Source organism: Maribellus sp. CM-23 (genome assembly GCF_021354595.1).
In the GTDB taxonomy this organism is placed as follows: Bacteria; Bacteroidota; Bacteroidia; order Bacteroidales; family Prolixibacteraceae; genus Draconibacterium.
In genome coordinates this window covers 460,137-517,807 of the sequence record NZ_JADWYJ010000002.1, presented here as the reverse complement: position 1 = coordinate 517,807, position 57,671 = coordinate 460,137, and the positions used below count along the sequence as shown (strand labels likewise).

Sequence of the window (57,671 nt, the reverse complement as noted above, 5' to 3'; positions counted from 1 at the left end):
TTGACCCTGTCCAGGTAGTACCATTGAATAGTCGAAGCCCAAAGGTAGCCCGTCAATGTGAATTTTACCGATCATTGCAGTTTGGTAGCCATTGGCCTGCAACAGTTTTGGGAAGTTGTCCTGGTTCCAGTCGAAGGGCTGAACGTTATCAACTTTACCGTTCACAAAACTGTGCTTGCCGGTTAGCATCACGGCCCGGCTGGGAGCGCAGATTGAATTGGTTACACAGGCGCGGGTAAAAATGGCCCCTTCTTCTGCAATTCGGTCGATGTTTGGAGTTTCGTTTAGCCCAAAGCCGTAGGCACTGATTGCCTGGTAGGCATGATCGTCACTCATGATAAAAAGAATATTCGGCTTTTGCGCTTGTTTCTTTTCAGTTGTTGAGCAATTACAGAAGAAGAATAGTAAAAAAACAAGGGATAAAAGTGTTAGTTGTTTCGGTTTCATGAAATGTATTTTATTTACGATTGAATTTTGTGTAAGTTTACGAAAAGAAGCCAAGTGACACAAATTACTATTACAATAAGTTTAGTGGTGTTTTATTGTAGAATTGATTCAAATAATGTGAATTTCCTATAAAATTTGTTAAGATTGAAGGAAAATCTACCGGAAATGGATATTTTTGCAAATAGGCAATCTTTGTAAAAAATTTTATCAAACACATAGATTTTGATTAAAAATTTATTTAAATTGTGCCTCAAATAAAATAAGTTAGCTAACTTGATAACCAGGCTATGATTCTTGTCGACAACATTAATGAAGTGAAACTTAGCGGGAATGAATTAAAAAATTACCGTCGTAAGAAGAAAATTTTAGATCTTTTATACCGTGAGGATACACTTTCTGCTACCGAAATAGGGAAGCGTATTGGAGTGAGTGTACCTACTTCTTTATCGCTTTTAAAAGAGCTAAGTCAAAAGGAATTTGTTGAGTTCAAGGGGACTGGTGAGTCAAAAGGCGGACGTAGACCTGCTATGTTTGGACTAAAACAAGATTCAATTCTGGTCGCGGCCTGCGAGTTGGGCCGGTATACCGGCAAGGTGGGGATATTTGATTCGCATAATAAGCTGGTGGCGCCAATGGTGAAGTTCAAAGCATCTATTGATGATAAAGATCTGATTGAAAAGATTGCGGATGAAGTAGATAAAATTGCAAAGGATTATAACATTGATACCCAACGGATTTTTGGTGTTGGACTATCAATGCCGGGATTGATCGACGAAGTAAATGGGATCAATTATACCATTAAAGATAAAAAGCTTCAGAATATTGCAGACAGAATAAAAGCGAGATTTCATAAGCTGGTTTATGTAAACAACGATGCCCGCATGCAGGCATATGGCGAGTTTGTTTTCGGACAGGCCAAGGGGCATCAAAATGCCTTGATCATCAATTGGAATTGGGGACTCGGCATGGGAATGATCATGGACGGCAAACTGTACAACGGAGCTACTGGTTTTGCTGGCGAACTTTCCCATACAAAATATGAGGAAGACGGCGACCTGTGTATTTGTGGGAAAAGAGGATGTTTGGAGACTGTTACTTCCGTCTATGTTTTAATCCGGCAGGCCCAAGAGGGTGTGCGCGAAGGAAAAGTATCTCAGTTGACGGCTAAGTTTAGAGGGCGTGAAGAAGAGATTGGTGTTGAAGATATTATTCAGGCCGCCAGGCAAGGGGACGAATTTTCTATTTTTCTGCTGAACTCTGTCGGTCTTGCGCTTGGAAAAGCTTTGTCAAATGCGATTCAATTGCTAAACCCAGATATTATAGTTTTGGGTGGCGCGGTATCAGAAGCCAATCAGTATGTACTGACTCCCATTCAGCAGTCAATTAACAGGCATTGTCTGGAGCAAATCTCCGGAAATATTCAAATTGTCATTTCCGAAAACTGGGAACGGTCTGGTTTATTGGGTACTACAGCTATGTTGTACCAAAAGCTATTTAGCAATATGCTTGTCTAACCTTAGGGTGAGACCGTTATTGCTGATTATTAGCACTTCTTGAATTAAATCAAATTATAGTACGCTTGAATTGAAGTTGATTAGGGGGATTAAAGAAACATTTCTACCAGCTTAATTCTATTGTTGTTTAATTGGAGAGTAGTCCCTTTGGGCTGTGGCTTGCGTGTTAGGAAAAGTTCTTTTTTTTGACACCTATCTTCTTTGCTTTTATTCGTAAAGATTTCCGAGTGCAATCACACTTATTTAATTCGGAGATAACTGTTCTGAGAATATAGAATATTTAGATTCGATGTAATTTCCAAACAGAATTAGCAAGGTGTATTTCTTATTTAATATTATTTCCGTAAATTAATGAAAATGGAAAATAATTAATGGACTTCATTTTTAATGGGGTTGATTTTGTTATTGATTGTATGATTTTAAAAAATTTTATGAATTATCTGGTGAAATTAAAATTAATATTTATTTTTGATTTATGCAGAGTGTAATTTGAAATTTTCATTTACACAAATTGAGATAATTAAACTTACGAAAACTAAAAGCTAGCTTAATGAAAGCCTCTGTGGAATTTGATAATCATCGAATCTTCTTACCAACTACCATAATAAATACATTGTGTTTATTTTCTAATTAACAACTAAAATTTATTCTTTATGAGAAAAATTATCTTGCTTGTTGCATTGTATTTTGCGCTTATAGGCAGCATTTATGCACAGCATACAGTAACAGGCACTGTTACTGATGAGGAAGGCCTCGGGATTCCTGGGGCATCAATCTTGGAGAAAGGAACAAATAATGGAGTAATTACAGATTTTGATGGTAATTATAAGCTAGATGTTTCTTCGGGTGATGCAGTCTTAGTGTTTTCGTTCGTCGGAATGAAAGCAATTGAGGAGAATGTTAATGGTCGTTCTTCTATTAGTGTTACTATGGTTACCGACGCAGTTGGTCTCGACGAAGTGGTGGTTACTGCGTTGGGTATTCAGCGAGAAAAGAAGTCATTGGGGTATGCGATGCAGGAAATTGGTGGAGCTGACCTGGTAGATGCCAGAGAGCCTAACCTTGCCAACACCTTATCCGGGAAAGTATCCGGTTTGCAAATTGTAAGAGGAGCTGGAGGACCCGCAGGATCTTCGAAAATTATTCTTCGCGGTAATAACTCGTTAACCGGAAGTAACCAGCCTCTGGTAGTTGTCGATGGGATGCCTATCGATAACTTCACTGATGGAGCAAAAGTGGATATGTGGGGATCAGGTGAAGGAAGGGATTTCGGTAGTGGAATCGGAGATCTTAACCCTGATGATATTGAGTCAATGTCAGTTCTGAAAGGAGCATCTGCTGCTGCGCTGTATGGATCAAGGGCAGGTAACGGAGTAATTTTGATCACTACCAAAAAAGGTCGAAAAAATCAAGGCGCAGGTATAACGATCAACTCAAGAGTTGGCTTTGAAACATTGTTAACGCAGCCGGAGTTGCAAGATGTATTTGGTCAAGGTTCGTATGGAACTTATGACAGAATGTCCAGAACCTCTTGGGGGCCCAAAGCTGAAGGTCAGATGGTTGACGATTGGACAGGTGGCCAGTCTCCTTTAAATACTTACGATAATGTTGCAAACTTTTTCAGAACAGGTATAACCTCGAATCAGAATATATCCTATTCGCAACTTATCAATAAAACTACGGTTTTTGCATCTCTTACACGTAACGATGACCGTAGTGTAATCCCAGAGACCAATATTAATAGAAGTACTTTTACTGTCAGGATAACCAGTTTATTTGGAGAAAATGAAAAATGGAAATTTGATACAAAAGCTACTTATGTAAAATCAAATGCTGAAAACAGACCTTTGGCCGGTATTGCTGCTCAGAACAACTCCTTTTATACCATGTGGACACTGCCTGTTTCGTTGGATATAAGGGATTTTAATCCTTCTATAGATTCGGATGGAAATCAGATATGGTGGGATGATGCCAGTACACCTCAGGGGAACCCTTGGTGGAACCTTCAGTATGGTAAGAACAACGACACTCGCGATCGTTTAATTGGATTTATGTCGTTGGCATATGATTTTACTGATTGGTTGAATGTAGAGGTAAAAGGAGGAACAGATTATTATACCACTAAAAAAGAAGAAAAAATTCACACTGGGGGTATTGTTCGTCGGGCAGGTGTTTATTCGAAGAATATTGACGAAGCTTTTGAGAATAACTTTAGCTTCCTTATTCGAGCACAAAAAGACGATTTAATCGATCGCTTAGGTGGGTATGTCACCTTTGGAGGAAATATGATGCATCAGAAGAACCAGGGAATGGGTGGAAATTCTGGAGACTTGGTAGTTCCTAATCTTTTCAGCTTGAACAATGGTGTAGATAAACCAACTGTATCAGAAAGATATTCAGAGAAGAAAATTAACTCGTTGTATGGAGCCTTGCAGTTAAACTGGGATGGTTATTTGTTTTTGGATGCAACGGTCCGTAACGACTGGTCTTCGACCATGCGTAAAGACAATCGTTCATTCTTGTATCCTTCAGTGAGTGTGTCAGGAATTATTACTGACATGATCACTCAAAACGGGGGAGTAATTCCCGAATGGTTAACTTTTGCCAAGGTAAGAGGATCTTATGCTGAAGTTGGTAACGACTTGCCTCCTTATCAATTGTACAATACCTATAGTATTGGTAAGTCAAATTCTCCTCATGATCAGACTACTGCAGCTCCGGGGAGCGTTTTGTATGATCCGTCTGTAGTGAATGAGCTTATTAAATCGTATGAAGCAGGTATCGATCTTAGGTTTTTTGATAATCGTCTTGGTCTTGATTTTACATGGTATAAAACCAATGCTACCAATCAGTTGATTGATTTGCCTTTGGATCCATTTAGTGGGTTTAAGAACAAAAAGATCAATGCCGGTAAAATTCAAAACGAAGGTATTGAGGTTATGTTGAATGCTGATATTGTAAGAAACAACGCAGGATTCAACTGGACAGTTAATGCTAACATGTCGAAAAATGAAAACAGAATGATTGAGTTGGCAGACGGGGTTGATGAATATAGCCTGGGAACTGTAGATGACCTAAAAATTGTGGCAATGGTTGGGGGTAACTATGGCGAGATCTATGGTAAAAAAATGGTTCGGGTTGAAGACGAAACCAGTCAATATTTTGGGCAGATTGTTGTTGATGAAAGTGGGTTGCCATTGAAAGGAGAAGATTGGGAGTACCTTGGAAATCAACAGCCCGACTGGATGTTAGGTGTAACCAATATGTTCTCGTATAAGAACTTAAGTTTAAGTGTGCTTTTGGATGCCAAATTCGGAGGAAAAATCTTTTCGGGAACAACTGTTTTTACACATTCCAGAGGAACTGCTGCCGAAACAGTGGTTAATGGAGCACGGGAAGATTTTGTTGTGGATGGTGTCGTAAAACATGATGATGGTTCTTATTCTGTTAACGATGTGGCTGTATCTCCTCAGGACTACTGGTCGCGAGTGGCAGCTACAGGTAACCTAGGTATTACCGATGAGTTTACTTATGATGCAACAAGTGTTCGCATAAGAAACGTTAAGTTAGGATACAAACTGCCATCCAGATGGTTTGCTAATATTCCGATTAATGGGGTTGATTTATCTGTTATTGGCAATAATATTTGGTTGCTATATACTGATACTCCAGGTATTGATCCTGAATCTGTAATCGGTGTTGGTACTAATGCTATAGGTATGGAGATGGGATCGCCTCCAACTATGAAATCCTATACTTTCAATGTGTCGATTAAATTTTAAAGAGGAGGATGAGAAATGAAAAATAATAAATTAAGACAATTAATTCTAACAGTACTTGTATTAATCTTTTTGGGAGCCTGCAGCGACTTTGAAGATATCAATACAAGCCCAACTGCTGTAGGTCCGGATAAAGTACAGATTGAGTATCTGATCAATAATTCGATTATTAGGGCACAGCAAAACCCGCATATTGCAGAGCGTATGTTTATTTTGAACTGGAAAGCAGCGGCTCATTACGAGTCAGGTGGCTATGCTCTTGTGGGGAGTGATGTAAATGGTTGGTCAGAAGATTATTGGAAAGATTATGTAGGAACCTGGATTAACCTGGTACAACAGGCAATTTCATTAGGTACAGCTTCATTGGAAGATGGGACCGCCTATTCTTATACTGATAATCTGGTGCAAATCGCACGTATTTGGAGAGCTTATTTGATCAGTGAGGTTAGTGATAATTTTGGACCTAACCCTTCGATCAATGCTTTTCAGGGCGAAAACCCCGACTCTTACAGTTTGCAAGATATCTATCACTTCATTATTGAAGAACTGGAAGATGCTCAAGGTAAATTAGACGCAGACGTTGATATGTCTTCTGTGTCAAAGTATGACTATATGATGGGCTTTGATATAACTAACTGGAAACAATACGCCAATTCGTTGCGCTTGCGTTTTGCCATGCGTTTATCAGAAGTCGAAGCTGCTTATGCAAAAACAGCTTTCGAAAAAGCAGTAAGCGATGCTGGTGGAATATCTGGTTTTGTTAGTACGCTAGAAAGTATGCCAACCGTTCCTGAGGATGGTGGTTGGAAAGATCTGACCCGGGTTATGTCTCGCCCGTGGAACTACCAGTATATTACGGCAACAATGACAAATATTACTTTTGGTTTGGGTGGAATCAAATCGCGTGATCTTGCAACTGTGCCGGGAACTTCAGTTTATAAACTTACAACAGAAGTTTTTGATAATCATGAAAAGTCAGTGCATGATTACTTAGGATTGTATATGCCGGACAATATTGCAACAGCTGTAAACAATCCCGCAAAAGGACACTTCTTTGATGGTATTCCTGACAAAATCGATCCTCGTATTCTGAAGATGTTTGCCATTCCCGGGTATAATGATGGTACCGTAATGTTTAGGTATGATGCATCGGGTGATAGTTATAAAGTAAAAGTATGGAATACAAGCAATGATACTGCCCGTTTTAATTCTGACTATTCTTTCAACTCATGGACGAACGGCGATAGTGGTGAGAAATCTTCACGAACAGATGTTATGTATTTTTCCTACAATAGACCCCATATCTCAAAAGTTTACCACGATGGTCCAACCGAGAGGGTATGGTTTGGTCCATGGGAAACTTATTTTCTGTTAGCTGAAGCTGCTACTTACGGTTGGAATACCGGCGGAAATGCAAAAGCATTCTATGAGGCAGGTGTTCGCAGTAGTTTTGAATACCATGGTTTATCTCAGTTTGCCGATGATTACCTGGCATCTACTGAATATAGCAGGGTGGGTACCTCTGCTAGTTTTGATCATACTGCCGAAGCAACAGATTATACGATTAATAACTATGATCCTTATGCTGAAGCAGCTGGAACAATGACTTATGAATATCCGGCTAATTTTGGTTCGGTAACAAATAATGATGTGTTAACCAAAATCATAACTCAGAAGTATATTGCCAATTGTCCTTGGCAGCCACTTGAGGCATGGAATGATCACAGGAGATTGGGCTTACCATTCTTTGTAAATCCTGCGGCTGAGAATATCCTTCCCAACTTACCGGGAGCCACTCCAACAGGAGTACTTGTAAGTAAACGTGAATTCTTCCCGCAAAGGTTGCGCTATCCTATTTCATTGCAAAATACTAACCCGGGTAGTTACGAACAGGCTTTGCAGTACCTTGGAGGGTCCGACTTGGTTACAACACCACTTTGGTGGGCAAAACATTAAATTCATCTTGGTCAATGAAGATGTAAATTAATTTAGTTGAAATAAATAATTGAACCGCTGTCCGTTAGCTAACGGGCGGCGGTTTTTTTATGTCCATTTTGATTAAGGAGTGTAAGTTTTAGTTAGTCAGTTGCGTATGGCGTGGTCGCTAATTTATAGTGGTGTCTTGCCGCGATTTTGTGTTGTGTTGGGAACAAAATGAATCATAATACAACTATGGCTTTTCTTCTTGTTGCCGGCTATTGATTAAAAACGGAATGAGGCTTATTCTCTAAAGAGAGATTTTGGATTTGAATTATTAATAAGTGATTGTTTGATAATATTATTTCTTAAAATCTAATTATTGGAAAATAATTAATTTATAATATTTTATATGTATATGATTTTTTTATGATCGATATGATTTTAAAATATTTTATGAATTATTTAATAAAATTAAAATAAATAGTTAATTTTACTTTGCGCTATCCAAAAATGGAGTTCTGATCTCCATAATAGTGCAGGTAGCGAAAATTGAACTTGCGAAAACTAAAAACTAGCTTAATGAGGTCTACAGAAGAATTTGATAATCATCGAATCCTCTTACCAAACGACTACAATAGATACATTGGATTTATTTTCTATTTAACAACTAAAATTTATTCTTTATGAGAAAAATTATTTTGCTTGTTGCATTGTGTTTCGCGCTTATAGGCAGCGTTTATGCACAGCAAACAGTAACGGGTATAGTTACTGATGAAGAAGGCCTCGGGATTCCTGGGGTGTCCGTGATGGAAAAAGGGACTGTAAATGGGACAATTACCGATGCAGATGGTAATTATACAATTACGGTTAAAGCAGATGCTCTCATTGTATTTTCATTTGTAGGAATGAAAACAATAGAAGAAAGTCTGAATGGACGTTCTGTTGTTAATGTTACCTTGGTAACAGATGCAATTGGCGTTGATGAGGTTGTTGTTACAGCGTTAGGTATCCGAAGAGAAGCAAAAGCGTTAGGATATGCTGTTTCTAAAGTTGATAACGAACGTATTCTTGCTAGCGGAACTCCGGTGAATGCACTTCAGTCTTTGTACGGTTCGGCAGCTGGTGTACAAGTTGCATCAACAGCAACAGGGCCAACGGGAGGTATGAAAATCAATATCCGTAATGCGGTATCGTTCGACTCCAACTCAACAACACGTCCTTTGATTGTAGTTGATGGTATTCCAATCCATGACCAAAATACAGGATTGGGTGCAGACAATGCCAACGGTCGTGACTATGGAACAGGTATCAACGATATTAACCCGGACGACATTGCATCATTCGAAATTTTGAAAGGAGCGAAAGCTTCGGTACTTTATGGTAGTGCTGGTGCAAACGGTGTTGTTTTGATTACAACAAAAAGTGGTGCCAAAGGAAAAGACCTGGGAGTTTCTGCTTCATTTACAACTACATGGGATAATGTGGCATTTTTGCCGGAAATTCAAAACCAGTACGGAACCGGAAGGTCTCCAAGTACAACTGTTACAGATGACCAGGGGTTTTATCTTGTTGATGGTGTGAGGACTATTGACAACAGAGGTCAGGCATTCGGTCCAAAATTTGACCCAAGCGTTACTTTGGATTGGTGGGACGGTACCCAAAGACCTTGGGTGGCGCAGAGCGAGAGCGTTTATGATAAAATGTACCGGACCGGACATCAGTACATCACTAACGTGGCAATTAGCTCTGGAGGAGAAAAAGGTTCAATGCGTTTTTCGTATACCAATACTGATCTTTCTCCGACAACGCTGGCTGGTTCGTATGATAAAAATACATTCAGTTTGAATGCCTCCTATAAAATGAATGATTATATCAATATTTCGTACTCAGGTAACCTGTTCTTCTCGAAGAATATGAATGCTGTTACAAGTACAACAATGGGAGCTCAGGGTATAACCTCTTCTTTAGGGGCCTACAGTTATGATATAGATGTAGACCTGCTGAACAAATGGATGGTGACGCCTGATGGGTATAATTATTTTGCAAATCCGGCATTTACCGAATCTTTTTCTTCTGGAAGACGTGCGGTTGTAAACTATCTGTGGGATCAAACTCAGAATGAAGATGAATTTACACGTTTGCACAATATCCAGTCGTTGAATATTGATATAACATTGAATAAAATATTCAGCGCAACGATAATGGGAGGAGCAGATGTAACTACTGAAAGAAGTCAGTATAAAGGAAAACTTACAGACCCGAGCCTAATTGGACCTGCCAGTGGAAACGTATACCAGGATGTTGTGAGAGATATCCGAAAAACGTACGGTCAGGCATTATTGAATTTCAATTCGGATATTGTTGACGAGCGTTTTAACCTGTCAGGTTTTGTTGGTGGTGTTGTCTCTCACAGTTATCTTGATAAAAAAGGAGCCAGACAACTTGGCGGCTTCGTTATTCCTAACTTCTTTTCATACGCAAACATGCCTTCAGGGGCCCAACCTACTTACCAGTTTCAGAATGGTGAAGATATTATGTATAGTGTGATGGGATCGGTTCAGTTTGCTTATGCTGATCAGATTTTTATTGAAGTACAGGGAAGAAACGACTGGTCGTCTATCCTGCCTCCTGCCAACAATTCATACTTTTATCCGGGAGTTAGCGCAACATGGATTGCTTCAGAATCTCTTAGGTTGCCGGAATGGATTGATTTTGGCAAGCTCAGAGTTTCCTGGGCTGATGTAGGTCGTCCGGGCCCGCGTTACTTTGGTAACGTAAACTATGGTGTTACTGCTTCTGGTGCCGGATTTGTTTTGACACCTCCCAATGATCTTCCTCCGATGGACGAAAATGGTGTTCCAAACCTGAAGCCAGAGAAAAAGCGTGAGTTTGAGGTTGGTTTGGAAACGTATTTATTTGACAGCAGGTTAGGAATTGACTTCTCATACTATAATTCAAATACCTACGACCAGATTATGCAGGTTGCAGCTCCGGCAGGTATGGGAGTTAGCAGTATTAGAATGAACGCAGGAAATGTTTCTAACAAAGGCTGGGAATTAATGCTTAAAACAAAACCAGTGAAGGCAAGAGACTTCTCTTGGGATGTAAATCTTACATTCTCAGGCAGCAAAACAAAAATCGTAAAGCTTGATGGGGATTTGACCCGCATGACTCTTTGGAATAATGCCGGATTGAATGCGATTGCTGAAGTTGGTGGCGAGTATGGATTGATTTATCAGCAAAAAGGATGGAATTATTACATTAACCCATCTGATGAGAATGATCCTAATAACGGTAAACGAATCGTAGACGCTTCAGGTAATAACTATGCGTATGATACCAAAAGCAACAAGATGGTTGGTAAGGTTCTTCCTGATTTGATCGGAGGTGTATTTTCTTCATTCAACTATAAGGGTCTTCGTTTTATTGCAAACATCGACTATTCATTTGGCTCAACATTCATTTCTCACACAGAGACTTATATGCTGGCAGCCGGTGTGTTGAAGGAAAGTTTACCTTACAGAGACCAGGCAAGTGGTGGCGTACAATATTACATGGCCCAGGATGGAAGTGGAAACTTATATAAAGCTCCCGGAGGGAATCCTAACGGTGGTGCATCCTATTGGGATGGTGTTTTGCTCGACGGTGTCTTTAGCAACGGAACGGCAAACAACAAAGTGGTAGCTGCTGAAGATTATTATTATCAGTCTTATTTTGCAAACGGCTTCTTCCCGGAAGACAGAATATTCAAAAATGATTATGTCGCACTGAGGAATATTGCTATAGAATACACTGTACCTAAAAAACTTTCCAGTCTGGTTAGACTATCAGAATTAAGTTTAATGGGTTTTGTTAATAACGTAGCTTATTTATACAAAGCAGCACCGAATACAATTCCGGAATCTACAATTGGAACTTCATGGAGTTCAGCATCTGTTGCTTCAACAGCTTTGCCTGCTCAAAGATCAATGGGACTTGCTGTAAAAGTTAAATTTTAATTCTTAAAGAAGATCAACTATGAAATATTATAATAAAATAGTAGCAATTGTTTTGGCACTGTTCTTAACAGTAGGTTGCCAGGATAAGTTGGAGGAACTGTTTCAGAATCCTGATGGATTTTCGAAACAGGCTGCAGATGCGTCAGGAGTAAGTGTACTCTCGGGTTATTTTACTTCACAGCTTACCAGGGGATACTTTCTTCGCGGAGACTATGGAACACAATATCATATTCAGAGATCGGGACAACGTATTTTGGGGTCGGGCGTGCAAACGCCTTTTACAATTGCTGAATATGGCTTCTCTTATGCTCTTATGGATGTTGAAAACGACTGGGGAACCGGTTCATTCAATAATACCGTTTTTAACAACGCAAACAGTCAATGGATTGTTGGTATTCTTTGGGGACAAAGAGAGTACAACAATATGGAAAGCCCATCAACACTCGATGAACTTTACATAAGATTGTTGCACTTGTTGAAGGCTTATGTTTATCAAAGAGCTACCGATTTATATGACGAAGTTCCGTATATAGCTACTGGCTCAGCAGGAGCTTTGGACGGAGATAAAGCAGTATACAAGGGGCAAAGTGAAATTTATCCTATAATTCTGCAGGAAGTGAAAGAAATTGAAGAGTACCTTTCAACTCTGGAGCTTTCGAGTACCGAAGAAACTTTGTTCTCGGCCCAGGATGTTCTTTTTAACGGGAATATTGACCAATGGCGTAAATATGCTAACTCATTAAGATTACGTTGGGCAATGACCGTTAGTGAGCAGCTACCTGAACTTACTAGCACGGTTCTTTCAGAGTTGCAGGGGAAACCTATCTTTGATACTTATACAGATGTTGCCGGAATCGCGGATTTGGCTATTGTTGATCCGGCCAGATTACAATCAGAACTTGGTATTACACGTGCTTTTAGAGAGAATCCTTATACATTAAGAGTTCCTAAGAAATTCACTGACATAATGAACCTTGTTCCTGTAGAGAAAGATGCAGGGAATGGATTGAAGTATTATTCGGCAGATAATGTTGGTGCCAATAAAGAGGGCTTGAAAAATGGTGATGTTGACCCAAGGGTAGCTTATATGATATCGCCTGATTTCAGAGGTTATTATTTTGGAAATGACAACAAATGGGATAACGGTAACGATCCGAACAGCTATTTGAGTAAAGTGGTAAGAGGGTATTACATCGACGATCCTTGTATGACAGATGAAAGCATTGACGTGTTCAAAATTACCAATCCGAATGGTGATGGTGAGGATGAAATCAGACTCTATGTTAACAATGTTTTAGTGCCACTCTCGGAAAGGGATGAGTTCCTTCGCGAAAAACTTCGTGAAAGAGTTGCCAATAATGATGATTCAGGTTGGGTGCTTGGAAAAGCAGGTGTAATGACCAGTGAATACAACATGAGGGCAATCTATAACTCGAATTTACGTTATCCTACCCTGAATGCTGCAGAAGTTCAGTTGAATTTTGCTGAAGCTGCTGTTCGTGGTTTTGGAGCTACACCGATGAGTGCAAGAGAACACTATAAAAAAGCAATTGAATTATCCAGCGATTTTTGGTACGACCTAAATGTAAATAATAAGAATACCAAAAGTACGGTTCCCGGATTTCCTAATTCAATGTCAGACTCCAGGATAAATGATCGACCGGATGAACGCTACGATGCGTCAATGTTTGCTGAAAAAGCAGCACAACGCTTTGATTTGCTTTCGGACCAGGAGAAGGTTTATGCAATTTATGTTCAGTTGCATATGAACTATAACGTATTGAATTACGAGTACTGTTTTACCGCAGCACGTCGTTTGATTAAATATTTAGGTGATAACCCGAGCAATATTTTGGAGTTGTACCGATGGAAAGAACGTAATACTTATCCTGCAAGTGTTCAGGCATCAGACCCTGAAGCATGGGCTCAGATAAGTGGACATGACAACTACGATCTTCCAATGTGGTTTACCGGAAGAACTGAAAAGTGGAAAAACGTATTAGAATAATAAAACAAATTGATTACGATATGAAGAAGATTATTTATATACTGTTGTGCGTATTCTTATTTGCAGCATGTAGCGAAGAAGATGGTACAATAATCGGGACAACGAAAGTTGAAGGTAGCGGTGTTGAAGCGCAAATGGCCAATATTACGGTAAAACTATACGATTCGCCTACCAGCGTTTATAAAACAACGACTACAGATGCGAATGGAGACTTTATTTTTTCAGGGCTTGAGTCCGGTAATTATTTTGTAGCTGCTACTGTTGTTATCAACGGGGATACTTATGATACCGGAAACGTCCAGTATCAGGTTTATGTTGGCGGGGATATCGAAAGGCCCGTATCGCTAACATTAACAAAAAGGAATTAGATTCTTATAAATAGAGGGGAAGCTCAATTGAGCTTCCCCTTTTTGTTCGCATAAAGCCAGACCTTCGAACGAAACGTTTGTTGATTGAGTCGAAGTAGGACATAGTTCTCAGTTCCTGCTTTCAATAGTTAGTTTGGTTAAAGAAGACTTTTGTCTGTATGTAAAACCAGCGGCCTTTTGGGGGCGCTGGTTTTTTTCTTTCCCCATATCCCGGAAATATTAATCTCCCGAGTAATTACGCCTCCCTACGCAACCTTTCCACCATTTTTTGCATCTATCCCCAAACCAAACTCTAGCAGCGAGTGCGCAAATCTTCGATTTACTCTCTTTGATAAGGTTCGGTTTTTTATATGATGACTTTGATAACCTGAAATTTTAAACTCATGAAAAAGTTGTGTCTGTTGTTGTTTACGTTTTTTGTAACGCTGACAGCTTTTCCGCAAGCTGAAAAAGGGTACATCTACCTGAAAAACGGAACCATTCTAAAAGGAAAGTATTCCTATTCTCCCGATCAGAAAAATGTGAGTGTATTTACTGCCGGAAACCTCTGGGTGTTTGACCGGAACGAGATCGATACCATTGCTGTAAAACGAGTGAGTGGTACCCGAAGTTTTAACCAAACGATGCCGGATTCAAAGTTCTTTTACCGCGTTGAATTAGGCGTTTTGGTAGGTAATGCCGATAATAGCCAGAATGCACCATTTAGCATGACCGGCTCCGTAAACTACCACGTTGTTCCCCGTTTTTCTGTCGGAGTCGGGACCGGAATCGAATTTCTAAAGGAGTCTTTTCTTCCGGTTTTTGCCAACCTGGAATATAAACTACACGATAATCCTTCATCGCCCTACTTTTTTCTGAAAGCAGGTTACCAGGTTGCGATCGAGGAGTCGAACGCCCTGTATTATGATATTGTCCCCAACTGGATAGACATCTGGCCGCGGCCCGGAAACGTAAGTGCGGAACCCCTCGACAGTAAAGGCGGCCTTCTTATCAATCCCGGCTTGGGTTATCAGCACATGTTTTCGCCCACATTTGGGATGAACTTTGCTGTAGGTTACCAGTATCACCGCCTGAATTATTCGGGTGAAAGCGACTACGAACTCGACATCGATTACAACCGCTTAACCATTAAACTGGGTATCATCTTCAACTAAAAATTAAGACCTATGAAAACTATACAAAATACAATCGGCCTCGTTATTTTACTGCTATTGGTTTGGGCCTGTAAAGATGAGTACACCGAAGAATTTACGGCCAATGCGCCTGTTTATCTGACTTACGAAGAACTTAGGTCGGCGGTAAAAGTTACCGAATCGCGCACTATGGAAGTTCCCGGAAAGATCTATTTCAAAGACAACCTTTTGTTTGTGAACGAAGTGTTTGAAGGGGTTCATATCCTTGACATGACAAATCCCGCTAATCCTGAAAACCTCGGTTTTATTGAAATTCCCGGGAACGTGGATATTGCGATCAAAAACAACACGCTTTACGCCGATAGTTATATTGATTTGGTGGCCATTGATATCAGTGATATTGACAATCCCAAAGAAGTAAACCGCGTTGAAGATGTTTTTCCTTATACCTTGCCGAAATACGACGAAAACTACCGGCTGGCCGACATTGACGAAGAAAAGGGAGTGGTGATAGACTGGAAAATTACCCGTGTTCGCCAGAAGATGGAATATCATTATTACCCGGTGTATTTTTTCTCGAACCGAGACAATCTTTTTATGTCCGACATGGCCAACGGAGGTGGTTCTGTACCGCAGGGCAGTACTTTCGGAGTGGGCGGCTCCATGGCGCGCTTTGGGCTGTACAACACCTACTTGTATACGGTAGACCGTGCTATGCTGCATATATTTGACATAAACAATGATCAGCAGCCCAAAGAAATTGGACAGCAAAATGTGGGCTGGGATGTGGAAACCATGTTTATTTACGATGATCACATGTTTTTTGGAATGCAGTCCGGAATGCGTGTTTTTAGCCTGGAAGTGCCCACGGTGCCTAAATATTTAAGCTCTTTCTGGCATACCACCAGTTGCGACCCGGTAGTGGTGGCCGATGGCTATGCGTATATTACGCTGCGCGGTGGAAACACTTGTGGCGGTGCTGTAAACCGACTCGATGTACTTCAATTATCCGATGATTATGTGAACAATACGTTGATTGCTTCTTACCCGATGGAAGGTCCCTATGGGCTTGGAATCGACGACGAAATTCTTTTTGTGTGCGACGGCGAGGCGGGTTTGAAAGTGTACGATGCAAGTGATAAAATACACATCTCCGAAAACCATATTGCGACATTCCCCAATATTAATGCTTACGATGTGATTCCGTTAAACGATTACCTGTTTATGATTGGCGAGGACGGTTTTTATCTCTATGATTATTCCGACCTTCAGGATATTCAGCAAATAAGTTTTATTCCGGTTGATACGAACGATTGATATTCAGCAAACAAAAAAGTTTCCTCCCGAATATTGGTTTTATTCCTGAGGTAAAAAGAAATATATTTTAAGGCTTGACAAACAGTCAGGCCTTTTTCATTGTTTAGCAAGGGTAATAATGTATTTTTGAACATTCATTTCCGGTGCGTTTGCGAACACTATTTTTTTGATACTCAAATGTGCCGGTAATAAAACAAGGAGCAATAACATGACGAAGAACAAGAAGTGGTGGAAGGTGTCAGTACCTGTATTGTTGGTGGGGAATGTAGTTCTGATTTTGATGCTGCTGGGATCGGCACGCCCCGAAGAACCCAAGGATGCCTCTAAAAGAGAAGTACGTTTCGAAGCGGTGGAAATCCCCGAAAAGGCAAGTTTTGCCGGAGAATCTTTGCCACTCGATCGTTTTTATGTGAAAGAGGCACTCGACCGCGAATTGCTTTCCAATGCCTATTTTCATTCGCAAACGATCCGCTTAATCAAACTGGCCCCCCGTTATTTCCCGATCATTGAGCCCATTTTAAAAGAAGAAGGAATTCACGACGATTTTAAATACCTGGCGGTGGCCGAAAGTGGTTTCAATCCGCGGGCCATTTCCCCAGCCAGTGCCGCGGGTTTTTGGCAGTTTATGAAAGGAACAGCCGGCGACTATGGTTTGGAAGTAAACAGCGAGGTGGACGAACGCTACCACATCGAAAAAGCTACGCGTGCCGCCTGCGATTACCTGAAAGATGCCTACGAGAAGTTTGGCAGCTGGACCCTGGTGGCGGCATCGTATAATCGAGGAATGACAGGTGTGCAGCGACAAATGGACATTCAGCGGCAGGATGATTATTACGACTTGCTGATTACCACCGAAACTGCACGTTATGTTTATCGTATTATGGCGCTGAAACTGATCCTCGAAAATCCGGAGAAATACAATTTTTATGTGGCCGACAAAGACAAATATCCGGTGATCCCGACGAAACAAGTGGAGATTACAGGATCGGTAGCCAATTTTGCCGACTACGCAAAAGAACAAGGATTGAGTTACAAGGTGTTCAAAGATTTTAATCCCTGGCTACGCGAAAATACGTTGACCTATTCCGGCAAAAAAAGATATTGGGTAGAAATACCCCAGTTGTAGAGTTTGTTGTTCCATCCGGAAATAACAAACCGGCGAAGATTTGAGAAGAAAATGACCGAAAAAGTAAATGCAAATACCGAAGTTCAGTTAGCTGAGCTTGAATCGGAAGATAAAATTATTGTACACGGTGCGCGGGTTCACAACCTGAAGAATGTCGATGTAGAAATTCCGCGCAATAAGCTCACCGTGATTACCGGCTTGAGCGGAAGTGGTAAATCGTCGCTTGCTTTCGATACCATTTATGCCGAAGGCCAGCGCCGCTACATTGAAACGTTTTCAGCTTACGCCCGTTCGTTTCTCGGAAACATGGAGCGCCCCGATGTGGACAAGATCACGGGATTGAGCCCGGTTATTTCCATCGAGCAGAAAGTGACCACCCGCAACCCGCGTTCAACGGTGGGAACGGTTACCGAGGTGTATGATTTTTTGCGTTTGCTATATGCCCGCGCCGGTGAAGCCTATTCATACAACACGGGCGAGAAAATGGTGAAGTACACCGAAGAGAAGATCATTCAGCTGATAAAAACCGATTTTGCGGGCAAGCGCATTCATATTCTGGCGCCTGTAGTAAAAGGAAGAAAAGGACATTACCGCGAGTTGTTTGAGTCGATTTTGCGCAAAGGATTTTTAACTGCCCGTGTGGATGGTGAGTTGACAGAGATTCGTCACAACCACAAAGTGGATCGTTATAAAAACCACTTTATCGAGATTCTGATCGATAAGCTGGTGGTGGACGAAGCTTCCACAAAACGGTTAAAAGACAGCATTCAGACCGCCTTGAAACACGGTCATGGAGTGCTGATGATCCTTAATAACGACACCAACGAAGCCAAGTATTACAGCCGTTTGCTGATGTGTCCCAGCACCGGGATTTCTTACGCAGAGCCGGCACCGCATAATTTCTCGTTTAACTCGCCTCAGGGGGCCTGTCCGAAATGTAACGGACTGGGGCGTATCACCGAGATTGACATGGACAAGGTGATCCCTGATAAAAATCTGAGCATTGGTAAAGGTGGGATCGCCCCGTTGGGAGCCTATAAAAATTCGCTTATTTTCTGGCAGATCGAGGCTTTGGGAGAGAAATTTGATTTCGACCTGAAAACTCCGATGAAAGATATTTCGGAAGAGGGGATCGATGCCGTTTTATATGGTTCGAACGAACGTATTCAGCTAAAAAATACACCGCTCGGAAACAGTCTGAATTACATGATGACCTACGAAGGGGTGATCAAGTACATCGACGGGCAGCGCGAAGAAAATACTTCGAAAACAGCTCAAAAGTGGGCCAACCAGTTTGTGAAGAAAATCGAATGTCCCGAGTGTCACGGGCGGCGGTTGAAAAAGGAATCGCTGCATTTCAAGATCGATGGGAAAAATATTTCGGAACTGGCGCAGATGGATCTGGATGAACTCGGAACCTGGCTTGATGGTTTGGAAGACCGGGTTACCGAACGTCAGCGAATGATCGGTACCGAAGTGATCAAGGAAATTCGCGACCGCCTCGGATTTATGCTGGGTGTTGGACTGAATTACCTGTCGCTCGACCGCACCGCACAAAGTCTCTCGGGAGGAGAATCGCAACGCATCCGCCTGGCTACGCAAATTGGTTCGCAACTGGTAAATGTTTTGTACATCCTCGACGAACCCAGCATTGGCTTGCATCACCGCGATAACCTGAAACTTATCCAGGCGCTCGAACAACTGCGTGATACCGGAAACTCGGTGATTGTGGTGGAACACGACAAAGATACCATGATGCACGCCGATCACCTGATCGACATGGGGCCGATGGCCGGGCGACACGGTGGTGAAATTGTGGCTGCCGGAAAACCACAGGATGTGCTGAAGGCCAAAACACTTACTGCTGATTACCTGAACGATCGGCGAAAAATCGATATTCCGGCTGAGCGGAGAAATGGAAAAGCAGACAAACTCAAGATATTTGGATGTTCAGGGAACAACCTGCAAAATGTGGATTTGGAAATCCCTCTCGGAAAATTTATTTGTGTGACCGGAGTTTCGGGAAGCGGAAAATCAACGCTGATCAACGAAACCTTGCAGCCCATTTTGAGCCAGCATTTTTACAAAAGCGTAAAAGATCCGCTGGCCTACAAAAAAGTGGAAGGGCTGAAACTGATTGACAAAGTGATCCGAGTAGACCAGTCGCCGATCGGACGCACACCGCGCTCCAACCCGGTTACTTACACCAATGTTTTTTCGGATATCCGGAACCTGTTTGCGCAGCTTCCCGAATCAAAGATCAGGGGCTACAAACCCGGGCGTTTTTCATTTAACGTAAAAGGTGGCCGTTGTGAAGAGTGCCAGGGTGGGGGACTCAAACTTATCGAGATGAATTTCCTGCCCGATGTGTATGTGCATTGCGACAAATGCAACGGCAAACGCTACAACCGCGAAACGCTGGAAGTGCGCTACAAGGGAAAATCCATCAGCGATGTGCTGGATATGACGATCAACCAGGGCGTGGAATTTTTTGAGAGTATTCCGTCGATTTCCACCAAGTTGGAAACCTTGAAGGAAGTGGGACTGGGATACATCACGCTGGGCCAGTCTTCGACAACGCTTTCGGGAGGAGAGTCGCAACGTGTGAAACTGGCCTCGGAACTGGCCAAGCGCGACACCGGGAAAACATTGTACATCCTTGATGAACCCACCACCGGGCTGCATTTTGAGGACATCCGTGTGTTGCTCGAAGTGCTGAATAAACTGGTGGAAAAGGGAAATACAGTCATTGTAATTGAGCACAACCTGGATGTGATAAAAGTAGCCGACCACATCATCGATTTGGGGCCTGAAGGCGGAAAACACGGCGGACGAATCCTTTGCACCGGAACACCCGAAGAAGTGGCCTTAAACAAAGAATCGCACACCGCTAAATTTCTGAAGCAGGAACTGGGCATCTAGATTCTTGATCCCGGATGCTTGATTTTGTTTTAAGAGTTTATTTTCCCTTCAAATGTATCTATGAATTTGTCGAGTTCGTCTCCGAATACTGTCTTTGCATGTTCATAGCTTTGATCACCAAAAAATGCAATAAATTTTTCTTGGCCGAATTTATCGATCAAAGCTTTAACAAATAAACCCGATAGCGGATAAGTCAGTTCTGTTGGGTAGGCTCCCCAATTTGACCAGATTTCTTTGATGGCTACTTTTTTACTGTTTGCTTTTAGCCAGCCTTTTACGATTTTTTCTTTATCATGGGTCGTCTGATCGAAACATACTGCTGTTCCTTCGTTTATCAACCCCGTTTTCGCCAGCATGGTGGTTGAATAGTTTGAAATAACATGCGTCATTTCATGTCCTTTTGTTTGTTGGTAGTGAGAATGTACAACGGAAAATTCAGGCTTTGCAAAACCTAAATTGGCTTTCAGAACACTTTTCGCATCTTCTTTTGATTCCCAAACAAAAAAGTCAATCTTTTTGGGTAAGGCGCTATTAAAAAAGCCGTTTATTTTGGTAAAAGCCTTTTCTCTTACCGAAGTATATATCGCAATATCTTCGTCATCCATCTTCTGAAAATGGAAACGAAAATGTTCCGTTTCAACAATTTTCCAACTATTATAGAACTCATTGTATCCCAAACGTAAAGACTTGCCGTATGCGTCGTTTGTAGCATTTTTTGTTGCATTAAGCTTTATACATTCATTTAGATATTTTTCGGCTTCCTCATATTTTTGCAACATAAAATAGCAAGTTCCGAGATAGTTATACGCCCAGGCTTTTCGCCACGAATTATCAGTGTCGTTTTCTGTCGTTGTAAGAAGATAGGGAACGGCATTCTGATAGTCGGATTTGTCTGCATAGGCCCGGCCGATTATTAAATTTAAATCAGCGTTGTTGGGATCGTTGTTGAGAAGTGGCTTCGCTTTTTCGATAGCTGATTCAAAATCACGTGCGCCATAAAGCTTCCACAAATCGGAGATTGCGTTGTTTTGTCCAAAAGCAATTAAACTAAGCAGAACAAAAATAGGTGTGATAATAGTTTTCATATTGATTGTTGTTTAGTTCGGGATTATTTATTCTTTTGTCCAGATTCTGGTATTCAGGTTCATCTCGTTAATAATCACCGAAATGGTGTTAAACTGGTAATACATTTGTTCAATGTCGGAATAACGTACACCCGATCGGTATAAACGCGGTTCAAATAAATCTCTAGTAAACGACATGGCTACGTATACCCTGGTGCCCACAAACGAAAGATATATTTCGGTATTAAATCGTTTCCGGATGTTTAAGATCGCCTCCATTATTTTGGGCGTTAAAATATACCGGGCCTCAACCTGGTCGTCGGAATACACCACAAAATACTTTTCAAACTCGTTGTTCTCAAGTTTTATCAATTGTCCTCTCGAAGCATCTCGTTGCAGTTTTTGTCCCCATTTCCCAAAAAGTCTTTCAGCCAGATCGGGAAGTACAAATGTCTCGCCTTTAATTTCCTTGTTGAAATCGGCATGAACAAACAGGCCTTTAAAAATCGTATGCCACTGTTCCGAGCGACGTCCTTTGCTGTCGACCGACACGGTTTTGTACTGGGTATGCAACTCCGACAAGCGAAAATCGGTTTTATCGATGACGCCGCTAATCAGGTCGTCGCCGTTGTAGCGGTCCCAGCGTCGGGGAAAAAGACCGCTTTCCACGTATTCGTTCTCACTAATGCACGACTCGGGATGGTACTGCCAGTCGGGATCAATGCATTCAATAATTTTCCGGACCACATTGTTTTTAAACGCCTGTTTATAGCTATCGTGTTTGCGAATTGCCGACCAGAAAGACACAAACGCCAAAATGGCAATGGACAAACCGGTAACAAAGGCCCAGCTACTTCCCTGGCCAAGTATGAAAGACGCGGCTCCGAGCAAAAGAATCAATACGGACAGAAGGAAGCGTTTTACGACTTCTTTTCTTGTTGATTCGAGCGACTGTAACGCGGGACTGAGTTTTGAATGATAGATTTCTTGCAAACTGTCTGCTGACTTCATCTATCCCTGCTTAAACATTTTGCTGACATCTACATTTTCTCTTTCGGCTTCTGAGATAACAAATACTTCTTTGCGTTTCATTCCCATCATTCCCGCAACAATACTGTTTGGAAATACCTGTATGCCGTTGTTGTAATCGGTTACTACCGCATTGAAAGTTCGGCGGGCGGCCGATATCTGTGATTCGACTTCGTTTAACGACCTTTGAAGAAATATAAAATTCTCGTTGGCTTTTAGTTCGGGATAATTTTCAACCGAGATCAGCATATTTTTGATCGCGCCCGATATTTGGTTGTCAAGAGAGATTTTCTCGTCCACCGACAAATCAGGTTTTAAAGCCGAAGCTCTTAAGGCGGTGAGTTTACTTAACAGTTCTTTCTCGTGTTGGGCATACTCTTTTACCGAGGCAACCAGGTTCGGGATTAAATCGTAGCGCTTTTTGAGCTGCACATCCATTCCGCCAAAAGCATTGTCAACTTCGTTTCTGCGTCTGATCAATCCGTTGTAAATGCTGATGAAAATGAGCGATAAAATCACCAGTGCAGCAATCAAAATAAGTAATGTTGTATTCATGTTTATTATTGTTATGTCTGTCAGTATTGCCGAATCCAGTCTGTATGTTTCGGTTCCTTCTAAGATTTTATTTCTTTTTTAAGATATAATGTTCAGCCAGTGAACCGGTAATGGCGTTGCCGTTTATGTCCAAATGTATCAATATATTTTCACCTACCCGGTATAAATGTTTTTCGTCCTCATTTTCCAGTATCACAATTCCGCCCGATTCATCCCATTCAAACTGACCTTTCGTATCGAATTTGCTTTCTTTTTCTCCCTTTAAATAGATTTCAGATTTAGAGAAAGTATGGTTGCTGTTCAAAGTAATCGTTGTTTTTATTCCTTCGCAATCTGCACATGGCAAAACGCCTTCGTAAATACCTGCCCAATCCAGCGAAATTTTGCTGTTGTGCGCAGGATCCGGGTTTACTTGCTCTGTACTGACAGAAGTTTGCTGTTCTTCGCTGGTTCCTTTTTTTGAGCTTGCATTGTTGCAGGAAAAAACCATTAAGGCCAGGGAACCTAAAACTAAAATCTTAAATTTTCTCATTTTTTGTTTAATATAATATTGTGCGATTTAAATACTAAATATGTTAAGTGGCGAGCGGTAGTATGCAAATTGTCTGCCAGTTTTAGCAAGAACCCTGGGTTTACCCGTTTCTTATTGATTTTACAACGTATGCTGTGCCACTTTGTTCTGCGGATGGGCTCCATAAATAATTATAAAATCCAAGGGAGTGAGATCCCCTGGATTAAGTTTGTTCATTATATCCCTGAAGGCCATCCAGGTATCTGATATTTTTAATTTTCAATAACGAACTTATAATTTATTCGTGTTGAGTGATGCGCAACCCGGTACGAAGTTTTTGTTACCGCTTAACTTTAAAATGTGTAGCCAATGCCGAGTTGCAGGCCCCATTCAGTTAATTTCTGCGGATAATCTTCTTTCGTAAATGGAATAAGAGCATGTCTTTTAAAATTGGGGTTAAGAAAGATCAGGAAACGATCAAAATGATATTTCGCGCCTATGCCAAGGCTGTAGCCGATCCCGGATTGCGAGTCAAAAGACGCGTCAGAAAGTTGAAAATCAATCAAGGGCCCGCCATTCACAAAAAAATACTTGCCAAAGGTATAGTTGGCGAGTATGGGAATCGATAGAAGATTCAGGTTTTCGAAATGAGAATTTACGGGTGTTCCGGTGAAGGCCGGAGTAATTTCAACCCGGCTGTGCAGGTAGTTTATTCCGGTTTCGATACCAAAGCGCTCGGTAAGCTTGTTCAGGTATTTGAACCCAAACTCATACGTGTTGTCATTGTCGTAACCTGGGGCTCCGTTTAAATCCTTATTCACGAGTATTTTGCTGTGAGCAATTCCGTAATAAACTTTTAATTCATTGGCATTTTGAGAAAAGGCCTGGGCGCTGACAAGCAGCATTGTAATCAGTGTTAAAAGGTGTCTCATTTTTTGGAGATTTATTTTAGTTTTTCACCCAATAAAGATACCTTTTTTAGCCACTTATCTCTGAATTTGTCACTCGAACTTTTGATGGGGGAGATGTAGGTTACCTTAACCGGGGTGATTCCACAGAATTGCAGCGTGCCTTTTTTGAATTGGTTAATCGCCGGCCGTCTTAAATACAGGTGGTCGTACCACGAGGGAGTGTCGGAGGTGATGATTATCCGCGAGGTTTTTCCCTTTAACAGTTTCTTGGGTAGTGGCTTCCCTTCTACGGGTTGGAAAGTGATGCCCGGTAAAAAGGTCCGGTCGATAAATCCTTTCATCAATGCGGGGTATCCGCTCCACCACATCGGAAACACCCAAACAATGTGCTGTGCCGCTTTTATTTTTTCGATGGCATCTTGCAAATCGGGTTCGAGGTCTGTTCTTTTTCTGTAGCCAAACTTTAGGTTGGGGTTAAAGTCGAGATCGCCAATATTGAGCGTGGTGACCGACGAATTTGTTTTGGCAGCCCCCGTTTGGTAGGCCTCTGCCAGTGAATGATTAAAGCTTTGTTTATCGGGGTGTCCGTTAATAATTAATACCTGACTCATACTTTTTTTCAGCAAAAGAAGGCATTGCGGGGCTGCGGGGAAAGGACATTTGTCTAATTCGCAACCGACTTTCGTAATCGGCTTAAGTGACGTTGTGTTATGCCCAGGTACGATGCCAGGTAATTTAACGGAATCAACTTCAGGTATTCCGGATAATTGGCCAGCAAATTTTTGTATCGTTGTTCTGCGTTTTCTCTTTGCAATAGGAAAATCCTTTTCTCGAGGTTGATGTATTCCCGCTCAGCCATTATCTTCATCATTTTCATCCAGTTTGAGCTGGTATTTTCCAACTGTTCAACTGCTTTCTTCGAAAGCGTCATCATTTCTACATCAGCCAGGGCCTGGATGTTTTCTTCGGTAGCGGTTTGTGTAATAAACGATGAATAAGCCGTAATAAAGGAATGGTTGAACATCAAACAGTAAGTCACCTCCTCGCCCGAAGAGGACAGGTAAAACGACCGGAAAAAACCGGAGGAAACAAAAGCCACTTCCTTACAAACCGATCCTGCTTTGATAAAAAAGTCGCCTTTTTTCAGCGTTTTTGGTTGAAGCTGGTTTTCCAGTAACTCCAGGTCTTCTGCGCTAAGTATGTTGAACGATTTGAAATACTCTTTTATCATTTTCGGCCTTTTTATGTTGCAAAGATTAGGATTTGAATTGAACCCAAAGACTTTTGAGCTTTATTTTTTCGATAAAGGTTAAAACACGTCTTTATTTTATTTGACGAGTTTGGGGCTGGAAGTAAGCAAATATAATGCTAAAAAAGCACGAAGCCCGTAGTCTGGATTCCAGATTACGGGCTTCTGTGTAGCTATGTTTGTTGTTTTTCTATCGTTGTCGACTATTGCTTTTCGTGGGCAAGAACCTGTTTGTCTCCGAGCAAGCGGGCTTTCAGTATATTGTAGTCCAGCGAATGTACATCGGTTTCGTTTTCGATGGCCAAAGCGGCGGCGGTGGCAGCCGACTGTCCCAGGATCATAAAAACCGGTTCCATGCGGATGGAGCCAAATGCGATGTGGGTTGAGCTCACACAAACCGGAACCAGCAGGTTGTTGCATTCTCCTTTTTTGGGGATGATGGAACGGTAGCTGATCGGGTAGGGAGGGAAGCCGTGGGCTTCAACGTTACCTTCGTTCTGAACATACCTATTGGCATCTACATAGCGCTGCACCTGGTGCGAATCCATTCCGTATGCTGCCAGGCTCACCGGGTCGTCGGCTACTTTTAGTCCTTCGCAATCGTGCTGGCTCATCACATAGTCGCTGAGCATGCGGCGTGCTTCGCGAATGTACAACTGCTGTTGCCAGCCGTCTTCGCGTTCGTATTCATCTTTACAGGTTCCCCATTGCGAAACCACTTCTCTTACTTTTTCCGGAATGCGCGGATGGTAAGCGAGGGTCCACATCAGCCCCTGCTGGTAACTGCGGTGGCGGTCAATTATTCTTTCGCGTTCTTCGTAGCTGGCCTCCGGGTAGTCGTGGTTTTGTCCGATAAAATCGGTGGAAAAGCCTTTCTGATTGTTGGTGTCGGTTTTGCGGTTGGGCATAGCCGAGTTGATCCACGGCACCAATTTGTCGCCATACGGGTACATTTCCTCGATGGGGCCTTGTGCGGCTTCGTAATTCCGGAAAAGAAGTTCGTATTCCAGTTCGTTGTAATCGTCAGGCTTCCGGAAAGGGATCCGGTTCTCGGGGTGGTCGGTCAGGGTCATACGGAAACAGTATGCCTGGATGCCTTTATCTCCCTGTCCGTCGATTCCGGGGCCGCCTTCCACAATAAAAGGAAGCAGACCACTCGAAGGGTCTCCTTTTACGACGTAAGGATCAACACCGTCGATAAAATTATGGTGAACACTATTCAGCGAAACTTTGCGACCAAGTGTTATGCTGTAATCGTTGGCCTGAACACCGTTGAGGGTTTCGCCGTATTCCTTGTTCGATTCGCGTCCGTAAGTGTAAGTTACACCCGCTGTTGCCAGTAAATCGCCTTCGTAAGTAGCATCGATAAACATTTTCCCGCGGTATTTCTGACCGCTTTCCATCTCAATTTCAACGATTTTTTGTCCCTGCTTTTTTACGCCGTTTTCGCGGTTTAGCCGCTGTTTGTAAACGACATCAATCTTTTCGGGAGCCATCATTTGTTCGTACACTTTTACGGCTGCCGACGGCTCGAATGTCCACATGGCATCTTCTCCTTGTTTGTTCCTGCTTTGCTTGTATTCTTCGGGTTTCTGCCATTTCCAGTTTTCCGGTTGGGCATAATACTGCTTTATGTTCCTGTAAAATTCGCGCGAAATACCGCCAATGGCTTGTTTGTTGCCAATATCGGTGGCGCCCAATCCTCCGGTGGTTAATCCTCCCAGCCGGTTTGATTGCTCAATGATCAGCACCGATTTTCCCATTCGTGAACTTTGAATGGCGGCGGCAATTCCGGCTGAAGTACCGCCATAGATTATAATATCGTAGGAGGCGTTTTGTGCCTGTCCGTTCAGCATAAACAGCATTGAAAAAATGCTTGCAAGGACGGTTGTTAAGAAAGTTTTTATTGAAAACATACTATTTATTTAAGATTTGTACAAAGTTTAGTTCGCTAAAGTGCTCTGGTTTTATGCCTTAAGGGTGAGCCTTCGTGCCGTTAAAATAGAAAAAGTTTTAGGATCATAAAAAGCTTGTTTTTTGACTTGTTGAATTTAACAAAATTGTAAGTAAGAGCAAGACGGGTTGATCAAAATAGGAGCTGTGCCGGAAGCTGACAGCCCGATATTTGATGCCTGTGCGGCGCCTGTGTTTTTCCGAATGTCAGATTCCTAAAGCTTTCGGAAAACCCTTCAATCTTATACAATTGTAAAAAAATGAGCTTGGCGTGGAAGTATGAATTATTCGGAAACGGCTTTTAGCCCGACAATCGATGCTATGAGGGTGGTGAGAAAAAGCAGCCTTAAAAATGTGGTTGGCTCTTTGAACACAAAAATTCCCACCAATACGGTTCCAACCGCACCAATTCCGGTCCATACGGCGTAGGCAGTCCCGATGGGTAAGGTTTGCGTGGCTTTTATTAAAAGACTCATGCTTATGGTAAGTGCGACCAGGAATCCGGCGTACCACAGGTACATTTCGGTACCGGATGTTTCTTTCGCTTTTCCCAGGCAAAAGGCAAACGCGACCTCAAACAGCCCTGCCACAGTTAATATGATCCAGTTCATTTTCTTCCTTGTGTTTTTGTTGCTGACTACGGGTGCCGCAAAACAAAAAACAGTGGTTTACGTCCCGTTTGTCCGGGTTGAAAGATAGGTATTTTTTGAAAACTCTTTCGGGTATTGATTTCAGGGTACTTTGGAGGTACTCCCACCCACTTCTGAAGTACCCCTCCCCACTTCAGAGGCCCGCGTTTGGGCTTCGGAGGCCCAACGTTGAGGCTTAATTGTTAAAATCCGGGGTAAAAAGGCTCTCGTTTGAGGCTCCGAGGTTCAAATTAGTTCTTCTGAGGTTCAAATTAGTTTCTTTGAAGCCCAAAGCAGTACTTCGAAGGACCCGAGGCACTATAAAAGTCACTACAATTTATCATTAGCTCGCTACCCTCAGCCTTAGCCTTTTCCATAAGCTATCTTTCGTACTCGATGGTGTACTTGCCGCTTTTTAGAGCAATGCTTTTGTTGCTCAACAGCTCTTTGGTGAGACCGTTAAAGCGGTATTCCTGGGTGCAGGTAGGGAAGGCGACTTCAGCTTCCACTCCCACCGGAATTTCGATGGTCATTTCCATTGTTTCGTCTTTCAGTTCCCAGTTTACCGCGAGTTTTCCATAGGGCGTTTCCCTGAATGTTTTGGCCCAGTTTACCCCGTCCGGAACCTGGGGCTGAATGCGTACTTTTTGCCAGGCAGGAGCATCATCCACCGGATGGATTCCCCCAATGGCCTGGTAGAACCACGAACCTGTTCCGTTGTAGCAATTGTGAATGTGGCTTCGCGCACCGTCCCAGTGTTCCCAGGTAGTGGTGGCCCCGTTGTCGAGCATGTACAGGTAGCTGGGGTAGCCGCGTTGCTTCATCATCGAGTACATCAGGTCGGGAGCCTGGTATTTAACTGCCCATTCGGTCAGCACCGGAAGTCCCACCAACCCGCAGGCAAAATGTCCCTGGCGTACCACATTGGTTTCGTGGTAAAGCGCCTGCGTAACATCTTTCTTTTTGTCAGCAGGTACTGCACCGGCAAGCATGGGGTAGGCAATATCGATCTGTGTTCCCGTTCCGTAAGTATTGTCAGTTTCGTGAAAATACACTTCGTGGATGCGTTTCTGAAGCTGCTCCTTTTGTGCAGCATATTGTTGTTCGTCTTCCGGCTCTCCGAGTACGCGGGCAATTTTCTCCATATTGTCGAAACACACGGCTATAAACGAGTTGTTTATCACATCAACGGAAGCTTCGGCGGTTTGATCGATGCCAGCGGGGGTTGCCCAGTCGCCCAGGTACCAGTTTCGGTAGTCGTTGTTGGGCCAGGGTTTCAGCAAGCCATCAACGCTGTACTTGTTGACATATTCGAGCCATTTCTGCATCACCGGATAGTATTTTTCCAGTACCAGTGTGTCGCCGTAATTCAGGTAGGTATTCCACGAGGCGGTGATAATAAAACCGCACCAGTAAGGCCCGCCGCCTGCGCGGTAAGGGTTGGGAGCTGTGTGCGGCATTCCGCCGTCTTCGCGGATAACATCGGCCCAGGCTTGCAGCCAGTTGTTGTAGAGTGGTGCAAGGTTGTACATGGTTTGCGCCGTTACGGTAGATGCATTGCCGTCGCCGCCGTATCCCAGGCGTTCGAGCTGAGGACAGTCGACCAGGTCGCCGCCAATGCTCAAGCATTGCAGGGTGTAATGCTGCATGTTGTGAATCGAATTCAGATCCGGATCGGAGCATTCAAACCCGGAGGCCTCCTCAAAATCAGTGCGGACAGGGTAGGCGCAGATTGAATCGGCCGAAGGCATTTCCTCAAGTCCGGTTACACGCACATACCGAAATCCGTGGTAATCAAATTTATTGATGAAAACTTCGGGTGCAGTACCCGATGCAATATAGCGGTCGTATTGATTGCGGTCGTTGAATTTTCCCTCTTTCGTAAGATGATCGCAATAGCCCATCGTTATTTCCTGCCCGGGTTTTAGCTCGCTAAAATGAAGTTCGAGCCAGCCGGTGAGGTTGGTACCCATGTCAACCAGGAAAGTATCTTTCGAGATTTGTAAAATGGCAGCCGGTTTTATCGTGTTCTGAATGGTGTTGAACTCCACCGTTTGCGGACTTACCGAATGTGCGGGTACCTCAACAAGCGATACAGCTTTCCATTCCCGTTCAGGATGATTCAGCAGCAGATCGCTTTTGGCCAGGTTTCCATCCACAATTTCGCCCCCAAACTGATGGGGCATCCAGTTGCCATGCCGGGTGTAACTGCTTTTTCTTCCAAGCCATGTCGTGTCGGTGGCCAGGACAAGCTGACTTTGGTTTCCGGCTGTTTTCTCGAGTTGCGCCCGAACCACCGGGCCATCGTTTACCACTCCGGGAAGTCCGGTGGTGTACCAGCCGCTGCCCAGCCAAAGCAATAAGTCGTTTGCCCCTTTTTTTACCAGGTCAGAAACATCGTAAGTATTGATCAGTGAGCGTTTATTGAATTGCGAAACGGCCGGGCTGAGCACTCCCTCTTCTACTTTTTCTCCGTTCAGATACACTTCGTGATAGCCAAGTGAATTAACGTGCAAAAGGTATTTGGAGCCGGTTTCATCTATATGAAACGATTTGTACAGTTGAGGACATTCGCGGTAACCGGCGTCGGTGTTAAAGGCAATGTAGCTGGCCTGCCAGTCTTTGGGCGAAAGCAACCCGATTCCAAACGATGCCGGCTTGCTCCACTCCGAAACATTTCCATGATTGTCCCAAACACGAACTTTCCATACAGCACTGCTTCCCGGGTTTAATTTTTTGCCCTGGTAAGCCACCAAAACACTGGATGATGACTCGTGTTCCCCTGAATCCCATAGATCGGCTTTCCCTTCGTGCAACAGCGAAGCATCACTTGCCACCAGAAGCTGAAAAGCCTTTTGCTCCGTAACGTTTTTGTTGCTTTCGATCTTCCAGCTAAAACGCGGAGTGTCTTTGTCGATCGCGGCAGGATTGTGCAGGTTTTCGCACCGGAGGTCGTATAAATGAATGCTGTGGTTTTTATGACACGCGCCAAGGGTTAGGCACAGACAAAGGAGGATTATCAGGTTCTTTCGGTTCATTGGTGTAAGTCTTAAAAGCTGTAAATGTAGCATCAATTTGTGTAAACAGACAGTAAAAAGCTATTAATAGGGAAGAAAAGTGGTAAGGGTAAGGTGCTTAGCTCCCGGTTTTGGAAGAGCGGGATTTAAAGCCCGATTTCAGTTCTCCTGTACCGGGTCCGAAGTCATAAGTTTTAGTTACTTTTGGTTGCTAAAACCGAGAGCTATGAAGGAAATAGAAATATTCTGTAAAAATACCAATGCTTTTCATTCTTACCCTATGGGAACATCGTTGCTCGAAATCAGCCACGATTTGAACATAAAACTGGAGCACCGGGTGTGTGGCGCCATTGTGAACAATAAAGTGCGTGAACTCTCTTTTTGTGTAGTAAAACCCAAGCAGGTTGAGTTTATCGATGTCACGCACATGGATGGTACCCGCCTGTATATCCGCAGTCTGATTTTTGTGATGTATGCGGCCGTGAAGGAGGTTTTTCCGCATGTAAATTTCCGGGTGCAAAACGGCATATCGAATGGCTACTTTTGCGAACTGCAAGGGCTGGAGCGCGAAATCAATGAGTCGGATCTGTTTGCCATCAGGCAGGAAATGGAGGCGATAATTGCGGCCGACCTGCCTTTTGTAAAAAGAGGGATTGTTACCACTGAAGCTGTTGATCAGCTGATGAAACAGGGGTTGGAAGAAAAGGCACAGTTGTTTGAACAACAGGGGCAGCTTTACACGCAGCTTTACTTTTTAAAAGACCTGGCCAACTATTTTTATGGGCACCTGCTTCCGTCAACCGGTTACATTTCCGGATTCGGATTGGTAAAATATTATGATGGAATTTTGTTACAGATCCCGCACCGCAAGCATTTCGAGCGGCTCCGGAAGGTGTTTTACAACGAAAAGCTTTATGATATTTTCCAGGAACAGAAAGACTGGGCCGAAATCATTAACGTGTCAACGGTCGGAAACCTGAATGATCACACACTTGCCGGGAAAGGCGGCGATGTGATCAAAATATCGGAAGCCCTTCACGAAAAGAAAATAGCAGAGATCGCCAATATGATTTCCTCGCGCAACGGCGATGTGAAAGTGGTGCTGGTAGCCGGTCCTTCGGCTTCAGGGAAAACCACATTCAGCAAACGTTTGGGCGTACAGCTGGCGGTAAACGGTTTGCGTCCGCACCAGATTTCGCTCGACGACTATTTTGTAGACCGCGAGCATACGCCACGCGACGAAAACGGAGAATACGATTTTGAAGCGCTGGAAGCGGTCGATATACCGTTCTTTAACCAGCAGCTGATTGAGTTGTTTGAAGGCAAAGAGGTTCGTTTGCCGCTTTTCGATTTCCACCTCGGACGCAGAGCCGAAAACGGGAAAAAGCTGCAACTGGGGCGCGGCGATATTCTGATCGTGGAAGGAATTCACGGTATGAATCCAGGTTTGCTGACACAGGTGAAAGAAAAGAATACGTTTAAGATCTTCATTTCGGCGCTGACCCAGATTTCGATGGATGAACATACCCATATTTCAACGGCCGACAACCGCCTGATCCGTCGTTTGATCCGCGACAGTAAATACCGGGGCTATCCGGCGGCAGCCACCATTAAACGCTGGCCCTCGGTGCGAAAAGGGGAGGAGCGGAATATTTTTCCTTACCAGGAAAATGCGGATGTGATGTTTAACTCGGCAACGCTTTACGAACTGGCAGTATTGAAAAAGTACGCCGAGCCAATTTTGAAAACCGTACTCGAAAACCAGTGCGAATACACGGAGTCGTCGCGTTTGCTTGAGTTCCTTTCTTATTTCAAACAGATCAACGACGACGAAATTCCACCCACTTCGCTTCTTCGCGAATTCTTAGGAGGCAGTAGCTTTGCCTATTAAGCGAATTTAAAGAACAGGTTTCGTAAAAAACAAGAGCTTAATCCGAAAGATAATTTTACCGGTTGGGGACTACTTTCCCCTTCCGGTTTAACATGCCTGTAATTTTGTTCATTTGTTCGTTTTCATGATATAAATCATGCTTGTTCTACCCTTATTTTCAGGCGCATTTTAAAATTTATTCATATTCATTCTTTTTAAACTTTTTACAGGATATTGACGGTATATCTTTACTATTTTTGCACCGTTTTTTTATGGAATTGGTTCCTCAAAAATAGATTTAGATGATTAAGAAAGGTATTTATGTAACAAACACCGAGAAGCATTCAGGCCGATCGGTGGTGGCGCTGGGAATCATGAATTTGCTTCTTTCCCGTTCGGGGAAGGTTGGTTATTTCAGACCGATCATCAGCGACTATCCCACAGGAGTGAGGGATAATCACATTGAAACAATGATCTCATATTTCAACCTGAACATCGACTACAAGGAAACTTACGGGTTTACCATGTCGCAGGTAGTGAAATACAAGAACATGGGGCAGGAAAGCCGTTTGATCGACAAGATCATCGAGCACTATAAGGAGTTGGAGAGCAAGTACGATGTGGTGCTGGTAGAAGGCTCTGATTTTTCGGGGAAAGGCGTTTCCTTTGAAGTGGACCTGAACACGGAAATTGCGAAAAACCTGTCGATCCCGACCATTCTTGTCAGTTCGGCTCACAACAAGGATCTAAAAGATGCTGTTTCGAACCTCGACCTGGTGGTAAAAACATTTGCTGACAAGGACGTACCGGTGCAGGCTATTGTTATGAACCGTGTTCCGGAAGAACATTGCGAGGAAGTTGCGGAAGAACTGAAACAGGTGGTTCCGGCGGATACAACCATCGAGATTATCCCGGAAGTAACCCGTTTAAGCAGCCCAACCATTCACGAGATTTATGATAAGATTGGCGGCGAAATTCTGTTGGGTGAGAATCTGCTAAGCAAACAGGCCGATCATTTTGATGTGGGAGCCATGCAGTTGCGCAACTACCTGGATCGCGTACGGGAAAACAGCCTGATCATTACTCCCGGCGACCGTGCCGATATTTTAATGGGAGCTTTTCAGGCCAATGCCTCGACCAATTATCCGTCGATTGCGGGAATTGTACTTACCGGAGGACTTCGCCCCGAACCACCCATAATGAAGCTGATTGACGGACTGCCGAACCCGGTGCCAATCATCCTCGTTGACGACGTTACTTTTGTGGCGGCCAGCAAAATTGCGAATATCAGACCGGGAATTCGTCCGGGAGACACACGAAAAATCGAGCTCAGCGTTGCCACTTTTGATAAATACATTGATACCGAATCGCTGCTAAACAAATTTGCCAATTTCAAAAGCAGTATTGTTACTCCGCGCATGTTCCAGTACAACCTGGTTTCAAAAGCAAAATCGAATAAAAAACACATTGTATTGCCCGAAGGAACCGACCCGCGTATTCTTGCTGCGGCTGTTCATTTGGTTGAACAAAATGTGGTGGACATTACGCTTTTGGGAAGACGCGATGAGGTTCTGGCTAAGGCCGACCAGCTTGGTTTGGTGCTGAACGAAGAAGAGATCACGATCATTGATCCGAATACTTCGGAATTGTATGAAGACTACTGGCGGACTTATTTCGAACTGAGGAAACACAAAAATATTCCGGAAGACATGGCCCGCGATGCCCTGCTCGACGTGTCGTTCTTTGGTACCATGATGGTGTACAAGGGAGATGCCGACGGTATGGTTTCGGGTGCAGCCCACACAACGGCGCACACTATTATTCCGGCGCTTCAGTTTGTAAAAACCCGTCCGGGAGTTTCTACCGTTTCGTCTTGTTTCTTTATGTGTCTCGACGATCATGTTTCGGTAATGGGCGACTGTGCGGTTAACGTGAATCCAACGGCTGATCAGTTGGCTGAGATTGCTGTTTCATCGGCAGAGTCGGCCATCGCATTTGGCATCGATCCCAAAGTTGCCTTGCTTTCTTACTCTTCAGGAACATCGGGAACCGGTGCCGAAGTGGACAAAGTGCGCGCAGCTACCGAAAAAGCCAAAGCCTTGCGTCCCGACCTTAAAATTGAAGGCCCGATCCAGTACGATGCCGCTGTTGACCCAAGCGTAGGCAGCAGTAAAATGCCGAATTCGGAAGTGGCCGGACAAGCAAATGTATTGGTATTCCCCGATTTGAATACCGGGAACAATACTTACAAAGCCGTTCAGCGTGAAACCGGTGCACTGGCCATTGGCCCGATGTTACAGGGTTTGAACAAACCGGTGAACGATTTAAGCCGCGGCTGTACAGTAGACGATATTTTTAATACGGTAGTGCTTACTGCTATTCAGGCTCAGGAAGGAATTTAATCAAATAATTCCTCGTGGCTTGCCGCGAGGTTTCCTTGTATTCTCCCCTGAATTTCAGGGGAGATGTCATCCGTTAACCAGCGGATGACTGAGGGGTAAAAATAAATTGCAAATGTTAGGCTAAGACGAGTTCCGCCTTAACCTTATTGAGTAAACAAAATAAGAAATGAATATTTTAGTAATTAACGCCGGTAGTTCATCCATTAAATATCAGCTGATTGATATGGATACAGAACTTCCGTTGGCGAGCGGGTTGGTTGAAAGAATTGGCCTGGAAGAAGGAGTAGTGAAATACAAAACCTTTGTAAACGGAGAGAAGAAGGAACTGAAGGAAACGTTTCCGATTCCCAACCATACAGTAGGTTTGAAAAGGGTAGCCGAATTACTTACCGATGAAAAAGTGGGGGTAGTCAGCGATCCGTCAGAAATTCAGGCGGTAGGTCACCGTTTGGTACACGGCGGAGAAGCTTTCACCAAAACCGTGGAAATTACCGAAGCGGTAAAAGCGAAAGTAAAAGAACTGTTCCCGCTGGCTCCGCTGCACAACCCGGCCAACCTGATTGGTGTGGAAGTGGCAGAGACCGTTTTCCCAAATGCCAAACAGGTAGGTGTTTTTGACACGGCTTTTCATCAGACTATTCCTGAAAAAGCGTTCCGTTATGCCATTCCGGTTGAATTTTACAAGGAAATGGGAATTCGTAAATACGGTTTCCACGGAACTTCGCACAAATTTGTTTCGGAAAAAGCAGCAGAATACCTGGGAAATAAAGATGCAAAAATCATTACCATTCACTTGGGTAACGGCGCTTCTATGGCAGCAGTAAACGGAGGTGTTTGTGTAGATACCACCATGGGGATGGGACCGCTTTGCGGATTGATTATGGGAACGCGTTCGGGCGATATCGACCCGGCCATTATTTTCTTTTTGGCAGAACAGAAAGGTTACTCGGTAAACGAGATTTCAAACCTGCTGAACAAGGAAAGCGGTATGAAAGGTTTAACCGGCCAAACCGACATGCGCGATGTGGAAAAATTGCTGGATGAAGGGGATGAAAACGCCATTCTTGCCTGTGATATGTACGCTTACCGCATCAAACAGTTTATTGGTAGCTATGCAGCCATTATGAACGGTGTGGATGCGATTGTGTTTACAGCCGGTATCGGTGAAAACAAAACGTCTATCCGCAAGCTGGTTTGCGAAGATATGGCTTACCTTGGCATTGAGTGGGACGAAGTAAAAGACAAGAACCGTACAGACGGCGTACATGAAATCAACACCGACAATGCAAAAACAAAGGTGCTGATTATCCCAACCAACGAAGAGCTGGAGATTGCCAGGCAAACGCTGGAGGTGGTCAAATAGTAATTTCAGAGAAGAATATTCAAGAGCGGCAGGTTATTCCTGCCGCTCTTTTTCGCTCAACAGTCAGTCAGGCGCGCAAGGAAAAATTCGCGAGGTTTTCGTGAATCGTGTAAAATGTTGATATTTGGGCTTTCAAAATAAAACAGAGATAAATGGTAAATAAAAATATTCCTGCCGTACTGGGTATTGGCAATGCACTGGTAGATGTAATTTCGGTGATAAAAGATGATTCGCTGCTGCAGAAATTTAACCTGCCCCGGGGCAGTATGACGCTTGTTAATGCAGAGCGTTCGCAGCAGATTTATGCGGCTACTTTTTCCGAAAGCAGTAAGCTGACCACCGGCGGTTCGGTGGCCAACACCATGCGTTCGCTGGCGAATATGGGCGGAAATGGCGGCTACATGGGAAAAGTGGGGCGCGATAAACTGGGCGATCTTTTCAAAGATGATTTTGAAAGACGCGGACTCCGTACGCACCTGACCTACAGCGAAAGTGGCACCGGCCGTGTAATGGCGCTGGTTAGTCCCGATTCGGAACGAACCATGGCAACCTACCTGGGAGCGGCTTCGGAGTTGCAGGCCTACGACTATATGCCCGGTTTGTTTAATGGCTACAAATACCTGTACATGGAAGGTTACCTGGTTTTTAACCACGATCTGATCAAAGCAGGTGTTGAAAAAGCAAAAGCTGCCGGACTGAAAGTAGCCATTGACCTTTCGAGCTTTAATGTGGTAGAAGCCAATCTTGAGTTTTTGAAAGACCTCATTAAAAACAATGTAGATATAGTAATTGCCAACGAAGAGGAAGCGCGGTCGTTTACCGGTCTCGAACCCGAAGCGGCATTGCACGAGATTGCAAAAGACTGCGAGCTGGCCATCGTAAAAGTGGGCAAGGAAGGTTCGCTGATCAAGCACGGTGATGTGGTAACGCGCATTGGCATCGTTCCTGCCAAAGCATTGGATACTACCGGCGCCGGAGATGCGTACGCTGCCGGTTTCTTTTACGGACTTACCAACGGCTATTCCATGGCAGTTAGCGGAAAAATTGCCGCCCTGGTTTCAGGGAAAGTGGTGGAAGTAATGGGACCTAATTTACCTGATCATCAGTGGCCCGAAGTAATGGCTGAGATCAATAAAATTGTGGCTGAAGATTAGAGCTTAGTGCTCGGTGTTCAGTCACAGTTGGCAGTAGAAAGTGCTCGGGTAACTTTGAACAGATTCCTCTCTTTGATCGCAATGACAGATTTTGGCGGAGAAGTGAAAGAATTTTTTTATAAGTAGTTCTTTAACCTGACAACAGTGCAAAAAAATAACCAATCGTAGCAACGGTTGGTTATTTTTTTATATGATTCGGCTATTCCTAACTCAAAGCTTGAAGCTCGTGGCTCGCAGCTAAAACAATCCATGAATTTGTGCATCGATGCGGTCGATCACATAACTCAGGTCTTCCGGATTGGTAGTGAAATCAAGGTCATCCACATTGATCACCAGTAATTTTCCCATTTTATACCCGTTGATCCAGGCTTCGTAGCGATCGTTCAACTGTTTAAGATAGTCGAGGCGGATAGAGTTTTCGTACTCCCTGCCACGTTTCTGAATCTGGTTTACCAGCGTGGGTATCGAAGCACGAAGGTAAATCAGCAGATCTGGCGGCTGAATAAGGCTCACCATCAGGTCGAACAGCGTTTTGTAGTTGTTAAAATCGCGGGTACTCATTAAACCCATGGCATGCAGGTTGGGCGCGAAAATCTCGGCATCTTCATAAATGGTCCGGTCCTGGATAATGGTTTTTCCCGATTTCCGGATATCAATGATTTGCTGGAAGCGTGAATTCAGAAAGTAAATCTGAAGATTGAACGACCAGCGTTGCATATCATTGTAAAAATCGTTCAGATACGGATTCTCATCCACATCTTCGTAGTGAGGGGTCCATTTATAGTGTTTCGCCAGTAGTTCGCTCAGTGTTGTCTTACCGGCGCCGATATTTCCTGCAATTGCTATGTGCATGGTAAAATTTTGATTTGAAATTCTAAATTATAAAAAAATCAGGTTATTTCTCTAAGATCTTTAAAAGATCATCGAGATATTTGCGGTCGTTCGATAAGCGGGGAATTTTGTTTTGCCCGCCAATCTTACCGCGTTGTTTCATCCAGTTGTAGAACGTTCCTTTGGGCGCCTCTATTACATGGGGCATCTCCAAAGTCAAATTTTTGTGCCTTTTGGCTTCATAATCAGAGTTCAGCGTTTTTAGCGTGTTGTCCAGGATCCGGGTAAAATGATCCAGCTCGTCAGGCGGCGTCACAAACTCGATGATCCACTGATGGGCGCCTTTTTGGTTGTCGCCGATAAAAATAGGCCCAGCCGTATATTCGTTTATAACGGCTCCGGTGTGCTGACAGGCCACTTTTAATGCTTGTTCTGCATTGTCGATGATCACTTCTTCGCCAAAAGCATTGATGAAATGCTTGGTACGCCCGGTAATTTTTATTTTGAACGGGTATTTACACGTAAATTTTATGGTGTCGCCAATCACATAACGCCACAATCCCGCACTGGTTGAAATAACCATGGCGTAGTTTTCATTCAGCTCCACCTCTTCCAGCCCCAGCACCTGCGGATTTTCTTTCCCGAATTCCGACATAGGGATAAACTCATAGAAAATACCGTAGTCGAGCATCAGCAACATGTCGTCCTGGTGTTCGTTAGTCTGAATTCCAAAAAATCCTTCCGACGCATTATAGGTTTCAATGTAATGCATCTGCGGACTGGGAATCAGTTTTTGATATTGCTCGCGGTAGGGGTCAAATTTAACTCCTCCGTGGGTGAATACCTCCAGGTTGGGCCAAACTTCGAGGAGGTTTGACTTGCCTGTTTTTTCGAGCACCCGCTTAAAAAGTACCAGGTACCACGACGGAACCCCCGCAAAAGCCGTTACGTTTTCTTCCAGCGCTGTTTCAATGATCTTCTCAATCTTCTCCTCAAACTCTTCTATCAGGGCAATTTCGGTGGTGGGTGTGCGTAAAAAATCGGACCAAAAAGGTACGTTTTCGAGCATAATGGCCGAAAGGTCGCCGTAATAGGAATTGTTGCTGAAATTGTTTACGCGGTGGCTCCCACCCAGTGTCAGCACTTTGCCTTTGAGCACCTTTGTGTCAGGGTGTGTTTTCATGTACAGGTAAAACACATCTCTGGGGCCTTTCAGGTGGCATTCTTCCAGGGCTTCGCGGGTTACCGGAATAAACTTGCTTTTGTCGCTGGTTGTTCCTGACGACTTGGCAAACCACTTGGTTTCGCCTGGCCACAACAAATCGCGTTCGCCATTGCGCATGCGTTCCACGTACGGCTTTATCTGGTTGTAGTCCTGCAGCGGTATGTTATTCTGGTATTCCTGTAACGAATTTATTTTTTCGTAGTTATGCAGCTTTCCCCATTCGGTGTCCTTCGCAGCAGCCAACAGGTTGAAGAGCACTTCGTTCTGAATTTCGAGTGGATATTCGCTGTAATACTGTATTTCATCACTTCTGCGCGTCGTGATCCATCTTATGACTGAATTTAAAATGGCCATATTTGGTAAAAATTTAACGAGTCCAAATTTATGAATATTTTATGTCAAACCTGAATCAAAATTCCCGATTTGTCAACTTCTTTCCTTCCCCTGAAATAAAGGGTGGTGGGCACTTTTAGTCGCGTATCAATAAATGATGGAGTATTTTTATGAATGGAGTGAACGGGCAGTAAACATTGTCCTGAAAGGACCAAATGTGAATAACCACCGGTATAACCGGTGGCAGTTGAAGGCATTCCACAGCCCTGAATGGGGTTGAATCGGTCCCGGTAAAAATGTTATTAGAATAAGCATGGATGAATTGGACGACATTAAACCCATCAGATTCAATAGAAATGACGGACGCGGGTTAGAGCAGGCAGATTCAATCTTTTTGAATCCCATATCACTATGTCAATCTTTTTTCAATCTCTTTCTGCTTGCTCCGTTTCCGTTTTGCGAATGCAGGTAATTGTTTAAATTTACGCTCGATTAACAAATCTGATTCAGAAGCTCGCTGGTTTCAACGAACGGCCGGCTTTAAACCAACAGAATTATGAATTACATTGACATTATCCTGCTCATTTTGTTGTTGCTTTCAGCCATCAACGGGTTTACCAAAGGCTTAATTGCCGAAGTGGTTTCTTTGGCAGCGCTTATCCTGGGTATTTGGGGAGCCATCGAGTTCTCGTACGTTACTTCTGAATTTCTGATCGAAAACTTTAACCTCACCACGCGGCACCTGAACATTATTTCGTTTGTGGTCACTTTTGTGGTCATCGTTATCCTGGTTCATATCGTGGGTAATGTGGTGAATAAGATGGCCGAAGCCGTGCTGCTGGGTTTTGTCAACAAACTGGCCGGACTGGTTTTTGGCATCATCAAATCGGCGCTCATCATCAGCGTTTTGCTGGTGGTTTTTGATAAGGTTGACAGCGATGTCGGTATTATTTCGCCCGAGACAAAAGCCAATTCCCGGATGTACGAACCCATTCGTTCGCTGGCGCCATCCATTTTCCCGTTTATTGACGACTGGGAAATCAACCTGGGGGAAAACAACAAGAGAGATTCGCATGTGGTCTAAAATCAGGAATAAATTATTTCGGGCCGAAAAGGAAAAGGCAAGCGAGCCGGTTGTTTGTAAAAACTGCGCCACCGAGTTTGTCGGACATTACTGCCCGCATTGCGGACAATCGGTCAGCGATTACGATCGGCCCTTCAGTTTTCTTTTCTTTAATTTTTTGGGTGATTTTTTTGCTTTCGACGAGCGCTTCTTTAAAACCACCGTCGATTTAATGTTTAAGCCCGGTTTTCTTACCAAAGAGTATTTTGAAGGGAAGCGGATCCGCTATGCCCCTCCGTTCCGGGTTTTCATATTTACCAGTTTTGTTCTTTTCCTGTTGCTGCAGATCTACACCAACCGCGGCTTGCAAAACGTACTTCATTTCGACTTGCACAACCAGGAAACATTTGATACCACCGCAGTGGCGGCCATCGATTCTATGCTGACATTGGAGCTGGGCGAGCAGACGGAAGGAGATTCCACCGGAAGCGTGGATGCTATACTGACCATGGACAGTTTTCGGAAGGGAGATGTGCAAAGCTGGCTGGAAACAGCAGCGGCCCAAAAAGAGAAGGAGCTGAAAGAGGAAACCGACCCCGAAAGACGAAAAGAGATACAGGATATCCTTCGTGTCCTCCGTTCGCCGGAGCAGGTAAATGCACGGATACTGAAATACATGTCGTGGGCATTTTTTCTGCTTTTGCCCATTTTTGCGCTCATTCTGAAACTGTTTTACATCCGGCGCAGGCAAAACTACATCCGGCACCTTATTTTTTCGATACACATTCATTCGTACCTCTTTGTTTTGCTGATAATTATTACGGGTATGTACCTTACCTTGCCCTATAAATTAGGGCTTGTTACGCTTATTTTATTGCTGTCGTTCCCGGTTTATACCATCCTGGCCATGAAAAACTTTTACCGGCAGGGAATTGGGAAGGCAATCGTAAAGTTTCTGGGTATCTCGTTTATTTACAATACTATATTTCTGTCCTTTGTGATTTATGTGATCATCGAAGCACTTCAGGTTTAGGGAAATTTTCAGGTCGCGCGAAAATAATTGCAACCTTTCTGAAACGGCCGTAGTCATACGTTCAGAAAAAACAATTAAAAACAATTATTATGGATTTAGACATTCTGATACCCGCGATTATCTTTTTTGCAGCGTATCACATTATCAAGTTAATTTCTACTCATTTGCTGAAAAGAAAACTGATTAAAGCAGAACAATACGAACGGGTTGGAATTTTAGACGAAGCACAGCCGGTGAATGATGAAGTAAACCGTTATCCTTCGCTTAAATGGGGCCTGGTAGCGCTGATGACCGGAATTGGCTTTATTGTTATCGATTTGCTGAAACTGATTGATAAAGCGATGATCGACGGCCGCAACGCCGTGCTTCCCTTTGGCATCCTCCTGGTGTTTGTTTCACTCGGTTTCCTAATCTACTTCTTTATCGTAAACGGCAAGCGGAAGTAAGTAGTTTTCAGTCTCAGTCTCAGTTTTCAGTTACATCAAAAGTGTAAAACTGGAAACTGAGACTGAACACTTTTTAAGCACAATGCGAAAATGCATAAATGCTTGAATGCGAGAATAAGCTTCAAGCCGCGAGCCATTAGCCGCGAGTTTTCTTTTTTTCGGAACACTGAACACTGATCACTTAATCTCCCGATCAATCCATTCAATCTCCTTCAGTCCCTAAGTCCCTCAGTTCCTCAGTCCATCAATCCTTCCTTCGCTACACAAACCGGTAGTCCTCCACCTGCTGAAATCCCCGCAAAAAATCGTTGGTTTTCATTCGTTTTTTTCCGGCAATCTGTAAATCGGTAATTTGCAGCCAGCCATCGGCACAGGCAACTTTCATAAAGGTTTTTCCGTCGGTATGAATGGTGCCGGGTGTGGTGGCTTTTCCGTCGGCATGCATGGCAAAAAATACCTTGGCAGAAATTTCTTCTCCGCTTGTTTTGTGTTTTAAAACCGTCCAGGCGGCTGGGTAGGGCGATAAACCGCGGATCAGGTTTCTGACCGACTCCACGTCTTTGTCCCAGACAATGCGGCAATCTTCCTTGAAAATTTTCGGCGCGTGTTTTATTTCCTGGTCCGAAAGGGCTTCTTCCTGCGGCACGGCTTTGTAAGTTCCTTCGGCCAGTGCATCCACTGTTTGGGTAACCAGCGTGGCGCCAATTTCCATCAAACTGTCGTGAACAGTGCCCACGGTATCGTTTTCCCAAATATCAATTTCTTTGCTGAAAAGAATTTTCCCGGTATCAATTTCATGATCGAGCAGAAAGGTGGTGACACCGGTTTTTGTTTCGCCGTTGATAAGCGCCCAGTTTAAGGGAGCGGCGCCCCGGTACTGCGGCAACAACGATCCGTGCAGGTTAAAAGTACCCAGTGGCGGCATGGCCCAAACCACTTCGGGCAACATCCGGAAAGCCACTATCACCTGTAAATCGGCTTTCAGGGCCCGCAATTCCTCCTGAAACGCAGGATTCTTCAGCTTCTCGGGTTGTAAAACGGTCAGGTTGTTGTCCACTGCATATTTTTTTACAGCCGATTCTGCCAGCTGTTTTCCCCTTCCTGCCGGGCGGTCGGGTGCGGTAATTACCCCTACAACATTGTACCCGCCTTCCACTAATTTCCGGAGGCTTGCCACCGCAAAATCGGGGGTGCCCATAAATACGATCCGAAGTTCTTTTCCTTGCATCACATGTTTTTTCTTAGGTTGGTATTTCCTTTTTGTGCCTTGGGCCAGTACGGACAATGCCGGCAGCCGTTGGAACAGCAATAACCACGGCGGGTGAGGTATTCTTCGGTCATCACCCGGTAGCTGTTTTCCATATAGTAGTCTTTTCCCTCTTTCAAATCGTCGCTAAAGCTGTCGGGAAAAAGGTCGTCGAAATATCCCATTCAATAAAAATTTGTGCAAAACTAAGGATTATTGTCAGAATGTGTACGTTTAAAGTTATACCGATTCGCAATTGAATTGAGCCTTAAATTCGCTGCGCTCTTAAAGCCTCTTCAATTGTCTATCGGCATTAACCATTGTAATTCCAGAGTTTCGCATAAGGCTCACTCTGAAAAACAATTGGTATTACAGGTTCAGGTAACTGAAAATCCGCTATCAAATCTTTGTTCTTTTTGAATTTCAAATTTCCACATCGGCGGAAACGTTGTTTTTACTTTATTTCTGACTTTCCGCGCCTGCGGAAACCTTCTTTTGTGTCCGGTTCACACTTTCCGCATGTGCGGAAAGTCTGTTTTTGTTCCGGTTTTGACTTTCCGTAAGCCCGGAAGGTTGATTTTTTTCTTTTTGGAGTTTTCCGCAACTGCGGAAAGTCTGTTTTTAAATGGTTTCGGGGTTTCCGCGCTTTCGGAAAAAGCCTGCTCCCGGCTGGTTTGTTTTTTCGGAAAACCCCGACAGGCTGCCCGCGATCGGTTTCTGAGTTTCGGAAGTTCCCGAAAGTCCGAACCGGGAGAAAAACAGCTGAGCGGAAAGCTCCGAAAGCTTCAACTTTGGCCGGGACAGGGTTTCGGACATTCCCGAAAGCTTGTTCCTCAGCGGATTCTGCTTTTCGGAAGGGTCCGGCAGCGAGGTGTTGAAATCCAAAGAGCCATTCTTAATCAATTCCGATAAATCACTACTTTTAATCACTTAAAATTCAGCTAAACGAAAATGAGCATTGAATGCGATTACCTGATGCGGCAGCTGATGCAGCTGTTCGAAGTTATTCATAAAATACTGGGACACCGCGAACGCGGCGAAGACAAACAGGCGGAAGACCAGATCCGCTACTTTTACAATTGCCTGAAAATTGATGCTGATATTCAAAAGATGAGTATCGAAGACTTGCTAGCTTTTCTTCAGAATGAAAAGAAACTAAGCAACGAACACCTCGAACTGTTTGCCTTTGTGCTAAAAGAACAGGGGGAAATGGCCGTGGACGAAAAGGATCGCATCAACTTTTTTCAAAAAGCCTATTTTCTGCTGGATAAGGTAGAGCGCGAAAGCACGGTTTTTTCGATGGACCGGCAGCTAAAACTTGGTGAATTAAAAACTTACCTGAATTAGTTTTTCGAATGCGGGAGCTTTTCTCCGGTGTGTTAACAAAGCGATTGTTGCCTGGATACTTAATTCCTTGCAAATTCGTTTTAAATCCTCTGGCTGGTGGCTTGGTTATGTGGAGCGCAGCGACAATGTCTATTTTTTTGCCACACGCCTTGTGAAAGACAGGGAAACGCTTAACCCCGACTTTGGAAAATGCAGAAAGAAAATTACCCGGACCATTTTAAAGCAACTGAAGGTGATCGATTAAAAGGCTGCCATTTACAGGCTTTTTTTGAACAAGGGGGCCGGCTTAATTGTCTCGTTCAGGTAAGCAACAACTTCAAATGGGTGTGGAAAAGCAGAAGACGATACGATACCTGAAACTTCCGTTTTGTTTCGATCCCGGGAAACTGGAAAAGGACCTGGCGATTGTCAGTAATGCCGCGTGGATTCAGCATTACAACACAAAAGATTATTCCGGCGACTGGAGCGCTATTCCTTTGTATGCCATCAACGGTGACGCTACCAATATTTTTGCAACTTCGTTTGACAGTTCCGGCGTAAAGGAAACGCCTATCCTGAAGGAATGCCTTTATTTTCAGGAAGTGATGCAGACTTTTCAGTTCGAAGTAACGGCGGTGCGCCTGCTGCGACTCGGAGCCGGAGCAGTGATTCAGCCGCATACCGATCACGAACTTGGGTACGAGAATGGTTATTTTCGCTTGCACGTTCCTTTGGTTACCAACCCCGGTGTGAAGTTTTTACTGGATGGGGACCGCCTGCGGATGTTGCCGGGTGAGTGCTGGTATATAAATGCCAATTTTGAACATTCGGTAAGCAATGCAGGAACAAGCGACCGCGTACATCTGGTGATTGACGGAATCCGAAATGAATGGACGGATGAACTGTTTTTTTCGCTGGCTCCCAAAGAAAACTACGAATGCGAATCTCCGGCGGAATCGCCTGAAATGATCCGCCGGATGATGGAAGAACTGCAACACCTTTCCGAACCGGCGGCTGAAGAATTGCTTGCCGGGCTCCGGCAAAAACTGGTCCTACTGGAAGGTAAATAATAGGTCTGTCTTTTGCCGCCTCTGACGGAGGTTTGAAAATAAATTGCTTATTTCAGGAGTTAGAAGAACAGCGGTTGGAAAACCGTCCAACAATAGTTTTATGGGAAGTCATCATCATCACGAGCACAACCATTCAGGCAAAAAATTAAAGGTGGCCTTTTTTTTAAACCTCGGATTTACCGTTTTTGAAATTTTCGGAGGTCTGTATGTGAACAGTGTGGCCATTCTTTCGGATGCCATACACGATTTGGGCGACAGTCTTTCGCTGGGAACGGCCTGGTACCTCGACAAAAAATCGAAAAAAGGAGCGGATAGTAAATTCTCGTTTGGCTATGCGCGTTTCTCGCTGCTGGGGGCGCTTATCAACAGCCTGGTGCTGATTGGCGGTTCGGTATATGTAATTTACGAAGCCGTGGGGCGAATACTGGAGCCGGAGCATTCGGATGCCGGGGGAATGATTGTTTTTGCCGTAATCGGAATTGCGGTAAACGGATATGCCGCCTGGAAAATGAGCGGTGGAAGTTCACTGAACGAAAAAGTGGTGTCGTGGCATTTAATGGAAGATGTGCTGGGTTGGGTCGCCGTACTGATCGTTGCGATAGTACTGCGTTTTAAAGACATTCACTACCTCGACCCGGCGCTTTCGCTGCTGATAACAGCCTATATTTTGTGGGGAGTGATGCGGCGTTTAAAAGAAACGCTCTTTGTTTTTCTCGAAGGTGTGCCGAAAAATATCGATCTGCCTACCATTGAACGGGAACTGATGGCCATCGGGAATGTACAGTCGTTGCATCACACCCGCATCTGGTCGCTCGATGGTGAACACAATGTGTTAACCACGCACTTAAAGCTGGAACAGATTTCATCGTTCAGGCAAATTTTGAAAGTGAAGGAAACGGCGCGGAAAGTTTTGAAAAAGTACCACTTTGCACACTATACCATCGAAACAGAACTGGATGAAGAAAACTGCCCCTTGCTTGAAAATGGAGGAGACAGTAAACAACATTAGAACCGGTTTTAGATTGAAATGATTGAATGGATAGATGAGATTGAGTTAATCAATATCCATCTGTTTTCAATCTGTCATCCATCTTTTTTGGCTTGTCCGGATCAGGGGAAGAGGGCTGTCCCGTTATTTTTTACCCGCAAGTTTGGAATACTTCTTCAAATATGCCTGGTGCATGGCCCATGCCGAGAATTTGTTGATGCTTTTGGCCCCGCCCAGAAATTCGGCTTCGATAAATGCTTTGCAGGCTTTTTCCAGTACTTCGCATACCGCAAATGCTTCGTTCAGATCGCGTCCGGCACAAACGGCGCCGTGGTTGGCCATCAGCGCTGCATTGCGGCCGCGCAGGGCTTTTACGGTATTGCGTACCAGCTTGTTGGTGGAAGACAAAGCATAATCGGCTACACGAACCGACGGGCCAACAATCTGCGCCATGTCGTCAAGCACAGGAGGCACCTCGCGGCGGGCAGCGGCGCAGGTAGAAGCGTTCATTTGGTGGGTGTGAATAATGGCACTGAACTCGGGACGATCCGCATAAATCCCGGAATGCAGCCTGAATTCCGACGAGGGTTTCCCGCAGTTTTTATCGTATTCGTTGGTGCGAATGTTGATCAGTACCATGTCCTCGGGCCGGGTATCTTCGTAATATTTCCCGCTGGGCGTAACCAGCATTTCATCTTTGTTCACCCGTAGGCTGATGTTGCCCCAGGTGCGCGAAACCAGCCCCAGTTCCACCAGTTTCAGCCCGGCTTTTACCAGCGCTTCCCGTTCTGTTTTATAGTTTAGTTCGCTCATTTCTATGGTACTGCTTACAGAGTTGTTTTGAACTCAATTGCTTCAACTTTTAAGTTGAATCGGAGTTCATCTGAAAATGATGTTTATCTTTAGAAAAGGTAAAAGTAAGCATCTGTATTGATTTGTATGAAAGATGAGCGGATTTCTTTCTGAGCCGATATTGAACCGAAGCAAAACAAACCAACTTATGAAACATTCAAAGATATTTTACTTCTCGATCGTGGTGGCGCTGGCAGGTTTTCTGTTTGGATTTGACACCGTTGTTATTTCGGGGGCCGATCAGCAGTTGCAGGATTTCTGGCAAAGCTCCGACTTGTTTCACGGGTTGGTGGTAATGTCAACCGCTTTGTGGGGAACGGTTGTCGGCGCTATTTTCGGATCGATACCTACCAACCGCCTCGGGCGAAAACGCACCCTGATAAGTATTGGTGCCTTGTTTTTTATATCGGCCATTGGGTCTGCTTTGGCTTCCGATCCTTATGTGTTTGCCTGCCTCCGTTTTATTGGCGGCCTTGGAATCGGTATTTCAACCGTGGTAGCGCCTTCGTATGTGTCGGAGATTGCTCCTCCCGCGCAACGCGGAAAACTGGTGGCTTTGTACCAGTTCAATATTGTGTTTGGCATTCTGATGGCCTATGTTTCCAACTACCTGCTGCGCGATTTGGGCGAAAATGCCTGGCGCTGGATGCTGGGAGTGGAAGCCATTCCCGCATTTGTTTATTCGATGCTGGTGTTGAAAGTACCCGAAAGTCCCCGCTGGCTGCTGGAATACCGGAACGACAAACAGAAAGCGATTGAAATTCTCCGGAACATTGCCCCGGATACGGACATTGAAAAAGAACTGGCTGAAATTGAGACCGAAAAATCAACGGAAGTAGCCCGCGAAAATATTTACATGAAGAAGTTCAGAGTGCCGCTGATGCTTGCCTTTTTTATTGCCTTTTTTAACCAGTTGTCGGGCATTAATGCCTTTCTGTATTACGCACCACGTATTTTTGAACTAGCCGGATTGGAAAAATCGGCTTCGTTTTTAAGTTCGATCGGCATTGGTGTAATCAACCTTACTTTCACATTGATCGGCATTTCGATGATCGACAAATACGGACGAAAAACGCTGATGTACATCTGTTCTTTTGGCTATATTGTTTCACTGTCGCTGGTGGCGTTTGCTTTTGCCTTGAAATGGGAAGGAATGCTGGTACCCTTGTTTTTCTTCTTGTTTATTGCGGCTCATGCAGTGGGGCAGGGCGCTGTAATCTGGGTTTTCATTTCCGAAATATTCCCGACAAAACTGAGGGCTGCGGGACAGGCTTTTGGGGCATCGGTTCACTGGGTGTTGGCGGCTGCCATTCCGGCTTTGATCCCGTTTTTGTTTGGACAGATCGGACCGGCTCTGGTTTATGTGTTTTTTGGGTTGATGATGGTGTGGCAGTTGTTTTGGGTGATGTTCAAAATGCCCGAAACAAAAGGGCAAACACTGGAAAACCTGGCGGCAAAACTGTCGAAGTAAGATTTCAATCCAGGAAATCGCCCCAGCGTTTTAGCAAATCTTTGTGGCAACTGGATGCAATGTTCGGATCGTTGATGGCCCGTTTTACTTCCGGATCAAATTCCGATGCATAAATCCAGCGGTAAACCTGTTGGATGGAAACTGAATCTTTTCGCTCAAGCTGCTTCATTTCGGCTCCGGCGCTTACATGCCCTCCTTTCAGCACACGCACATAAACACCCGGGAAACCGGCATCTACAAACTTGCGTACAATGTCTTTGTCGTGAAACCGAAAGTTGAGTTTGAAACAGGGCTGGCGTGGCTGGCTTGCCTGAACGATTACTTCGCCGATACTAAAAACATCCCCGATGTTTACATTTGCTTCCTGAAGTCCTTCCACTGTCAGGTTTTCGCCAAACATGCCCCAAGGCATTTCGAGGTCGGGATAAAGCTTGCTCCAGTACTCATAATGATCGGCAGAATAGAGGTAACAGGCTTTGTCAACTCCTCCGTGGTAGCGGCGGTCGATCACGTGGTCTTGCACCACATCTTCGGCTCCCAGGTAAATGCCTTCCTCCACCGGAAACTTAAAAATACCGGTTGTTACTTCTTTTCCGTTAAATGGAAGCGTGCGGGCTTCGCCAATATTTGTGGAAATAATCTTCATACGTTGATCTTAAATTTGCTAGTCTAAACTGAACACTGATTGCTGAGTCCTTCAACCATAATGCGAAAATGCATTAATGCTTAAATGCGAGAATGAGCTACAAGTTTCAAGCTGCAAGGAATAAGTGATTGATTATTCAATCCTTCAATCTCCCAATCAATCTAATTCAATCCTTCAATCTCTCTGTCCTTCAGTCCTTTCTTTCCTGAAATCTGTGACTGCAAACTGCGACTATCGACTACGCGATGTTCCTTTCCTTTTTGATATTCTCGTAAGCCTGGTTCACTTTCTGGAACTTTTCTTTGGCAGCATTCTGAATCTCTTCGCCCAGCGTACTTACTTTGTCGGGGTGAAATTTCATGGCCATTCTGCGGTAGGCTTTTTTCACTTCCTCGTCGTTGGCCGTTCTTTCAATTTCCAGGATTTTGTAATCCGAATCGGTATTCGGAATAAACATGGCCTGAATCGATTCGTAGTCATTTCGCTGAATGCCCATCAGGTTGCAAATCTGATCAATGAGTTCCGATTCTCCTTTGTCCACTTTTCCATCAGCCTGAGCTATTCCAAAGAGGAAATGCACCAGCTGCAAACGGGCCGAGTAGTTCATATTGGCCTGTATCTGGCGGCATACTTCGTTTACGGGTATCGTTTGCTGCAAAAGGTCGCGCAGCATTCGTATGGCTTCCTGCGCCGAGTCTTCGCCAAAGTTATGCACCAGGAATTTCTTTACATAGTCGAGTTCGGATTTCAATACTTTGCCGTCGGCTTTCATAACGGCCGCCACCAAAACCAGGAGGCTCATTACATAACCGCCGGTGGTGGTGCGGGAAGAGTATCCCGTTGCACCTCTTTTAATGGCTTCCTGTCCGCCGTCGAACATGGAACCCACTACAAACCCGAAAATTGCACCGATTGGTCCTCCAAAGGCCCATCCTAGGCCGCCACCAACCCACTTACCAAATTTTGCCATATTCTTTTAACTGTTTGTCAATTCTAATTATCTGCGGAAGCAACAGCTCCCGGTTGTCGTTTTTAATTTCAATGGTGGCGAGTTTTCTTTTTTCGTTGTCGCTCCATTGTTTTTGCATTCTTTCCACTACCTGTCCGCGTGAAGAACCGTCGCGTGTCATTACTCTTTTTATCCGGTCTTCATCCGGCGCAGTTACCAAAAGGGTGAAGTCCATCATTTTGTAAAAACCGCTTTCGAAAAGAATGGCCGCTTCGTGAATCACGTAGGGAACATCTTGCGAATCGGCCCATTTCATAAACTCTGCACGAACTGCCGGATGCACGAGCGCATTTACTTTTGCCAGCTGAATTTCATCATTAAAGATGAGGCCAGCGAGTTTTTTTCGGTCAACACCGGCATTTGCGGTATAAATGTCGGGACCAAAAAGGTCAATCAGTCCTTTGCGGATTCCCGGATCGGTGTCGATCAGTGTTTTGGCCACCGTGTCGGCTTCAAAAACCGGAACTCCCAGTAGGCTGAAAACCTTGCAAATGGTTGACTTCCCACTTCCTATTCCGCCGGTGATCCCTATCTTTAGTGCCATGCTTTAATTGGTTTCGATGAGGTATTCCACTGCCTCGGGCGAAACACGCACCAGTTGGATGAACGAAGATTTTCGTTCAATTTTTACCGGCAGGTTTTGCGTATTTTTGTCAACGTCGGCATAATCTACCACCGCACTGAAGTCGCTGACAGCCACATCTTCAAATTCACTTAATCCAACCAAACAGGTGACTTTTACTTCCGAGGGGAAGAGTTTTACATTTACACTGTCAGGGCGGTTGCGAATAATAAGCGGCATCTTAAGTTCTTTCTCCGTAAATTTCTCAACCTCTATTTTTAAGTTGACTTTGTCGGGAGAAATCGTTGTGCTTTTGGGTTTCAGAATATCTACATGTTTTTCGACGGCTGCATCCAGTTCCTCAAATTTCTCAAAGCGGGTGCTTAGCTCATTAATGGTGTCGATAACCGACGACGGGCCGGTTATTTTTACTTCTGAAGGAATTACCCTGACCGGATTTTGCAGGTTAAACTGCGGTTTGAATTGTACCTGAACGTTGGCTCTTACCGGGACGGTTTTGGTTTTCAGACTGTCCAGGATAATTTCCAGCGTTTCGGGTTGAATTTCCAGAATCGTAATTTCATTACTCACCTGCGATTTAATGCGACGCATCAGTCCCGACGACGGAATCCGGTAAATACCGTCCTCTGCTTTCATATCTTTGGTAATATTGGTGAGGTTCAGGATGATCGGCGAGAAGGACAAGCTTAACTTGTAGCGAAGCAGGGTAAAACCATGCGCATCAATTTTCAGCTCCAGTTTCGAAGGCGGGTGATTGGCCAGAAACTGCTTGCTGGGCGGATTTACGTATTTTACCGGGTACGAAATGGTGGTTGAATAGTCTTTGCTAAGTGCATTCAGGAACCACAACGAAGTCGAGATGAGAAGGCAAATCAGAAACACCACAACCCGCTTGTCGTTTCTGAGTTTCTCGATCTTGAAAAATTCCGGTAGTTTATTAATGTTTTTCTTCATACAGCAATGAAAACACAAATTTAACCAAATCTGTCAATTAGTGATTTCAAGGCAAAAGTTTATGCTTCAAATTAATACTTATGTGTAATAAATCACACGCTAAACGTAAAGTGTTGTACCTGCTTTTGTGCAGCCGTATTGCTGTTTAGCCGTGTAGCGGTATTGCTGTGGTGCTGTGAAAAAAAGACACAGCACCACAGCAACACGGCCACACGACAACACGTTTTCTTACATTCCCGGAGGAATGCTTGATGCCAGTGGTTCGTAGTTATTGTCGTCAATTACGATACTTTCACCTACCGAAATATCGCGGGCCGAGAAAAGTCCCAGAACGCGTTTGCCGTCGTTCGAAACCAGGTTGCTGGGAACGTTTGCCGGCGGAACACTGAACGGGCTACCCGAAAAAGCCTGGTTGATCAAGGCAAAGTAGAAATCGTAGCTGGCTTTTGAAATCGAAAGCTGTTCAACCCGGATGGTATCTCCCCTGTGAAGAATTTTGTCTTCTTCTTTCTCCTCAAAATCAGTCAGTATCTCAAAATCATAAATGTAATTGCCGTCCACCAGTTCGTCGCTGGCAAAGGACAGGTACTCACTTTCGTACAGCAGTTCGTTGTTGATGTAAATATCCCATTTGTAATAATTCCCTTTTCCGGGCGTTTCCTGCGAGTTGATAAAAACAGCAAGAAATTCATAATCGCCCCTTGCCGAGAGGTTGATGCGTGTTTCATCGAGTGTTTCCACTTCCTGCAGGTATTCGCTGGCGGAAATAACCACTCCCTCTTCCGTAGTAATAGTAAGCTGGTAGGTTCTTCCCGGAACGGCTTCATACGTGGTATTTTCCGGCAGTTTGTAGATTCCGGTGTTTCCCTGTTCTTCCAGTACTACCGTATTGGGAACTGTTTCGTTGTCGGAAATTTCTACCAGTGCGTTGTTGACTGGCGGATTGCTTTCTGCCTGGTTTACACGAAGTGTTTTTTCAATTTTCACAAAAACATTGTCGCTTGATCTTGTATCAAGATAAGCTTCTACGGCCACCAAATCAATGTCTTCATCGTTCAGATTTACTTCAACCACATCTTCGCAACTGGCCAGGATAAAGGCCGTTAGCAGAGATAGAAGTATGGCGCGGTATAAATATGTCTTTTTCATGTGTTAAAATTTTACGTTGTAGGTGATGGATGGAATGGCTGACCCGATGATCGACAAACGAACAAACTGAGTTTGGTTGGGATTGTCTTCGTTGGCTTCGGGCGTAATGGAATAAGCGTTGCGGCGTGCATAAACGTTGTAGATCGAAAAGTTGATCGATTGTTTAAGACGCCGGTGTTCGTTCTTTTTAAAGTCGTAAGTGGCCGATAAGTCGAGCCGGTTGTAATCGGGAAGCCGGTTGCTGTTTCGGGCCGAGTATTCAAATACCTGGTTGCCCTGCACGGTGTATTTGGCCACGGGGTACGAAATGGGCGAACCGGTAGAATAAACAAAGTTGGCGGCCAGGTTCCAGCGTTTGTTCAGCTCGTAGTTGCCCACTACCGAAAGGTCGTGTGTGCGGTCGTAATCCGAAGGGTAGGGGTTTCCGTTGTTGATGCCTTCAATTTTCCGGGTGGTTTTCGACCAGGTGTAACCTACCCAGCCTGTAAGCTGCCCTTTGGCTTTCTTGGCCAGAACTTCCAGCCCTTTTGATTCCCCTGTACCGTGCAGCAACTCGGTTTCTATGTTTTCGTTCAGGAAAAGCTCGGCGCCTTCCTTGTAATCCAGCACGTTCTGCATGTCTTTGTAATATACTTCTACCGACGTTTCCCACATGTTGTTTTTGAAATTGCGGAAATAACCCATCGAAACCTGGTCGACAATCAGCGGTTTTATGTAGGTGCTGCTGGGCAACCAAATGTCGAGCGGCGAGGGCGACTGTGTGTTGGAAATCAGGTGCAGGTTTTGCACCATCCGGTTGTAAGAGGCTTTTACCGAGCTGGCCCTGTCGAGGCTGAACTTCATGCCAACACGGGGCTCCAGGTGAACAAAAGCATCCCCGATTTTATCTCCTTTTCCGTAGTGAATGGTTTCGCGCACTTCTTCTTTGTCGGGCTGGTCGGGATTTTCGTAAATGTTCACCTCGCCTTCTCCTATTTGCTGGAAGTGGCTTAGCCTTAGTCCGTACTGAACTGAAAAACGCTCCGAAAATTGTTGTTCGTTCGACAGGTAAAGAGCATTCTCGTGTGTGTTGTATTCGGTAAGCTCCAGGTCGTTAAACATCGAGTTTTCGCCGTTGGTAAGCACCTGTCCGGGTTTAAAATTGTGAAGGATCGTATTGCCACCAAATTTGAAAGTGTTGCGCGGATTGAAGTAATAGGTGAAATCCAGCTTCAGGTTGTAATCGCGGATTTGCGACGACCAATCGAAATTATCGGCATTATCACCGGGAACACCCAAACTGTATCGGTATTTCGAATAAATGGCCGACACATTCATAAAAAGCTTGTCGCCGTAAATGTGGTTCCAGCGTAGTGTGGCGGTTGTGTTTCCCCATCGCATGTACATCGATTCGCCCAGTTCAAACACATCTTTGCCGTTGTAGGCCGACAGGTAAATGCGGTTTTTATCGTTGACGATGAAGTTCGATTTTCCGTTCAAATCATAAAAATAGAGGGTGTTGTCTTTTAGCTCTTCCAGTCCCATGGCCTTCCCAAGCACATCGTAGTAAGTGCGCCGCCCGGCAATCAGAAAACTCCAGCGGTCTTTAATAATGGGGCCTTCGAGCGTGAGTCTGCTAGAAAGGTTACCGATTCCGCCATCAAGAGCCAGTTGTTTGCTGTTGCCGTCTTTTTGGCGGATGTCGATCACCGAAGAAGCTTTTCCCCCGTATTCAGCCGGGATACCGCTTTTATACACCTGAATGTCTTTGATGGCATTGGAATTAAACACCGAAAAAAATCCGAGCAGGTGAGAAGCATTGTAAACCGGCGCTTCATCAAGGATCATCAGATTCTCGTCGGGGCCGCCACCACGCACATACAACCCCGAACTGGCTTCGCCGCCGCTTTGAATACCGGGCAGCAACTGGATGGTGCGGATCACATCTACTTCGCCCATAAAGGCCGGCAGCTTCTGGATGGTTTTAACGGGCAGGGTAGTCATGCCCATTTCCACGCGCTGCACGTTTGCATCGGCAGCTTCGCCACGAACGATAACTTCCTGTATTTGCTCCGAAAACCCGGAAAGGGAGAAATCGCGGGTAATGCTTTCATTCGCTTCCAGTTTTTGTTCGAGGGGATGATAGCCAATAAACGAAACACGGATCGTGTAGTTTCCTTTCGGAATGGTAAGGGAATAAAATCCGTAGGCATTACTGGCGGTTCCCTGTTTTAGTTCGGGTACATAAAGGGTAGCTCCGATGAGTGCTTCACCGTTGGAGTCATCTTTTAAATAACCGCTTAAGGTAATTTCCTGTGCCTTTGCCAACACGGCACAAAGCAGCATGAGTGTGAGGATCTTTAATTTCAGCATGTGAGTAATTGTTTTCTGTTTTTGTTTTCTATGGACCACGAAGTTATACCAAACAATTAAAACGGCGACGATTATCCGACAAACGGATGATATTTTTCGATAAACACCGCGAATTAATAAACGTAGGGCATATCAATGAACCATGTTTGTTATCTGATCTCGTTTTGAAAGACAGGAAAAATTTTCGAGGGTTGTCAACCAACCATAAAATTTTTACAACAAGAGTTTTTTGTGATTAGGAAAGGACTAACGGGAAGAAAGCAGTAGCCATTTTAGGTGTAAAAAGAGCTCCAGGATTCATTTTATGGATAATTGTTTCTCTGAGATACATCTTGTCCGTAATCAGGAAGTAACCGAAAACAGGCGCACAGCGGTGTTTTTGCGCAACTACCAAGCTATAAACCTATCAGTTTGGTTCAGAGGGTATTGATTGTTAGGTCAAAATCCCTTAACTTAAAGAAACTATTTATACTAACACATAAAATAAACGAATATGAAACACAAAAACACCCGGGGCCTGTTATTGCTGGCCATGATTTTTACATTCTCGTTTGGAGCGTTTGCACAGGACAAACCGAACATCCTTGTTATCATGGTTGATGACGTAGCACCCAATTCATTGAGCTGTTATAGTTTAGGAATACAATATCCAACTCCCGGCATTGACCGTATTGCAAAAGAAGGAGTTCTTTTTACGGACCACTATTCGCAACCCAGTTGTACCGCAGGACGTGCTGCTTTCATAACTGGTCAGAAACCGGTTCGTACAGGGCTAACAACGGTTGGCCAACCGGGAAACCCACTGGGTATTAGTAAGGAAGATCCTACTCTTGCCGAGTTGTTGAAGCCGCTGGG

General features: G+C 44.2%; 46 protein-coding genes (2 of these 46 cut by a window edge). 23 read left to right on the top strand and 23 right to left on the bottom strand.

Annotation, left to right across the window (positions count from 1 at the left end):
* A protein-coding gene (locus INQ51_RS09510) for a sulfatase (protein ID WP_262909895.1) crosses the window boundary here: on the bottom strand, positions 1-447 show its beginning. It extends 1,161 nt beyond the left edge of the window; only the first 447 of its 1,608 coding nucleotides appear in the window; the start codon lies at positions 445-447; its stop codon lies beyond the left edge, outside the window.
* A 287-nt stretch (positions 448-734) separates the two neighbouring features.
* On the opposite strand from INQ51_RS09510, the gene INQ51_RS09505 reads away from it, so the two are divergent.
* The 10 genes from INQ51_RS09505 to uvrA all read left to right on the top strand — a co-directional run bounded on the left by INQ51_RS09505 (position 735) and on the right by uvrA (position 20,532).
* Positions 735-1,961, top strand: coding sequence for an ROK family transcriptional regulator (locus INQ51_RS09505; RefSeq protein ID WP_233377736.1), 1,227 nt, complete (start codon positions 735-737; stop codon positions 1,959-1,961).
* A gap of 653 nt (positions 1,962-2,614) precedes the next feature.
* Entirely contained in the window at positions 2,615-5,743 is a 3,129-nt protein-coding gene (locus INQ51_RS09500; RefSeq protein WP_233377735.1) for a SusC/RagA family TonB-linked outer membrane protein, read from the top strand.
* Positions 5,744-5,758: 15 nt separating this feature from the next.
* Positions 5,759-7,696 carry a SusD/RagB family nutrient-binding outer membrane lipoprotein gene (locus INQ51_RS09495; protein ID WP_233377734.1) on the top strand — a complete coding sequence of 646 codons (1,938 nt, stop codon included), beginning with the start codon at positions 5,759-5,761 and terminating at the stop codon, positions 7,694-7,696.
* A 647-nt stretch (positions 7,697-8,343) separates the two neighbouring features.
* Positions 8,344-11,658, top strand: a complete 3,315-nt coding sequence (locus tag INQ51_RS09490; protein WP_233377733.1) for a SusC/RagA family TonB-linked outer membrane protein — start codon at positions 8,344-8,346, stop codon at positions 11,656-11,658.
* A gap of 19 nt (positions 11,659-11,677) precedes the next feature.
* Positions 11,678-13,666, top strand: a complete 1,989-nt coding sequence (locus INQ51_RS09485; RefSeq protein WP_233377732.1) for a SusD/RagB family nutrient-binding outer membrane lipoprotein — start codon at positions 11,678-11,680, stop codon at positions 13,664-13,666.
* A 20-nt stretch (positions 13,667-13,686) separates the two neighbouring features.
* On the top strand, positions 13,687-14,034 hold the full coding sequence (locus tag INQ51_RS09480) for an SdrD B-like domain-containing protein (RefSeq protein ID WP_233377731.1): 348 nt from the start codon (positions 13,687-13,689) through the stop codon (positions 14,032-14,034).
* 383 nt (positions 14,035-14,417) lie between these two features.
* A complete protein-coding gene (locus INQ51_RS09475) occupies positions 14,418-15,188 on the top strand; it encodes a hypothetical protein (RefSeq protein WP_233377730.1) in 771 nt (256 codons plus the stop codon).
* Positions 15,189-15,200: 12 nt separating this feature from the next.
* Entirely contained in the window at positions 15,201-16,484 is a 1,284-nt protein-coding gene (locus INQ51_RS09470; protein WP_233377729.1) for an LVIVD repeat-containing protein, read from the top strand.
* Positions 16,485-16,692: 208 nt separating this feature from the next.
* The gene (locus INQ51_RS09465; protein WP_233377728.1) at positions 16,693-17,610 is read left to right on the top strand and encodes a lytic transglycosylase domain-containing protein; all 918 of its coding nucleotides are present in this window, start codon (positions 16,693-16,695) and stop codon (positions 17,608-17,610) included.
* A 51-nt stretch (positions 17,611-17,661) separates the two neighbouring features.
* Positions 17,662-20,532: an excinuclease ABC subunit UvrA gene (gene uvrA / locus INQ51_RS09460; protein ID WP_233377727.1), complete on the top strand. Its 2,871-nt coding sequence runs from the start codon at positions 17,662-17,664 to the stop codon at positions 20,530-20,532.
* A gap of 29 nt (positions 20,533-20,561) precedes the next feature.
* On the opposite strand, the gene INQ51_RS09455 is transcribed toward uvrA, so the two are convergent.
* The 10 genes from INQ51_RS09455 to INQ51_RS09410 form a co-directional block, all read right to left on the bottom strand.
* Complete coding sequence (locus INQ51_RS09455) at positions 20,562-21,617, bottom strand: tetratricopeptide repeat protein (protein WP_233377726.1); 1,056 nt, start codon at positions 21,615-21,617, stop codon at positions 20,562-20,564.
* 27 nt (positions 21,618-21,644) lie between these two features.
* Positions 21,645-22,607 (bottom strand): DUF3137 domain-containing protein, encoded by a 963-nt coding sequence (locus tag INQ51_RS09450; RefSeq protein WP_233377725.1) that lies wholly within the window; start codon positions 22,605-22,607, stop codon positions 21,645-21,647.
* Complete coding sequence (locus tag INQ51_RS09445; protein ID WP_233377724.1) at positions 22,608-23,180, bottom strand: LemA family protein; 573 nt, start codon at positions 23,178-23,180, stop codon at positions 22,608-22,610.
* A gap of 67 nt (positions 23,181-23,247) precedes the next feature.
* Positions 23,248-23,712 (bottom strand): copper resistance protein NlpE, encoded by a 465-nt coding sequence (locus tag INQ51_RS09440; protein WP_233377723.1) that lies wholly within the window; start codon positions 23,710-23,712, stop codon positions 23,248-23,250.
* A 332-nt stretch (positions 23,713-24,044) separates the two neighbouring features.
* The gene (locus tag INQ51_RS09435; protein ID WP_233377722.1) at positions 24,045-24,623 is read right to left on the bottom strand and encodes an outer membrane beta-barrel protein; all 579 of its coding nucleotides are present in this window, start codon (positions 24,621-24,623) and stop codon (positions 24,045-24,047) included.
* Between the two features lie 11 nt (positions 24,624-24,634).
* Positions 24,635-25,213 (bottom strand): NAD(P)H-dependent oxidoreductase, encoded by a 579-nt coding sequence (locus INQ51_RS09430; RefSeq protein ID WP_233377721.1) that lies wholly within the window; start codon positions 25,211-25,213, stop codon positions 24,635-24,637.
* A 53-nt stretch (positions 25,214-25,266) separates the two neighbouring features.
* Positions 25,267-25,833: a Crp/Fnr family transcriptional regulator gene (locus INQ51_RS09425; protein ID WP_233377720.1), complete on the bottom strand. Its 567-nt coding sequence runs from the start codon at positions 25,831-25,833 to the stop codon at positions 25,267-25,269.
* Positions 25,834-26,054: 221 nt separating this feature from the next.
* Positions 26,055-27,767, bottom strand: coding sequence for an FAD-dependent oxidoreductase (locus INQ51_RS09420; RefSeq protein ID WP_233377719.1), 1,713 nt, complete (start codon positions 27,765-27,767; stop codon positions 26,055-26,057).
* A gap of 321 nt (positions 27,768-28,088) precedes the next feature.
* A complete protein-coding gene (locus tag INQ51_RS09415; RefSeq protein ID WP_233377718.1) occupies positions 28,089-28,415 on the bottom strand; it encodes a DMT family transporter in 327 nt (108 codons plus the stop codon).
* Between the two features lie 398 nt (positions 28,416-28,813).
* Entirely contained in the window at positions 28,814-31,471 is a 2,658-nt protein-coding gene (locus INQ51_RS09410) for an alpha-L-rhamnosidase (protein ID WP_233377717.1), read from the bottom strand.
* A 205-nt stretch (positions 31,472-31,676) separates the two neighbouring features.
* Here INQ51_RS09410 and INQ51_RS09405 point away from each other — a divergent pair, with 205 nt between their 5' ends.
* From INQ51_RS09405 to INQ51_RS09390, 4 genes are all read left to right on the top strand, one after another.
* On the top strand, positions 31,677-33,341 hold the full coding sequence (locus INQ51_RS09405; RefSeq protein ID WP_233377716.1) for a nucleoside kinase: 1,665 nt from the start codon (positions 31,677-31,679) through the stop codon (positions 33,339-33,341).
* A gap of 281 nt (positions 33,342-33,622) precedes the next feature.
* On the top strand, positions 33,623-35,722 hold the full coding sequence (pta, locus tag INQ51_RS09400) for a phosphate acetyltransferase (protein WP_233377715.1): 2,100 nt from the start codon (positions 33,623-33,625) through the stop codon (positions 35,720-35,722).
* A 166-nt stretch (positions 35,723-35,888) separates the two neighbouring features.
* Positions 35,889-37,085 (top strand): acetate/propionate family kinase, encoded by a 1,197-nt coding sequence (locus INQ51_RS09395; RefSeq protein WP_233377714.1) that lies wholly within the window; start codon positions 35,889-35,891, stop codon positions 37,083-37,085.
* Positions 37,086-37,237: 152 nt separating this feature from the next.
* On the top strand, positions 37,238-38,239 hold the full coding sequence (locus tag INQ51_RS09390; protein WP_233377713.1) for an adenosine kinase: 1,002 nt from the start codon (positions 37,238-37,240) through the stop codon (positions 38,237-38,239).
* Positions 38,240-38,476: 237 nt separating this feature from the next.
* Here the strand turns inward: INQ51_RS09390 and INQ51_RS09385 are convergent, their stop codons facing one another.
* Positions 38,477-39,091, bottom strand: a complete 615-nt coding sequence (locus INQ51_RS09385; protein WP_119440245.1) for a deoxynucleoside kinase — start codon at positions 39,089-39,091, stop codon at positions 38,477-38,479.
* Between the two features lie 43 nt (positions 39,092-39,134).
* On the bottom strand, positions 39,135-40,649 hold the full coding sequence (locus INQ51_RS09380) for a GH3 auxin-responsive promoter family protein (RefSeq protein ID WP_233377712.1): 1,515 nt from the start codon (positions 40,647-40,649) through the stop codon (positions 39,135-39,137).
* 535 nt (positions 40,650-41,184) lie between these two features.
* Here INQ51_RS09380 and INQ51_RS09375 point away from each other — a divergent pair.
* The 3 genes from INQ51_RS09375 (at position 41,185) to INQ51_RS09365 (ending at position 43,170) form a co-directional block, all read left to right on the top strand.
* Positions 41,185-41,712 carry a CvpA family protein gene (locus INQ51_RS09375; RefSeq protein WP_233377711.1) on the top strand — a complete coding sequence of 176 codons (528 nt, stop codon included), beginning with the start codon at positions 41,185-41,187 and terminating at the stop codon, positions 41,710-41,712.
* Positions 41,702-42,724: a DUF3667 domain-containing protein gene (locus tag INQ51_RS09370; protein WP_233377710.1), complete on the top strand. Its 1,023-nt coding sequence runs from the start codon at positions 41,702-41,704 to the stop codon at positions 42,722-42,724. The genes INQ51_RS09375 and INQ51_RS09370 overlap by 11 nt, the downstream gene beginning before the upstream one ends.
* An 89-nt stretch (positions 42,725-42,813) precedes the next feature.
* Positions 42,814-43,170: a DUF6249 domain-containing protein gene (locus INQ51_RS09365; RefSeq protein WP_119440249.1), complete on the top strand. Its 357-nt coding sequence runs from the start codon at positions 42,814-42,816 to the stop codon at positions 43,168-43,170.
* A gap of 259 nt (positions 43,171-43,429) precedes the next feature.
* Here INQ51_RS09365 and fmt read toward each other — a convergent pair whose 3' ends face one another.
* The 3 genes from fmt to INQ51_RS09350 form a co-directional block, all read right to left on the bottom strand.
* On the bottom strand, positions 43,430-44,398 hold the full coding sequence (gene fmt / locus INQ51_RS09360; protein ID WP_233377709.1) for a methionyl-tRNA formyltransferase: 969 nt from the start codon (positions 44,396-44,398) through the stop codon (positions 43,430-43,432).
* Complete coding sequence (locus INQ51_RS09355) at positions 44,398-44,601, bottom strand: DUF5522 domain-containing protein (RefSeq protein WP_233377708.1); 204 nt, start codon at positions 44,599-44,601, stop codon at positions 44,398-44,400. Before INQ51_RS09355 ends, fmt begins: the two co-directional genes overlap by 1 nt.
* A gap of 436 nt (positions 44,602-45,037) precedes the next feature.
* Positions 45,038-45,346 (bottom strand): hypothetical protein, encoded by a 309-nt coding sequence (locus tag INQ51_RS09350; RefSeq protein ID WP_233377707.1) that lies wholly within the window; start codon positions 45,344-45,346, stop codon positions 45,038-45,040.
* A 21-nt stretch (positions 45,347-45,367) separates the two neighbouring features.
* Here INQ51_RS09350 and INQ51_RS09345 point away from each other — a divergent pair, with 21 nt between their 5' ends.
* From INQ51_RS09345 to INQ51_RS09330, 4 genes are all read left to right on the top strand, one after another.
* Positions 45,368-45,763 (top strand): hypothetical protein, encoded by a 396-nt coding sequence (locus tag INQ51_RS09345; protein ID WP_233377706.1) that lies wholly within the window; start codon positions 45,368-45,370, stop codon positions 45,761-45,763.
* A gap of 67 nt (positions 45,764-45,830) precedes the next feature.
* Positions 45,831-46,007 (top strand): hypothetical protein, encoded by a 177-nt coding sequence (locus INQ51_RS09340; protein WP_233377705.1) that lies wholly within the window; start codon positions 45,831-45,833, stop codon positions 46,005-46,007.
* A gap of 82 nt (positions 46,008-46,089) precedes the next feature.
* The gene (locus tag INQ51_RS09335; RefSeq protein WP_233377704.1) at positions 46,090-46,812 is read left to right on the top strand and encodes an aspartyl/asparaginyl beta-hydroxylase domain-containing protein; all 723 of its coding nucleotides are present in this window, start codon (positions 46,090-46,092) and stop codon (positions 46,810-46,812) included.
* Between the two features lie 100 nt (positions 46,813-46,912).
* A complete protein-coding gene (locus INQ51_RS09330; RefSeq protein ID WP_233377703.1) occupies positions 46,913-47,821 on the top strand; it encodes a cation diffusion facilitator family transporter in 909 nt (302 codons plus the stop codon).
* A 123-nt stretch (positions 47,822-47,944) separates the two neighbouring features.
* Here INQ51_RS09330 and INQ51_RS09325 read toward each other — a convergent pair whose 3' ends face one another.
* Positions 47,945-48,613: a class II aldolase/adducin family protein gene (locus INQ51_RS09325; protein ID WP_233377702.1), complete on the bottom strand. Its 669-nt coding sequence runs from the start codon at positions 48,611-48,613 to the stop codon at positions 47,945-47,947.
* Between the two features lie 187 nt (positions 48,614-48,800).
* Between INQ51_RS09325 and INQ51_RS09320 the strand changes: the two genes are divergently transcribed.
* Positions 48,801-50,123, top strand: coding sequence for a sugar porter family MFS transporter (locus INQ51_RS09320; RefSeq protein WP_233377701.1), 1,323 nt, complete (start codon positions 48,801-48,803; stop codon positions 50,121-50,123).
* 4 nt (positions 50,124-50,127) lie between these two features.
* On the opposite strand, the gene INQ51_RS09315 is transcribed toward INQ51_RS09320, so the two are convergent.
* The 6 genes from INQ51_RS09315 to INQ51_RS09290 form a co-directional block, all read right to left on the bottom strand.
* Positions 50,128-50,769, bottom strand: a complete 642-nt coding sequence (locus INQ51_RS09315; protein WP_233377700.1) for an MOSC domain-containing protein — start codon at positions 50,767-50,769, stop codon at positions 50,128-50,130.
* A gap of 238 nt (positions 50,770-51,007) precedes the next feature.
* A complete protein-coding gene (locus INQ51_RS09310; RefSeq protein WP_119440261.1) occupies positions 51,008-51,739 on the bottom strand; it encodes a TerB family tellurite resistance protein in 732 nt (243 codons plus the stop codon).
* The gene (coaE, locus tag INQ51_RS09305; RefSeq protein WP_233377699.1) at positions 51,723-52,322 is read right to left on the bottom strand and encodes a dephospho-CoA kinase; all 600 of its coding nucleotides are present in this window, start codon (positions 52,320-52,322) and stop codon (positions 51,723-51,725) included. The genes INQ51_RS09310 and coaE overlap by 17 nt, the downstream gene beginning before the upstream one ends.
* A 3-nt stretch (positions 52,323-52,325) precedes the next feature.
* Positions 52,326-53,315 (bottom strand): YbbR-like domain-containing protein, encoded by a 990-nt coding sequence (locus INQ51_RS09300; protein ID WP_233377698.1) that lies wholly within the window; start codon positions 53,313-53,315, stop codon positions 52,326-52,328.
* A 228-nt stretch (positions 53,316-53,543) separates the two neighbouring features.
* A complete protein-coding gene (locus INQ51_RS09295; RefSeq protein ID WP_233377697.1) occupies positions 53,544-54,464 on the bottom strand; it encodes a DUF4249 domain-containing protein in 921 nt (306 codons plus the stop codon).
* A gap of 3 nt (positions 54,465-54,467) precedes the next feature.
* Positions 54,468-56,816: a TonB-dependent receptor gene (locus tag INQ51_RS09290; RefSeq protein ID WP_233377696.1), complete on the bottom strand. Its 2,349-nt coding sequence runs from the start codon at positions 56,814-56,816 to the stop codon at positions 54,468-54,470.
* Between the two features lie 493 nt (positions 56,817-57,309).
* Between INQ51_RS09290 and INQ51_RS09285 the strand changes: the two genes are divergently transcribed.
* Positions 57,310-57,671, top strand: the 5' end (the start) of a protein-coding gene (locus INQ51_RS09285; protein WP_233377695.1) for an arylsulfatase. 1,213 nt of this gene lie beyond the right edge of the window; 362 of the gene's 1,575 nt are visible here — the first part of the coding sequence; the start codon lies at positions 57,310-57,312; its stop codon lies beyond the right edge, outside the window.

Excerpts from the sequence above, each read along its gene's own strand:
- INQ51_RS09505 (WP_233377736.1), top strand. The coding sequence starts at position 735 with ATGATTCTTGTCGACAACATTAATGAAGTGAAACTTAGCGGGAATGAA.
- INQ51_RS09500 (WP_233377735.1), top strand. The coding sequence starts at position 2,615 with ATGAGAAAAATTATCTTGCTTGTTGCATTGTATTTTGCGCTTATAGGC.
- INQ51_RS09495 (WP_233377734.1), top strand. The coding sequence starts at position 5,759 with ATGAAAAATAATAAATTAAGACAATTAATTCTAACAGTACTTGTATTA.
- INQ51_RS09490 (WP_233377733.1), top strand. The coding sequence starts at position 8,344 with ATGAGAAAAATTATTTTGCTTGTTGCATTGTGTTTCGCGCTTATAGGC.
- INQ51_RS09485 (WP_233377732.1), top strand. The coding sequence starts at position 11,678 with ATGAAATATTATAATAAAATAGTAGCAATTGTTTTGGCACTGTTCTTA.
- INQ51_RS09480 (WP_233377731.1), top strand. The coding sequence starts at position 13,687 with ATGAAGAAGATTATTTATATACTGTTGTGCGTATTCTTATTTGCAGCA.
- INQ51_RS09475 (WP_233377730.1), top strand. The coding sequence starts at position 14,418 with ATGAAAAAGTTGTGTCTGTTGTTGTTTACGTTTTTTGTAACGCTGACA.
- INQ51_RS09470 (WP_233377729.1), top strand. The coding sequence starts at position 15,201 with ATGAAAACTATACAAAATACAATCGGCCTCGTTATTTTACTGCTATTG.
- INQ51_RS09465 (WP_233377728.1), top strand. The coding sequence starts at position 16,693 with ATGACGAAGAACAAGAAGTGGTGGAAGGTGTCAGTACCTGTATTGTTG.
- uvrA (WP_233377727.1), top strand. The coding sequence starts at position 17,662 with ATGACCGAAAAAGTAAATGCAAATACCGAAGTTCAGTTAGCTGAGCTT.
- INQ51_RS09455 (WP_233377726.1), bottom strand. The coding sequence starts at position 21,617 with ATGAAAACTATTATCACACCTATTTTTGTTCTGCTTAGTTTAATTGCT.
- INQ51_RS09450 (WP_233377725.1), bottom strand. The coding sequence starts at position 22,607 with ATGAAGTCAGCAGACAGTTTGCAAGAAATCTATCATTCAAAACTCAGT.
- INQ51_RS09445 (WP_233377724.1), bottom strand. The coding sequence starts at position 23,180 with ATGAATACAACATTACTTATTTTGATTGCTGCACTGGTGATTTTATCG.
- INQ51_RS09440 (WP_233377723.1), bottom strand. The coding sequence starts at position 23,712 with ATGAGAAAATTTAAGATTTTAGTTTTAGGTTCCCTGGCCTTAATGGTT.
- INQ51_RS09435 (WP_233377722.1), bottom strand. The coding sequence starts at position 24,623 with ATGAGACACCTTTTAACACTGATTACAATGCTGCTTGTCAGCGCCCAG.
- INQ51_RS09430 (WP_233377721.1), bottom strand. The coding sequence starts at position 25,213 with ATGAGTCAGGTATTAATTATTAACGGACACCCCGATAAACAAAGCTTT.
- INQ51_RS09425 (WP_233377720.1), bottom strand. The coding sequence starts at position 25,833 with ATGATAAAAGAGTATTTCAAATCGTTCAACATACTTAGCGCAGAAGAC.
- INQ51_RS09420 (WP_233377719.1), bottom strand. The coding sequence starts at position 27,767 with ATGTTTTCAATAAAAACTTTCTTAACAACCGTCCTTGCAAGCATTTTT.
- INQ51_RS09415 (WP_233377718.1), bottom strand. The coding sequence starts at position 28,415 with ATGAACTGGATCATATTAACTGTGGCAGGGCTGTTTGAGGTCGCGTTT.
- INQ51_RS09410 (WP_233377717.1), bottom strand. The coding sequence starts at position 31,471 with ATGAACCGAAAGAACCTGATAATCCTCCTTTGTCTGTGCCTAACCCTT.
- INQ51_RS09405 (WP_233377716.1), top strand. The coding sequence starts at position 31,677 with ATGAAGGAAATAGAAATATTCTGTAAAAATACCAATGCTTTTCATTCT.
- pta (WP_233377715.1), top strand. The coding sequence starts at position 33,623 with ATGATTAAGAAAGGTATTTATGTAACAAACACCGAGAAGCATTCAGGC.
- INQ51_RS09395 (WP_233377714.1), top strand. The coding sequence starts at position 35,889 with ATGAATATTTTAGTAATTAACGCCGGTAGTTCATCCATTAAATATCAG.
- INQ51_RS09390 (WP_233377713.1), top strand. The coding sequence starts at position 37,238 with ATGGTAAATAAAAATATTCCTGCCGTACTGGGTATTGGCAATGCACTG.
- INQ51_RS09385 (WP_119440245.1), bottom strand. The coding sequence starts at position 39,091 with ATGCACATAGCAATTGCAGGAAATATCGGCGCCGGTAAGACAACACTG.
- INQ51_RS09380 (WP_233377712.1), bottom strand. The coding sequence starts at position 40,649 with ATGGCCATTTTAAATTCAGTCATAAGATGGATCACGACGCGCAGAAGT.
- INQ51_RS09375 (WP_233377711.1), top strand. The coding sequence starts at position 41,185 with ATGAATTACATTGACATTATCCTGCTCATTTTGTTGTTGCTTTCAGCC.
- INQ51_RS09370 (WP_233377710.1), top strand. The coding sequence starts at position 41,702 with ATGTGGTCTAAAATCAGGAATAAATTATTTCGGGCCGAAAAGGAAAAG.
- INQ51_RS09365 (WP_119440249.1), top strand. The coding sequence starts at position 42,814 with ATGGATTTAGACATTCTGATACCCGCGATTATCTTTTTTGCAGCGTAT.
- fmt (WP_233377709.1), bottom strand. The coding sequence starts at position 44,398 with ATGCAAGGAAAAGAACTTCGGATCGTATTTATGGGCACCCCCGATTTT.
- INQ51_RS09355 (WP_233377708.1), bottom strand. The coding sequence starts at position 44,601 with ATGGGATATTTCGACGACCTTTTTCCCGACAGCTTTAGCGACGATTTG.
- INQ51_RS09345 (WP_233377706.1), top strand. The coding sequence starts at position 45,368 with ATGAGCATTGAATGCGATTACCTGATGCGGCAGCTGATGCAGCTGTTC.
- INQ51_RS09330 (WP_233377703.1), top strand. The coding sequence starts at position 46,913 with ATGGGAAGTCATCATCATCACGAGCACAACCATTCAGGCAAAAAATTA.
- INQ51_RS09325 (WP_233377702.1), bottom strand. The coding sequence starts at position 48,613 with ATGAGCGAACTAAACTATAAAACAGAACGGGAAGCGCTGGTAAAAGCC.
- INQ51_RS09320 (WP_233377701.1), top strand. The coding sequence starts at position 48,801 with ATGAAACATTCAAAGATATTTTACTTCTCGATCGTGGTGGCGCTGGCA.
- INQ51_RS09315 (WP_233377700.1), bottom strand. The coding sequence starts at position 50,769 with ATGAAGATTATTTCCACAAATATTGGCGAAGCCCGCACGCTTCCATTT.
- INQ51_RS09310 (WP_119440261.1), bottom strand. The coding sequence starts at position 51,739 with ATGGCAAAATTTGGTAAGTGGGTTGGTGGCGGCCTAGGATGGGCCTTT.
- coaE (WP_233377699.1), bottom strand. The coding sequence starts at position 52,322 with ATGGCACTAAAGATAGGGATCACCGGCGGAATAGGAAGTGGGAAGTCA.
- INQ51_RS09300 (WP_233377698.1), bottom strand. The coding sequence starts at position 53,315 with ATGAAGAAAAACATTAATAAACTACCGGAATTTTTCAAGATCGAGAAA.
- INQ51_RS09295 (WP_233377697.1), bottom strand. The coding sequence starts at position 54,464 with ATGAAAAAGACATATTTATACCGCGCCATACTTCTATCTCTGCTAACG.
- INQ51_RS09290 (WP_233377696.1), bottom strand. The coding sequence starts at position 56,816 with ATGCTGAAATTAAAGATCCTCACACTCATGCTGCTTTGTGCCGTGTTG.